The following is a 57,671-nucleotide window of genomic DNA, read 5'->3' as shown; positions in this document are numbered from 1 at the left end:
TCTGCAGGTAATCTGCAAGGAAACGAATGGCCTGCATATAGATAATAAACTTGCCGGCATAACTGAAATATTGTTTCTCTGTATCCGTCAGGACTTCCTGCATTTCTTCCATATAACCATCATAAACGGCTTTAAAGAATTCTTTGCGGATGCTGATTTTGCTCATGTCAGTTTCTTCTTCAGTGGCTGCACACAGATAGGTCCGCATCATGTCACCTACATCACTGATGAAATAGCCAGGCATTACCGTATCCAGGTCAATTACACAAATGCCTTTATAGTCTTTGTCGAACAAGACATTATTGATCTTGGTATCGTGGTGGATCACGCGCAACGGCACTTCCTTATTGGCCACAATACTCAGATAAGTATCTACCAGGTCCTGATTGGCATTGATAAAATCCACATACACCTTTGCTTTCTCCATCCTTTCCGGATTTGCGTTTGCGCAGGCAGTTTTAAACTGCTCATACCTTAAACTCAGGTTATGGAAATCAGGAATGGTGATGTTGAGTGTTTCCGCATCAAAATCTGCAAGCAGGCTCGAGAACTTGCCGAACTGCTTTGCTGCTTCATAGGCTTCGTCCTCTTTTGTCAGGGCATTTAAAGAAAGGGAACCTTCTACAAATGGCGACAAGCGGAAATAGCCCGAAGGAGTATTCAGTAAAGATTCTCCTGACAATGCTTTTACAGGAGATACAAACAGATAGTCAGGATCTTTCGCGCTTAAAAATGCTTTTAATAAGCTCAGGTTCTTGTCTATATCTGAAGGGTTCTTAAATACATCGGTATTTACTTTTTGCAGAATGTAGCTCTGCCCGCCTGCAGTTACTTTCCATGTATGGTTAATCAGGCCATCGCCGAATAGGTTAACAGTAGTCTCATCAGAATTCAGGCCATACAATGGTAAAATATTTTCAAACATGCGTCTTATCAGAATTGGTTATAGAATTCAAACGTAATTATTTAAGTCATTAAACCATTGAGCAAACGTTTGCGCAAAATTATTTTGGGGTTGGAACAATCAATTCGGATTCTACAACTACGTTAAAATAAGCCTGTTCCGTTCCGGTTTCGTTTTTCGGGCGGTTGATCAGGTCTATTAAAATGTCTGCTGCTTTCTTGCCCTGTTTATATGGGAACTGCTCTACAGAGGCAATTGGGGTATAATCCATATAGTTAATAATCGGGAGGTTGGCATAACTTACAAAGTCTATTCCTTCCAGTTCCAGGGAACGGGTATACCTCATGGCAAACAAAGCCACGTAGTCATTAAAGGTAACGATTGCAGTTGGTTTACGCCTGTGGTTTAACATGGTGTTCATCACGTCGATGGTACCGGTTTCAGACAGGTCGCAGCTTACGATCAGAGAAGGATCAAATTTTAAACGATTGGAAATCATGGCCTTTATATAACCTTCTTTCCGCTCATGACTGGCCACTAAGGTGGTAGGTCCATTGATCATTCCGATTGTCCGGTGTCCTTTTTTCAATAAGAAATTAACCGCTTCATAGGTTCCGTTTTCCAGGTTGGAAGCCACATAATGAATATCTTTAATAGGAGGGATCCGGTCAAAAAACACCACCGGAATGTTCAGCTTTTTGAACATTTCAAAATGCTCGTATGTACTGGTGGTTTTAGAAACAGAGACCAATAAGCCATCCACACGCTGGGTTTTCATTTTTTCTACCAGCAGCTTTTCCCGGTCTGCATCATCGTGCGACTGTGCGAGTAAAACGGTGTAGTTTCGCTTGTAGGCAACATCCTCAATTCCGCTGATGGCAGTGGAAAAAAAAGATTCGGATAATTCCGGTAAAATGACACCTATAATATGAGACTTGCCCTGAAGAAACTGTATCGCCTTCTGATTTGGTTCATAATTTAGCTCAGTAGCTAGCTTTTTGACCCTCATCTTTGTTGTTAAACCGATACTGGAGTGGTCATTTAAAGCCCTTGAGACGGTGGAAACCGAAATCTTAAGTATTTTGGCTATTTCTTTTATCGTGGTAGGTTTATCAGACATGATATTCAAATATTAGAATAAACTTTCAATAACCTTGAATAATTTTAAAAAAACAATTGCGTCAGGCGCTAAATCATCCCGCTTTCAGACTAAATGTGCGCAAACGTTTGTTTGAAAATAAAAGCCCGGATTTAAATTTCAAGCGATATTTTTTGACTGAAAATTGTGTTTTAATAACCAAATCAGGACTGTTTTTAGAAATTATGTAAGTATTTGGGCTAAAAACGATCATATAATTGTTACAATTACCGGGAATCTGATTCTTTTTTGCTTAGGGCATTTTAGAATCCCGAAGAAAGGCAAAATATCAAACGTTTGCGTGCTTTTTTTCAATCGTTAGTTTGTCCCATTCCTGATATAGTATATATATTGTAATCGATTAATGCCCTGGTTAAGCCTAACCGAAGGTTTTAATTGGAACCGAACATATATAATGAACTAAATAAATTATGAACAGAAGACAATTTGTGAGAAGTAGTGGCATCACTGCGGCAGCCCTGACTGTTTTACCGGAGCAATCAATTTTTGCAGGTACCAAAGCAGAAAAGATCAAGGTTGCCATGATTGGAGTTGGATTAAGAGGCCAGAATCATCTTGATCTTTTACTGAAAAGAGATGATGTAGAATTGGTAGCCATCTGCGATGTAGAAGAGAGAATGCTGAATTCGGCTAAAGCTATGATCGCTAAAAGCGGCAAACCAATGCCTAAAATCTATACGGGTGATGAAAATGCCTGGAAGAAACTACTGGAAACAAAAGGTTTAAAAGCGATTGTTATTGCTACGCCATGGGAACTGCACAAACCGATGATCATAAAATCTTTAGAAGCTGGTATTAAATACGTAGCAACTGAAGTAATGCTGGGCATCACCCTGCAAGACCATTGGGATGTGGTACAGGCAACAGAAAAATACAACGGACATGTAATGATGCTGGAAAACGTATGTTACAGAAGAGATGTATTGGCTGCCTTAAATATGGTACGTCAGGGCGTGTTTGGAGAAATCATGCATTTACAGGGCGGTTACCAGCATGACCTGAGAGAAGTAAAATTCAATGACGGCGTAAAACCTTATGGTGGGGGTGTAGAATTTAACGAAAAAGGATTCTCAGAAGCGAAATGGAGAACCAATCACTCAGTACACCGTAACGGTGATCTGTACCCGACGCATGGTATCGGTCCGGTGGCACAATGTGTGAACATCAACAGGGGTAACAAGTTTTTAAAACTAAACTCTTTTGCAACCAAATCAAGAGGACTACATAATTATATAGTAGAAAAAGGTGGAGAAAACCATCCAAATGCGAAAGTAAACTTCCGTTTGGGAGATATCGTAACTACGACCATTGATTGTGCAAACGGAGAAACCATTATCTTACAGCACGATACCAATCTGCCAAGACCATATTCATTAGGTTTCCGCGTTCAGGGAACAAAAGGCCTGTGGATGGATGTAAATAAGAGCATCTATGTAGAAGGAGTGAGCAAACCACATGCATGGGACCCTGCAAAAGAATGGCTGGATAAATATGATCACCCGCTTTGGAAAAAATATGGCAACGATGCACAGGGTGCAGGTCATGGTGGAATGGACTTCTTCGTAATTCATGCTTTTATCGAAGCAGCGAAAAGAAATGAGCCGACTCCGTTAGATGTATATGATGCGGCAGCATGGAGCGCAATCACTCCTTTAAGTGAGCAATCCATAGAACTAGGAAATGAAACCATCGATTTCCCTGATTTTACCAGTGGAAGCTGGATGACGAGAAAACCAATCTTCGCGCTAAACGACGATTATTAATATTGAACTTTATGTTCAAAAAAAGATCAGTATATTTTTTCATACTGGTCTTTTTTTATGAATTCTCCAAAATATTTAGCTTTACACCCGGAAATTTTGGAGATTTTATTGTTATTTATTTGAAAAAAAAAGCGTCAAATCTTATTTCTTAACGTTAACTTAACATTGAAAATGCATCTTTGTATATGTTTTTAACCATTCTTGCTTTAACCTTTTTAGGGTTTGCACTCATCGCAGCGTTCAAAATGGAGACTTTTTTACAAGGTTTTTTATTTATTGTCGCTTTATGCCTCGTCGCAGGAGTTTTGTATTTATTTATCCTCTTCCCAGGGTTTTCGGGATTGGCGGTAGCAATCATGTTAGGGGCCTTTATATTAAGGCAAACTAAAAAATAATCAACTTTTATTTTGCTCATAAACAGCTAATTATGAGCAAAAGTGGTGACATCAGGGAAACGCCGAAAATCGTTTCCTATGGTCAGATTAAGGGCAAAAATCACGGAAAAAAATGTGGGTTTTTATGCCCTTTTTTTATGCTTTTTGCCCCTAAAAGTTGAGGTCAAAAAGTCAGTTTTGATTATTAATTTCAAAATTTTGTAATAATATGATAATATTATATTTAATATTTCTTAAATTTATTTCAATTAGGGGTTATTACAAATAATAATATTCATTATGAAAACATTAGGGGAGAAATTTAGAATTTTAAGACAAAAAAAAGGGGTCAACCAAAAAGCGATGGCCGATCTGCTGGACATTTCAATTCCAGCGTACTCAAAATTAGAAACAAGTATTACTGATCCGAACTTTAGCCGCATCAATCAGATCGCTGAAGTACACGGATTGAGCTTAAGAGAGTTTCTCGATGTTGGGGAAGAAGGAGTAAGTGAACACATTCAGATTATCGAACAACTGAAGGAAAAAATCAGTCAGTTGGAAAGTTCTGTAATCCGTTTGCAAAGTAAACTGATCGACTTATATGATAAGGAAGATCAGCGCAACAAAATTGCTTAAACTTTAAAAAACCTGGTCAGTCAGCAACTTTTTCATTGCATAATGGGAAGCCGCCGGCTGACCAGTCTTTCACTTGGAAATTAGGTAGAAAGAGCTGTTCAACTTCAGTTTTTCTTCAGAATAGGAAGGTATATTTGACGGTATATTTTATCGTCTTATGAACGTTGCTTTTTTGTTCAAAAACAGATACAGTGTACTTTTTTCTTTTGTAGCTGTCTTTATAGCCGCGTCGTTCCTGATTCGTCTCGGACTGGTGACAGCTACAATTGAAAAAACAGATTTTTCCTTCCTTGCTATCCTACGGATATTTACTCAGAATTCGTTTTACGAACCAGGCACGTCTGTCCTTCTGATCTCACTTTGTGTATTGAATTTACTTCCTCTGTCACAGCGAATTATAAGGTCGTACCTCAATATTCTAATGAGCCACAGTAACCTTTTTCCTGGTTCATTATTCCCGATAGAAAAGCCCACCTTTATTTCCAGAAAAAGAGCTGGGAAACAACAGTCCAGGTCATTTTCCGGATATCTTTTAAAAGAAGCGGTCGCTAATTACCAAATGACCTGCGGCCATTTTCAAAAACGGCGGCCTGCATCAATAATAATTGTTAAATTGACACACCTACAGCAACCTTTGTTCGATGAAATTACTATTAGTTGAAGATGAGCAGTCACTTCGGGAAAGTATCCTTGCTTATTTTAGTGCAGAAGGAAATATCTGTGAAGTAGCCTGCGACTATCATGCCGCAATGGAAAAGATCAATCTTTACAGTTACGATTGTATCTTACTTGACCTCAGCCTGCCGGGAGGGGAAGGCATGGAGATTTTGCGTGCTTTAAAAAAGATGAATAAGAATGATGGGGTACTGATCATCTCTGCCCGCCATTCTCTGGATGACAAAGTGGATGGCCTTAATCTGGGCGCAGACGACTACCTTGTGAAACCTTTCCACTTGTCTGAACTCCAGGCCAGAGTGACTGCAATTGTCCGCCGGAAGAGCTTTGACGGGAACAACACCATTGTTTTTAACGAGATCAGTATCGATACCCAGGCAATGAAAATCAATGTCAATGCCAACCTGCTCAACCTGACGAAGAAGGAGTTTGACCTCCTGGTTTACTTCATTGCCAATCAGCGTAAAGTGGTCACAAAGAACGCCATCGCAGAACACCTTTGGGGAGATGAAATTGATCTTTCCGATGATTTTGACTTCATTTACACGCACATCAAAAACTTAAGAAAAAAACTCATAGAAGCAGGCTGTAAGGATTACATCAAATCCATGTATGGCGTGGGTTATAAGTTCGAAAGCATATGAAACTTGCCAGTCAGTATAACCGGGTGAACCTCTTTGTTTCCCTAATCGTATTGCTCCTTACCGGGGTCATTTACTATGTGGTGATCCATTTTATATTAACGGAGAAACTAGACAGGGACCTTAGTATTGAAGAAGAGGAGATCAGGGCTTATGTCGGCACTTATCATAAGCTCCCGCTTCCGGGTGATTTTCAGGACCAGAAAGTAGCCTACAGGCCGGTAAAAAAGGAAGATACCAGCGGCCGGAATTTCAGCAATTGTGTCTACCTGAATGAGAAGGAACAGGAAGAAGAACCAGGAAGAAGCCTGCTGACCTATATCATGGTAAACAAGCAGTTATTTGAGGTAACGGTAGTGAAATCCAGACTGGAAGCGGAAGGCCTGGTTAAGCTTATTTTCCTGATTACCTTAGGAATCATTGCTTTTTTACTCCTCATACTTTTCCTCATAAACCGCTTCTTATTAAATAGTTTATGGCGTCCATTTTACGGTATACTTGACCAGATGAAAGCCTTTAACCTGGCCGACAAAAATGAGATCAATGCCGAGTTTAGTAAGATCGATGAGTTTACAGAGCTCAACCAGGCAGTTCTATCCATGTCGCAGCGCGTTAAACAGGATTATAAAGAACTAAAATCCTTTACAGACAATGCATCGCATGAAATGATGACACCACTTGCAGTGATCAATTCAAAACTGGATACCCTGATACAAACCGCAGGGTTCAGCGACCAGCAGGGAGAATTGATTGAAGACATTTACCTGGCTGTAGGACGCTTATCACGGTTAAGTCATTCTTTACTGCTGCTGGCGAAAATTGAAAATAACCTGATTAAAAATGAAGAACTGATCGATCTAAAAGAGTTGCTGAATCAGAAGGCGAGACAATTTCAGGAATTATTGCAGTCTAATGAGATCAGCATCAGTTTAAATCTGGAAGCAAAAGCTGTTTCTATGAGTAAATACCTGGCAGATATCCTCTTAAACAACCTGATGAGCAATGCCATTCGTCATAATTTGAAATCAGGCCATATTGATGTTTTACTAAGCGCAGATCAATTGATATTTAGCAATACCGGCATCGCCACGGCATTAGACGATACCCGCACTTTTGAGCGTTTTAACAAAACTGCCAGTTCTGAAGGCATGGGACTCGGACTGGCCATTTCCCGCCAAATCTGTAATTTATACAGCTTTAAACTCAGCTATCAGTACGAAAATGAAAAACATTCCTTTATCATCAGTTTTTAAGCATTAGTCTTTGTATTTATCTAGGCTAAAGGCTTTATTTGCAGGTTCATTTCAACCACAAATATGAACCAGGAAAAATTTAAACGGAGAGACTTTATTGGATTGGTTTCCAAAACAAGCATCCTTGGGCTCGCCATCTCACCACTTGCCTCCTTAGCAAACCCGGCTACGGAATCAAAAGATGCACTGCCCGCTACAGACCATGTATTTTTAACGCCACCTTACCTCCAGCATCCGGCTCCGGATAGCATGACCTTAATGTGGATCACTGCAAAAGACTGTTACAGCTGGGTAGAATTCCAGGAAAGGGAAGGGGCCCTAAAGAAAGCACATACCGTGACCGACGGTATGGTCAATGCAAATGACCGTTTGCATAAGATCAGCCTGAAAGACCTGAAACCAGGAACTACCTATATATATAAGGTATTCTCCAAAGAGATCCTCAGTTATGAACCTTATAAGATCAGTTATGGAGAAACCATCGAAAGTAGTCCTTATGAGTTTAAAACACCCGCTGCAAATGCAGATGAAGTTTCTTTACTGATCATGAACGACATCCATGACCGGCCGCAAAGCATTCCTCAGCTAATGGCCCTAAATGGAAATGATCCCTACGACTTCGTCTTCTTTAACGGCGATATTTTTGACTATCAAACCGGCGAAGACCAGATCATCAAAAATATGATCATTCCCTGCACCACTTCTTTTGCCAGCAGCAAGCCATTTATGTTTATCCGCGGAAACCACGAAACGAGAGGGAAGTTTGCGCGCCAGCTGCCTGCCTATTTCCACAATATAGATGGCGGACAATACTTCAGTTTTACCAGAGGACCGGTACATTTTATTGCCCTGGATACCGGAGAAGATAAAGAAGACAACCATCCGGTTTATGCAGGACTGATTGATTTTGATACTTATAGAAAGAAACAGGCGGTTTGGCTGGAAACACAATTGAAAAGCAAAGCGTATAAAAAGGCTAAGTTTAAAGTGGTCATCATGCACATTCCCCATTACCACTCCGGTGATGCACATGGCACCTTACATTGCAGGGAGGTATTTGGCCCCTTGTTTAACAAATATAAGATTGACCTGATGATCTGCGGACATACCCATACTTATAAGGTTCATCCGGCCGAAGAAGGGCACCAGTTCCCCATCATCATCGGCGGAGGACCAAAGGATGGAAAGCGGACTTTGATTAAACTGAAAGCCAATCAACACCAGCTCTCGCTCCGTATGCTGGCAGACAATGGGCTGGAAGTTGGCAATTTTGAACTCAACAGATAGCCCAAAACGCAAACGTTATCGTAAATATTTAAGGAAGATCGTAGTTATACGAGGCTAAATTTCATTAACATTGAATGAAGTATTTAACCTATATAAACTTAAATTATGAATGGCAAAGATCTGTTTTCATTAGAAAATAAGGTGATTGTAATCACCGGAGCTACCGGTGTACTGGGAGAGTCATTTGCACTGGCAGTTGCTGCTGCAGGAGCTAAAGTGGCCATTTTAGGCAGAAATGAAGAAAAGGCAAATGAAAGGGTGAAAGCCATCACTATGAATGGGGGTGAAGCCATCGCCGTGATCACTGATGTGTTGAATGAAGAAGCCCTGATTGCTGCAAGAACACAAATTTTAAATGCCTGGGGAACCATTGACGGCCTGGTGAATGCTGCCGGTGGAAACATTCCGGGCGCAACGATTGCTCCTGATCAGAACATATTCGATATCAATATTGCAGATACTCAAAAAGCGGTAGAACTCAATCTTTTCGGAACGGTACTTCCAACTCATGTGTTTGGAAGGGTCATCGCAGAGAAGGGAAAGGGTTCTATCGTGAACATCTCGTCGCTGGCCGCACAAAGACCCTTAACAAGAGTATTGGGCTATACCATGGGCAAAACGGCCATCGAAGGATATACGAAATGGATGGCCGTAGAGCTGGCACAGCGTTATGGCGACCGTGTCAGGGTGAATGCGCTGGCACCCGGTGTCTTTTTAACAGAGCAAAACCGCTCTTTATTAACGAATCCGGATGGTTCTTATACTGATCGTGCACAACGCTTCGTAAACCATACGCCTTTCGGCAGACTGGGGAATCCGGAAGAGCTCAATGGAACACTGATTTACTTGCTGAGCGATGCTTCGGCCTTCGTAAATGGAGAAACAATATTAGTTGATGGTGGATTTAATGCCTATAGCGGCGTATAAAACAATGGATAAAAAGAATCATAAATTAGTTCAGACCTGGCGCTGGTACGGGCCAGCTGATCCGGTAAGCCTGCAGGATGTAAAACAGGCAGGAGCAACAGGGATTGTCACTGCGCTACATCATATCCCACATGGGGAAATCTGGCCATTGGCCGACATTCAGGAACGCAAATCAATCATTGAAGCTGCCGGATTAAATTGGGCGGTAGTGGAAAGTGTCCCTGTGCACGAAGCCATCAAAACCCGGCGTGCAGATGCAGCTCAGTATCTGGAAAACTATAAAACCAGCTTAAAAAACCTCGCTTCCTGCGGAATCAAAACGGTATGTTATAACTTCATGCCTGTGCTGGACTGGACGCGTACGCAGTTGGACCTGCTGATGGAAGATGGCTCCAAAGCGCTTTACTTTAACTGGACAGATCTTGCTGTTTTTGATCTTTTCATTTTAAAAAGAACAGGAGCAGCGGCCGATTACGAGGAAAAGATCCGTATAAAGGCAGAACAACGTTATGCCACCTTAAGTGCTTCAGAATTGGAACTGCTCAGAATCAATGTACTGATGGGCATTCCAAATGAAAAAGAAATCGAACTGGAAGCTTTGCGCAACAGCATTGACGAATATAAAGCCATCGGTACAGAAGGTCTTAAAGAAAACCTGATCTGGTTTCTGAATGGAATCGCCGAAGTTTGTGAAGAAGAGGGCATTAAAATGACGATCCATCCCGACGATCCTCCTTATCCGATCTTGGGACTTCCAAGAATTGCAAGCACTAAAGCAGACCTGCTCCACATCATCAACAGTGTAAATCAGGAATTTAACGGCATTTGCTTTTGTACCGGCTCCCTGGGTGCCGGAATGGACAACAACCTGCCCGAAATCTTTGAAGCGGTAAAAGAGCGGGTTCATTTTCTACACCTTAGAAATGTAACAAAAGATGAAGAAGGAAACTTTTATGAAGCAGACCATCTGGGTGGCGATGTAAACATGTATGAGGTAATGAAAGCGATCGTGAAGGAAAATGCGCTTCGAAAACAACCGATCCCTTTCCGCCCGGATCATGGCCACCAGATGCTGGATGACCTCCATAAACAAACAAATCCAGGCTATTCCGCAATAGGACGCTTACGCGGACTTGCAGAGTTACGTGGACTGGAACTGGGCATTACCGGAAATTATTAATTTTTCTGACTGGAAGACCTCAACAGGATCCGGGTTTCTAATTTAATCGTTTCAAAACCCTCTTCCGGATGCTTCCGTTCAATTAAAGAAATCAACTTATCGGCAGCAAGCTGTCCGATTTCAAAAGCTGGCTGATGTATGGTACTCAAAGAAGGGTTCATGGCATCGGCCAGTTCCGTATTGGTAAATCCGATCAAAGCAACATCCCCGGGGATATGATAACCTAATTTATTCAGCAAGGTTACACACCTGGTGGTGATTTGATCAGTGGTCGTAAAGATCGCATCCGGCGGTTCCGGCAAAGACATATAATATTTGATCGCCTGTTCCAGGTCTGCATTGAGCCTGTTTGTATCCGTATAGTCACAAGACCTCAGATAGGCCGTTTTAAACTCGATTTTCTGATCGGCCAGGGCCGCTTTATAGCCATTCAGACGATCGATAGAAATGCTCAGGTTGGTATTGGTATTTAAATGTGCAATACGTCTGTACCCGTTTTCGATTAAATGCATGGTGGCATCATAAGCACCTTTAAAATTATCTGCCCCGACTTTATGGGTTTCCATCTGATCGGTAAGCCGGTCGAAAAGTACCACGGGCAAACCTGAGGCCTGCAAGGCTTTAAGGTAGCTGAAATCGATGGTCTCGCAGGCTGGAGAAATGAGCAGACCGTCTATCCCTCCGGCATATAATAAATCTATGCATGCAATTTCCTGGGCCTGAGACTCCTTACTTTGCATGATGATGATCTGGTAAGACTTCCCTGTGCTGACCTTATCAATCCCGTCCAGCATTTGTGCAATTACATTGTTGTCCAATGAGCAAACCACCACTCCGATAGACCTGCTTTTTCCCTGCTTTAAACCCTTGGCCATACGGTTTGGAACATAATGATGTTCCTTGGCATAAGCCACCACTCTTTTCTTGGTTTCCTCGCCAATTTCATAACTGTCGTTCAGGGCTTTGGATATCGTGGAAGTAGATAGATGGAGCGCTTTCGCAATATCCTTTAAGGTGATACTGTTGTTCATGCCGTTTCATTTTGCTGCCTAAATTGCAATTATTAGGGGAGATAAGGCTCATTTTTTTTTATATTTTGGTAATTCTTTAATTACATGAAGGGCCCTGTCCTTATAGCAAGGCTCTTTGCCATTGTTTATCAATGCATTATCTGCAACATCCTTTTCATTTTATCACAATGTTTTATATCTTTAATGGAAATGAAATTAACACTGCTTTTATGAAGATGAAAAGAACACTGGTTTTATTCCTGTTGGTCATATTGTTTGGATCTATGAAGAAAGAAACACCTCGGAAAGTCGTAATTGGCTATGTCGGTGGCTTCAGGGGCCTGGTAAATACCGATCTGATCGCGGCAAAAAAGCTGACACATATCAATTATGCTTTTGTAGATGTTCAGCGTAACCGTGCATTTCTGACCAACGAAAAAACAGATACCGTTAATTTTCGTAAGCTCTTACTGCTGAAAGAGAAAAATCCGGATTTGAAAATCCTGATTTCTATAGGTGGCTGGGCATGGAGTGAAAACTTTTCAGATGCCATGCTGACGGATACTTCCAGGGCCGCTTTTGCATTAAGTGCAGTAGATATCATCAGAAAATACCACTTAGATGGGGTAGATATCGACTGGGAATACCCGGCTCAGGCCGGAGAAGCAGGAAATGTGGTCAGGCCGGAAGACAAACAGAATTTTACGCTCATGTTTGAAGCCCTGAGAAAGGAACTGGATGTGCTGGAAAAAGAAAGCGGCACAAAGAAATTACTCACCACCGCTGTGGGCGGCTTTCCTGATTTCCTAAACCATACGGAAATGGATAAAGCAGCTGCTTATCTGGATTACATCAACCTCATGACCTATGATTTCTATTCGGGAAAAATTGCCGGACACCATACCAATTTATATCCTTCAAAGCTTTACCCAACAGAAAACTCGGCAGATAAAGCGATCAGGGCTTATATCGCTGCTGGCGTACCGGCCTCGAAACTGGTGATGGGCATTGCCTTTTATGGAAGAAACTCGAAAGTAGCAGAAGGAAGCGCCACAGGACTGGGCGCAGGTTATGTTACCGGGGAATTCGGAAGTGGCTTCAGTAAAATTAAAGACAGTCTGATCAATAAAAAAGGCTTCAAAGAGTTTAAAGATCAGGATGCAAAAGCATCTTATCTCTTCAATGCAGATAGCCGTACCCTGATTACTTATGACGACGAATGGTCGGTGCGGGAGAAGTGTAAATATGTGGCCAATCAGGGGATGGCCGGGGTTATGTTCTGGGAATATGCTTCAGATCCTAAAGAATATTTGCTAAATGAGATTGTTAAGTCACTGAAATAGTATACAAAAAGCCTACAGATGCATATTCATCCTAAATGTTAAAGGACTAAATTATATCTTTGCGAAATTATATATTTTTAATATTGTCAAATCGCACATGATAAAGAGAAATTTAGGGTACTTTATATTAATACTATTGGCTTGTGTGTTTTCTTCCTGTTTTCAGATTATAGAAGAGATCAACGTTGCTGCCAATGGCTCAGGGACCGTAAATTTAACTGTAAATCTGAGTGCAAGTAAAACAAAAGTTGCTTCAATTATGCTGTTGGATAGCGTAAATGGCTACAAAGTTCCTTCAAAGCAAAAGATTCAGAAAGAAATGGATGAAGTGGTGGCTTACCTTAAAAATTCTCCCGGTATCAGCAATGTGAAAAAGACGGTGGACCTGGAAAATTATATCGCCAGTGTCAGCTTTGCCTTCAGGAACATTTCCAACATCAATAATGTCAACCAAAATGTGCTGAAGAAAATGAAAATTAAGGCCGTCAACAATTCTTCTTACAGCTTTAGCCCGGAAACCAATACTTTTCAGCGAAGCTACGCACACACCAAAGAAGCCTTAACGGAATACAACAAGCTAAAGCCGGAAGTGAAAAACGTATTTAAAGAAGCAAGTTATACCAGCATTTACCGTTTTGAAAAACCGGTGAGCAGCTGTTCAAATCCCTTGGCCAAAGTATCTAAAACAAAGAAAGCAGTAATGCTGAATACCGGCATGATGGGCCTGATCAACGGCAAAACCAATATTTCCAATAAAATTGTTTTATCTAAATAAATCTACATTTTTACCTATCTAAATTATCAATCTACGCATGAATTACTTTTTTAAATCTGCAGTTACCGGTGCTTTTCTACTGGGTACACTGACAGTTAATGCCCAGGACCTTTCCCGTAAAATACCGGCTGATGCCATGGCGGTGATGACCATTAAGGGAAACAACTTTCTTGAACTGATGTCGGCCGAGGAGTTTAACAATACTTTTATCGGAAAGGAAATGTTCAGCAAACTGGCAAAAGAACAAAACAACAATTATAACAGTGTGGAAGATTTCGGATTTAACCTGTCCTCTTCCTTCTATTATTACAACCAAACGAACGACAGCGTTAGTTACAACTGCTTTCTTGCCCCGGTAAAAAACCTGGCTCAGCTGGACAAAGTATTTGAGCAATCAGGTAAGAAGTTTAGCGTTAACGGCAAGCTAAGAACATTTTTCAATGCAGACTCTTCAAAGATCATGCGTTGGAATGATGAAATGTTGCTGATGGTATTGGCAGATGGAAGAAGCGCCTATTTTGACCGCCCTGAGATTCGCGAACGCTTCGGAATGTCGGTTATTGAAGTACCTCAGGAAGCTGTTGCGGTAGATTCAGCGGCAACTGTGGATGCTACTGATGTTGCAGCTGCCGGCGATCAGGTGATGGATGCCAGCGAGGTAATGGTAGATGAGCCTAAAGCACGCTCAAGATCTAAAAAGAAAAGCAGCCATGCTGCGAAATCCAGAAAAACCAAATTAAAAGGGAAAAAATCAGCTAAGAAATCTTATAAAAAGAAACCCGTTAAGGTACAGCCTGCAGAAGAGGCCTATATGGATGCCGCCTCAGCTGCTGCAGAGGCCGCTGCTGCTGCTGTTGATAGCGCAGCAATTGTGGTAGACACGGCTTATTCCTATTACGAAGATAAGAACTCACCGTATTATAAAGATAAGACGATTAAAACCGCAGTAGTAGCACGTTGGACCGTTAAAATGATAGATGATGCTTTTACCGGTAACGGCCAGAATTCCATCCTGAAAAACGCAGACTTTACTAAAAATATAGATCAGAAAGCGGAAGCCACCATTTGGGTTGCAGGTGTAGAGAAATTAGGAAATGCATTTATCCCTTCTACTACATATCTGAAGGATTTCAATGTCCTGAGCGGCTATGGAACGGCAAATGCGAAATTGTATCTGGAGGAAAAATCTATCCGCATCAGCTCTGCAATGACTTTTAGTGAAGAAATGGGTAGCGTATTGAGGAAAGTACACCAGAGAAAATTGAACAAGGCTTTCCTGAAATACGTAAATGAAGATAAATTAATCGGCTACATGGCTTATTCAATGGATACCAAAGCGTATCTGCAGGAATACCCTAAACTGGTTTCTAAAATCTACGGATCACTTTATTCGGATGAAATCGGAATGGCGACAGATCTTTTCTCTTTAGTATTAGACGAAGAAGCCATCAGTAAAGTGATCAAAGGTGATGGAATCTTTATTTTCAACGGACTGTCTCAAAAAGAAGTTTCTTATAAATCTTATGATTATAATGAAGAAAACTTCGAGACTACTGAAGTCATGAAAACAAAAAAAGAGACTTTGCCAGACTTCCTTGCAATGATCTCTACCGAAGACACCCGGTTGATCAACAAATTGATCGCCTATGGTGTAAAAAAAGAAGTGGTAAAGAGTAAAAACAGCTATTATGAAGTGACGATCCCTAAAAGCCCGCTCGCTTTATATTTCGCCATTAAAGAAGGTATTATTTTCCTGGGTACCAATGCCACGGAAATGGAGCAGATCGTGAGCAATACGTATCAGGCTAAAGTTTCCGGCAGACATAAAAGCGCATTGTTAGGAAACAACTATGCGGCTTATTTCAGTCCGAAAAGACTGGCGGGAAAAATACCTGCAGAAGAATTGGGAAGCCCGGCTAAAATCGAGAAAGCCAATAAAACCCTGAATTCTCTGGGAGATATCTACATCAGGTCTTATCCGATGAATGGCAATACCTTTGCCGGAGAAATCAGCATGGACACACCGGCAGATCAAAAAAACTCATTGAAATATTTGTTCTCAGTGATTGAAAATCTGAAGTAGTCAAAAGACGCACCGATGAAAAGAATATTAAAAATATCAGCAGCAATAGTCATATTGCTGCTGATTTCCGTTTACGGGTATTTGCAATTCCGGGAATACCGTTCGTATCAAAACAAAATTCATAAAGATGCAGACCTGGTTTTCAAGATTAATCTTGATGGAATTTTTAAAACCATGTCAGCGGATTTTATCAGCAATCCCGGCTATTATTTAAGCGCGGACAAAAAAGAGGGAAGCAGTGCGAGGGGGATTTCTTTACCGGCAAATATCTTTGTCTATACACTTCATTCGAAATCTGCAGGGACTTATTTCTGTACTTTATCCGTAGCCGACAGTGCGGCGCTTGAACCATACCTGAAACGTGTTTTTAAGCTAAAAACCTTTCAAAGAAACGCAAACGGTACCAGTACAGGAAGCTCAGCAGATCAAAGGCTGACTGTTGTTTACAACGCAAAAAATCTTGCCATGGCCTATAGCTTAAAAAAAGAAGCCGTAACCGCAATCCTGAATGATTTGCTGGAACAAAAGAACATGATGGATCCTGCAGCCCCGGAAATGATTGCTTTGAAAAAAGCAACTGGACATCTGAGCTGGAACTTTAACGGGTACCAGGGAAGTCTCAACTTCAAGGATGGACAGGCCCTGGTCGACTGCACTTTCCCGGTTTCAGACTTGGGAATTCCGGAGCAAACCGGCTATAGAAACAGCTTCGCTAAAGATGCCGCCTTAAAAATCTGGCTGAACGCAGGGCTGACTTCTATTTTAGCACATCAGGAATTTAATTTCAGGAATTTCAATTTGCAGTCAGACAGCTTACTGAAGTCTTACGGTGCTTATGTTTCCCTGGAACTGGATAAGAACATCACGCAGCAGGAGCCAGTGATCACTTACGAATACAATGACGACTTTGAGAAGGTCGCACAGACAACACTCAAAGCAACAGCGGTACCTCATTTGAAACTCAGCTTTAGCGGCAATCCTGATCCTGTGTTAAGGTACCTGAAAATGAAAGACATCATTAACGATACCAATCAATTGAACAGGGAATTGTTTCCATTGTATCAGGTTTTTAGTTCCAGACAAAACGATGGCTGGCAGCTGAGCACTAAAGAAGGGGACAGCTTCCGGACGGAATTGATAAAAAGCCCGTATTTCTTCTATGCAGAAGCAGACATCAGCCGGATTAAAGCGCAAAAGCAATTTCCTTTGCTGAATTCCTATTTAGAGCCCTTTACAAATTTGAAGTTGACCGCAACAAAGCTGGATGCCAAAAAGGGGAGGCTCCAGGGACAGATAGATTTCAAGAGAAAAAATGTCAATTCCTTTTCTCAATTGATTAAGTAAAAAAAACACAAATAATAAAAAGCCCTTCAGATACCACTGAGGGGCTTTTTATGGGATTTGACAAAGTGATGATATTAATATTCCAAATGCGCTGTACATTTGCTTAACAGTGTTAAATTATTTACACTATTCAATTTTCTAAACCAATGGGAAGTAAAGAACGCATACAGCGGTTGAAAGAGGAAACAAGACTCAATATACTAGATGCAGCTCTGGAAATCGTGAAAGAAGATGGCTGGCAGTCGCTCAGTATGAGAAAGATTGCGGATAAGATAGAATATACAGCACCAATCATCTACGAATACTTTGCCAATAAAGAAGGAATCCTGCTGGAGTTAACCAGAAAAGGATACATCATCTTATTGCAGGAATTGAAAGCAGAAAAAAGCAAACATACACTTCCTGAAGATCAACTGGAAGGGATGTGGCTGGCCTACTGGAATTTTGCCTTTAAATACAAAGAGCTGTATCAGCTGATGTATGGCGTAGATATGAACTGCTGCGAAGTGATGAAAGCCTTCCCGGAAGCGGAGGGAACCACAAACATCATTTGCGATGCCATTAAGGCGCTGATGACGGCCGATCCCATTAATGATGACCTGGTCTGCAGGAAATACTTCACCTTCTGGTCTGTTGTACATGGTTTGATTTCCATCAACTTTGTAAGAAAAGGCACCGACAATGAAACAAATCAACACATCCTGAGAGATGCACTCAAAGGAATTATAAAATACATCAACGATTAAATCATCGCAAACGGGTTTTAATCAGAATCCGTTTTTTTATTAACAGTTACTTAACACTGTTAAATTACTTATCCACGTTACACCCTCTTTAAATCAAACATATCATGAAATATTACCCCAACTTCCCGCAATCACTTAACACTGTTAAACAATCTACTAGCGTTATGAAAACAATAATTTTACTTTCCACCGCCATATTTCTTTTTGGCTGTTCCAGCGAACCGATGCAGGTTGCCAGTACAGCACCAGCACCAGCATTGCCTGTGATCTCCATCACTAAAAGCGCAGAAACCACTTATCAGGAGTACCCGGCATCCGTACAAGGTGCGATAGATCTGGAAATTCGTCCGCAGGTGGGCGGTGTTTTAGAGCAGGTGCTTGTAAATGAAGGTGCCTTGGTTAAAGCAGGACAACCTTTATTCAAAATCAACTCGCTTCCTTTTACAGAGCAGCTGAACAATGCCAAAGCAAATCAACGCGCCGCAGAAGCCGCCGTATTGAATGCGCAGCTTGAAGTGGACAAACTCGTTCCCCTGGTACAAAACAAAGTGGTTTCTGACATTCAGCTAAAGACTGCAAAAACTGCGCATCAGATCGCTGTAGCCAATGTTGCCCAGGCAAAAGCGAGTGTAGGTACGGCACAGATCAATTTGGGTTATACCCTCATCAAAGCTCCGGTAAGCGGATATATTGGCCGTTTGCCTAAGAAACAAGGCAGCCTGGTTTCCCCTTCGGATGTTTTGCCTTTAACCAACCTTTCTGATGTACATGAGGTGCATGTTTATTTTTCTTTAGGCGAAGCTGATTTCATCAGTTTCAAAGAGAAATACCCTGCTGCAACTGCTGCAGGAAAATTAAAAAACCTTCCTCCTGTAGAGCTGGTATTGTCCGACAATGGCACTTATGCCGAAAAAGGTAAAATCGATATGATCGACGGACAGTTTGACAAAACTACAGGTTCCATCACACTAAGAGCGAGCTTTCCGAATGCTTCCGGTTTATTGAGATCTGGTAATACAGGTAAAGTAAGGTTAAGCCTGCAACATCAGGATGCCATGATGGTTCCTCAGTCGGCCACCGTAGAAGTACAGGACAAAGTGTTCGTATATGCAGTAGGTAAAGACAATAAAGTAGCCAAACAGCCGATCAAAGTCATCGGGATCAGTGGTACGAACTACCTGATCAAAGATGGTTTGAAATCCGGTGACAGGATCGTCTCCAAAGGAATGGAAATCCTGAAAGACGGTGATGCCATTACCCCAGAAGTATCAAAAGAAGAAAAAACATTAAAAATTGCCGCTAATTAAGACCAGTCATGTTTAAGATATTCATACAAAGACCGGTCCTTGCAACCGTGATCTCTATTTTGTTAGTGATCTTTGGAGTGCTCGGACTCTCAAAATTACCACTCCAACAATTCCCTGATATTGCCCCGCCGGCCGTACAGGTAATGGCACTATATCCGGGTGCAAATGCGGAAACTGTATTGCGTTCAGTAGCACCTTCCCTGGAAGAATCCATCAATGGGGTAGAGGGAATGAGTTACATGAGCTCTACTGCAAGTAATGATGGATCACTCGTGATCACCGTTTACTTTAAGCTGGGAACCAATCCCGATCAGGCTGCCGTAAACGTACAAAACAGGGTGGCACAGGCAACCAGTCAGCTTCCGGCTGAGGTGGTACAAGCCGGTGTCACCACTGCCAAACAACAGAACAGTCTGATCATGGTACTGGATATGTACACCGATAAAGAATCGGATTATGATCAGACTTTCCTGGCAAACTATGCACAGATCAACCTGATTCCGGAGATCAAAAGGATCCCGGGTGTAGGTTCTGCCAGCATCTTTGGCGGAAACAAGGATTACTCCATGAGGGTTTGGTTAAATCCGGCGCAAATGGCCAGTTACAACCTGATGCCCAATGAAGTAATGGCCGCCATCCAAAACAAAAATGTAGAAGCGGCTCCGGGAAAATTCGGAGAGAGCAGCAAGAACGCTTTTGAATATGTGATCAAATATAAAGGTAAGCTGAACCAGCCTAAGGACTATGAAAATATGGTGATCCGTTCCAATGCAGACGGTTCGATATTGAGACTTAAAGATGTAGCGAGAGTAGAGTTTGGTGCTTACACTTATGGAAGTTTAACCCGAATCAACGGAAAACCGGGAATTGATGTGGGGATTTTACAGCTTGCAGGTTCCAATGCGAATGAAATCCAGATCAAGATTCAGGATTTCATGAAAAAAGCAGAGAGAGATTTTCCTAAAGGAGTAAAGTACGATGTACTGTACAGTACCAAAGTATCCCTCGATCAGTCTATTGATCAGGTGAAACATACCTTGATTGAAGCCTTTATCCTGGTATTTATTGTCGTATTTATCTTCCTTCAGGATTTCCGTTCAACGCTGATTCCGGCAATTGCCGTACCCGTTGCGATCATAGGAACATTCTTCTTCATGCAGCTCTTCGGTTTCTCGATTAACCTCCTGACCTTATTTGCCCTGGTACTCGCCATTGGTATCGTGGTGGATGATGCGATCGTGGTGGTGGAGGCGGTGCATGCCAAAATGGAACACCATAATTTGTCTCCAAAAGCGGCAACAGCTTCTGCGATGCAGGAAATTACCGGAGCCATCATCTCCATTACCCTGGTAATGTCGGCGGTATTCTTACCGGTAGGGTTCATGGAAGGTTCTACAGGTGTATTCTACAGACAGTTTGCTTTTACCCTGGCCATCGCCATTGTGATCTCCGCTGTAAATGCATTGACTTTAAGTCCTGCACTTTGCGCATTGTTCCTTAAAAATCCACATGCCAACAAACATGAAGCAGTAAAAACTACCTTTAAAGAACGTTTCTTCATCGGATTTAACAGTGGTTTTAACAGCTTAACCAACAAATACATTGGCAGTTTAAGGTTCCTCATCCGTTTTAAATGGGTAGGTATCGCAGGTTTGATCATCATTACCCTTTCTACCATCTGGATGGTTAAGAAAACACCTACAGGATTTATTCCTTCTGAAGATCAGGGCTTTATCGCTATTGCACTATCTATGCCTGCCGGTGCTTCCCTGGAACGTACCACTGAAGCATTAAAAGAAGCAGAAAAAATACTGATGCCTTTAGAATCGAACCGCCTGTTAAACGTGCTTTCCGGTTTTAACATCATGACCCAAAGTACCAGTCCTTCGGCGGGGGTTGCTTTCGTCCTGCTGAAACCAACGGAAGAACGTGGTAAATTAAAAGGCATCAACGACATCATGAACGACATCAGGGGGAAATTATCTACCGTAAAAGGAGCCAATTTCTTTGTCTTCACCTTCCCTACAGTTCCCGGTTTCAGTAACGTGGATGGTTTGGACCTGGTGTTACAGGATAAAAGCGGAGGTAAACTGGATAAATTCAGTGGTATTGCCTATAATTTCATTGGTGAGCTGATGAAACGTAAGGAAATCGCTGTGGCCTTTACCACCTTTAAAGCGGATTATCCTCAATTGGAACTTAAAATCGACGACGAGAAAGCAGAACAACTGGGCATCAACACCAAAGACATCCTGCAAACCATGCAGGCATATTTCGGAAGTGCACAAGCTTCAGATTTCAACCGCTTTGGTAAGTATTACAGGGTGATGGTACAGGCAGATATCGCCGACCGTTCAGATGCTTCGGCCATGGATGCGGTATATGTTAAAAACAAACAAGGTGAAATGGTTCCGATCAGCACGGTAGCTACGCTATCAAGGGTATATGGCGCAGAAACTGCTTCCAGGTATAACCTGTTCAACTCGATTGGGGTAAATGCCATTGCCAAACCTGGATACAGCTCTGGTGATGCGATTAAAGCAGTAGAAGAAGTAGCTCAGAAACACCTTCCTTCAGGTTATTCCTTCGAATTCTCGGGTTTAACGAAAGAGGAAATTTCTTCCGGCGGACAATCCACGATCATCTTTATGCTGTGTCTGGTATTTGTTTACTTCCTGTTATCTGCACAATATGAAAGTTATATCCTGCCTTTAGCAGTAGTGCTTTCCATTCCTGCAGGTGTGTTCGGGGTATTCGTAGCCATCGGACTTACCGGAATCGAAAATAACATTTATGTACAGGTGGCATTGGTGATGCTGATCGGCTTGCTCGCTAAAAACGCCATCTTGATTGTAGAATATGCGGTACAGCGTAGAAAAGCAGGAAAAACCTTAATCGCTGCTGCTTTAGAAGCTGCGAAACTGCGTTTACGTCCGATCATCATGACTTCCCTGGCATTTATTGTGGGATTAATCCCGATGATGACTGCCACAGGACCATCAGCCCTGGGTAACCACTCGATCAGTATTGGTGCGGCAGGAGGGATGATCTCCGGCGTAATACTGGGCTTGTTCATCATTCCGGTGTTATTTGTGATCTTCCAGTACCTTCAGGAGAAAGTAAGCGGAAAACCACCGGTAGCAGAAGAAATCGGTCATGGGGTAACTGTAAATCCTGAAGCCAACATCATCTACTCTTAATTGATTTAATAAATGATTTCTGAATGAGTTTAAATTCATTCAGAAATCATCCACAATAACAACAGCAATAGAACTAATGAGAACATATATAAACAGACTTGCACCGATAGTGATCCTGATCCTACTTGCCGGTTGTAAAGTTTCAAAAGATGTGGTAATCCCAAAGGCCAGTATTCCGGAACAATTCAGGAATGCAGCCTCTGCAGATTCAACCAGTATCGCCAACCTTACGGTTAAACAGTTTTTTACAGACCAGACCCTTCAGAATTTGCTGGATACTGCGCTGCTTAGAAATTACGATTTGCAGATTGCCCTGAAAAATATGGAATCTGCTGATTTATTGTTCAGACAGTCTAAACTGGGAAACCTGCCACAGCTGAACCTGAACATTACCGCCAATACCAACCGTCCTTCAGACAACAGCCTGAACGGCCTGAGTGCAGGCCAGTTTTTAAAGACCAAACACATCGAGGATTACAATGCCAACCTTGGCCTGAGCTGGGAAGCCGACATCTGGGGAAAGATCAGAAGTCAGAAACAAGCGGCACTGGCCACTTACCTGCAAACTGCGGAAGCTAAAAAAGCAATCCAAACCCGTTTGGTTGCAAACGTGGCACAAGGTTATTACCGCTTATTGATGATGGATGAACAAATGACGGTTGCCAAAAGAAACCTGGCTTTAAGCGATAGCACCTTAAAAATCATCCATATGCAGTTTGATGCCGGACAGGTAACCTCGCTGGCCATTCAGCAGGCAGAGGCCCAGCAACTGGTGGCGGCACAGCTGATCCCGGAACTGGAGCAGAACATCAGTATCCAGGAGAATGCATTGAGTATTTTAGCGGGCCAGCTTCCTAAAGCAATTGCCAGAACAGCCAACCTGAACAAAATATCCTTTCCGGAGCAACTTTCAGCAGGATTTCCATCGGCGATGGTGAGCAGAAGACCGGATGTAAAAAGCGCAGAGCTTTCTTTAAACATCTCCAATGCCCAGGTGGGAATTGCCAAAGCTGGTTTATACCCTTCTTTGAGCATTACCGCCAGCGGAGGACTCAATGCCTTTAAAGCGAGCAACTGGTTCAACATTCCGGCTTCCTTATTCGGAACAGTAGCAGGAGGGATCACACAGCCGATCTTTCAACGCAAACAGTTGAGAACACAATATGAAAGGGCAAAGATCGATCGTGAAAAAACAGTGATTGAATTCAGACAATCCGTACTGAACGCTGTAGGAGAAGTTTCTGATGAACTTGTGAAAATTGAAAAACTGAAACAACAGTATACCATTGCGCAAAACAGGGTAGGCACTTTACAGCAAGCCGTAAAAAATGCCAATCTGTTGTTTAAAAACGGAATGGCGAATTATCTGGAAGTCATTACGGCACAAAGCAATTCTCTTCAGAGCGAATTGGAACTGGCCAGCATAAAAACAGCACAGCTAAACGCCTCGGTAGAACTTTACCGTTCTTTGGGAGGCGGATTCTAATCCCTGCAGCGATCGTATTGTAAAATTTACATCGCGAAATGATAAAACTAAAGTTTTAATTATTTAACATTGGCCTTTATATGATCCTTTATAAAGGCCGTGTTATTTAATAGACCCGAAGGTTATACCGAGCTGGAATTGATGGAAGAAGTTGCAGGGGGCAACGAATCCGCATTCAACCTGTTGTACGAAAAATACGCAGGTAAGGTGTATGCTATGGGCATGAAGTACCTCAAATCCCCTTTTCTGGCACAGGATGCCGTACAGGAAATCTTTGTTAAAGTCTGGAACAACAGAGGGGAACTGCCTTATGTGAAAAGCTTCCCGGCCTGGCTAAACACCATTTCCAGAAATCAACTCATCAATGAGCTTCAGAAACAGGTTCCCATGGAGACACTGGAAGAATTCCAGCCTGAGGAGAAACATAAGATCGCAGCCGTTTCCGGCAATGAGATCGATTTCCGGGAATTGGAACAGCTCATCAAAAAAGGGGTAGAAAGTCTTTCCCCCCGGCAACAGCAGATTTATAAACTGAGCAGGGAAGAAGGCTTAAGCCATAAACAAATTGCCGAGCAACTGTCCATTTCCTATGACGTGGTAAGGGAGCACATGAGCAAGGCCCTGAAGAACCTCCGCATTTTTCTGGAAAATAATTACCGCTATATGCTGTTGTTATGGCTGTTTTCCAGGAATCAATAAAAAAAAATTAAATACCACCCCCACAACTTTTCTTTTTAACTGTCTATATAATTGTAATGACACCAGAAACATTCAAATCACTTTTAGCAGGTTACCGTTCAGGAACCTTAACTGTGCCGGAGAAGCAGCAGCTGTTATCGCTTTTGCATGATCCCGGCTACCGTGAGGAACTGGAAAGTCTTTTTACTGAAGATTTATCTTCGGAGGATTTTTCGGCGACCGCAACAAAAGAAGAGCTGGATATGGTTTATGAACGCGTTAAACTGCAGACCACCTTAAGGGAGCCGAAGATCACTTCTTTCCTCCCGGCCTTAAGATGGACGGCAGCAGCAGCGGTATTCTTCACCGTAGCTTTTGGTGCTTATTACCTCAATTCAAAATACACCAAAACGGTCCTTCCTTTGGAATTTGCCGGACAAAAAGGGGAATACATTAAGCCCGGTGGCAATAAGGCCGTGCTGACCCTTTCTGATGGTTCCCATATCGCACTGGATGATGTGGCTAATGGAGAGATTGCTAAAGAATCCGGCGTTCAGATCACAAAAACTGCAGATGGAAGGTTGTTATATACGGCACGTCCGGGATTAAGCCATGTAAAAGTGGGTTACAATACCATCGCAACGCCCAAAGGCGGACAATACAGAATTGCCCTTCCCGATGGCACTATGGTTTGGCTAAATGCGGCTTCCTCCCTGAAATACCCCTCCGCATTTACGGGTAAGGAAAGAAACGTAGAACTTACCGGTGAAGCTTATTTTGAAGTGGCGAAAAACAAACACATGCCTTTCATGGTGAAAACCAGGAAACAGGAGGTAGAAGTATTGGGGACCCATTTCAACATCAATGCTTATGAAGATGAAAATGGGGTAAAAACCACCCTGATTGAAGGAAGTGTAAAAGTGAAACTCCCGTCAAATCAAACAACAGTGCTTAAACCCGGAGACCAGTCTGATGTCTTAACTGATATTAAGGTAAGCCAGGTAGATGCCAGCTCAGTGATCGACTGGAAACAAGGCCTGTTTTGGTTTAATGATGAAAGCATTTTTAGCATCATGCGCCAGTTTTCGAGATGGTATAATATAGAGGTAGAATATAGGGGAGATGTGAGCAATATCCGTTTCGGCGGACAAGTATCGAGGATGAAGAATTTATCACAGGTACTCCGGATTATGGAACTTACAAAATCAATCCAGTTTAAGGTAGAAGGAAACAAAATTATTGTCATGCCCTATACAGAGACAACCAGTAAACAATAACCATTAGTTAAGAAAAATAACCACCGTATATCACGTAATATATAAGTTTGCTAACACATAAAAAACAACAACATGAAAAACCTATTCTTATTTGCTGTCGCTTTACTTTTCAGCATGACCGCCAGCAGCCAGATCCTAAAACCGGTAAAATGGAGTTACGCGGCAAAAAAGACGTCAAAAACAGAAGCTACCTTATACCTTAAAGCAAGTGTAGAAGAAGGATGGCACCTGTATTCGCAGAATATACCAGATGGCGGACCTGTAAAAACCTCCTTCAAATTTACTCCTGCAAAGACTTACAAACTGAATGGCAAAACCACAGAACCAAAACCAATCGTGAAGTTTGAAAAAGCTTTTGACATGAACGTTGGTTATTTTGAGAACTCTGTGATCTTCCAGCAAAAAATCAAATTAACCGGCGCAAATGCTACGGTTAAAGGTACTTTGGAATTCATGGTTTGTGACGATTCTCAATGCCTTCCTCCAGAAACAGTTGAATTTTCCATCCCTGTAAAGTAAGCAGAAAATGACTTTAAAATACAATCAGACGAGCATAAAAATGCTCGTCATGGGACTCCTCATGTTTTTTGGGTCGGTTACAGCGGCCTTCGCTCAGGAAGCAGATACCGCGTTTAGTGATATAGAATTCACTGAAATTAAACCAGATAGCACACATAAAGATAGTATCACCGCTACTGTGCTTAGTCCGGCAAAGGATAGTGCTGCTGTTACAGACCCGGCTAAGCCTCTGGTAAAGAAGGAAGAAAAGCAAGGTCTGATCGCCATCTTTATCGCAGGTTTCATTGGAGGTCTGGCGGCATTACTGATGCCTTGTATTTTTCCGATGCTTCCTTTAACAGTCAGCTTTTTTACTAAAGGAAGTCAGACAAAAGGAAAAGCAGTGAGCAGGGCGATGTTTTATGGTTTATCTATTATTGTAATCTATGTGGTACTGGGATTACTGGTGACTGTCCTTTTCGGGCCGGATGCACTCAATAGCCTGTCCACAAACGGGGTATTCAACTTTCTGTTCTTTATTTTACTGCTGATCTTTGCCATGTCCTTTCTGGGTGCATTTGAAATTACCCTTCCTTCCTCATGGGTCAATAAAATGGATGCCAACTCCGATAAAGGAGGCCTTGCAGGCTTGTTCTTTATGGCGGGCACACTTGCGCTGGTTTCCTTCTCCTGTACAGGACCAATTATCGGGACCTTACTGGTGCAGGCTGCTACAAGTGGCGCGTTGTTAGGTCCGGCAATAGGCATGTTTGGGTTCTCATTTGCCCTGGCCATTCCTTTTGCTTTGTTTGCCATGTTTCCATCCTGGTTAAGTGCTTTGCCTAAATCAGGCGGCTGGTTAAACAGTGTAAAGGTGGTGCTTGGCTTTTTGGAGCTGGCACTGGCGATGAAATTTTTAAGCAATGTAGACCTTGCTTACCACTGGAACTGGTTTGACAGGGAAGTGTTCCTGGTACTTTGGATCGTGATCTTCGGATTGATGGGCCTCTACCTGCTTGGAAAACTTAAATTTTCCCATGACAGCCCGGTGAACTTCATTTCCGTTCCGAGGTTGCTGATAGCTGTAGTGGTGCTGTCATTTACGGTATACATGATTCCCGGATTATGGGGAGCACCTTTAAAATCGGTATCTGCATTTCTTCCGCCTCAGGCGACTCAGGATTTCGATTTGTATACGCCAACCTTAACCGGTGCATCAAATGGCCCTGCGGTAAAACATGAGGAAGGTCCTCATAAATATTCGGAGATCTTTCATGCTCCTTTAAATCTGAACGTATTCTTTGATTACGAAGAGGGAATGGCTTATGCAAAAAAAGTGAAGAAGCCTGTCATGATTGATTTCACCGGCCATGCCTGTGTAAATTGCAGACAAATGGAAGCGAATGTCTGGCCGGATAAAGCGGTATTCAGCAAGCTGAACAATGAATATGTCATCATTCAGCTCTATGTAGATGATAAAACGGAACTTGCAGAAAACGAAAAATTTAAATCTAAATTCAGCGGTAAAGCTGTAAATACTATTGGAAACAAATGGAGCGACTTTCAGGCCGCCCGGTTTAACTCCAACTCACAGCCATTTTACGTCTTACTTGGTCATGACGGGCAATTGCTGGCACCACCTACAGGTGCAAATTACAATGCCGGGGAATATCTTGAATTCCTCAATAGTGGCTTAAAGACTTTCAATAAATAATTGAAAATTTAGGTTAATAGTTAATAGTAAAAACGATGGTCGGTGGATGCCGCCCATCGTTTTAAAATGTCATCTAAAATTAAACACCACAAATAGCCCGTTCCGGGATTAAGGAACAAATAGATCTAAAAAACCAATTTATAACTAATGAAAAGATTAAGTTTGATCACGCTGGTACTCCTGGGTGCCGGTTTTCAGGGTTTTGCTCAACAGAAAAACCCAAAGAAAAATGCGGCTTCGGTAAGTCCCGTTGCAAATCCGAATGCGGTTAACCGCCCACCTGCAGCAAACGGGCCTAAGCCTTATGCTGAAGTGATCACCGCCAAAGCAAAAACAGATAAAGGACTGTTTAAAGTACACAACATCGAAGACCGTTACTTCTTCGAAATCCCCGATTCTTTGCTGGAGCGGGAGATTCTTATCGTCAATAGAATCAGTAAGGCTGCTGCCGGCAACCGTTCACAAATGATGGGTTACGGCGGAGACCAGATTGGCGATAACGTCATCTCTTTTCAAAAAGGACCGGCCAACAAGTTATTCTTAAAAAGCATTTCTTATGGAGAACGCTCACAGGATACGACAGCACAAGGTTTGTATAAATCTGTGATGAACTCAAATGTTCAGCCATTGGTCGCTTCATTTGACATCAAAGCATTTGCTAAAGACTCTGTTTCGGGTGCCAAAGGAGTGGTTATCGATGTGACAGATTACATGAATGGCGACAATGAGATTTTCTTTTTTGATCCTTCTGTGAAAAAAGCGTTAAACCTGACCGGGATGATGAACGACAGAAGTTACATCAAAGAGATCAAAGCTTATCCGCTGAACATTGAGATCCGGACCCTGAAAACCTACGCAAAGTCTGCTCCGCCAATGCCGGGTGGAATGGGGGGAGCGCCAAGTGCAAGCCCGGCTACTTACGAGCTGAACAGCTCGATGGTCTTATTGCCTGCTTCACAAATGAAGGCAAGGTATTTTGATCCGCGTGTGGGTTATTTTGCCACTGGTTTCGTAGATTTTGATTCCAACCCTCAGGGGGTAAAAAACCTTTCCCTGATCACAAGATGGAGATTAGAGCCTAAAGCGGAAGACATCGAGAAATACAAAAGAGGAGAGCTGGTAGAGCCTAAAAAACAAATCGTTTATTATATTGATCCTGCAACGCCTAAAAAATGGGTGCCATACCTGATCCAGGGAGTAAACGACTGGCAGGCAGCCTTCGAAAAAGCAGGATTTAAAAATGCAATTGTAGCCAAAGAAGCACCTTCAGATCCGGCATGGAGCCTGGAAGATGCCAGACATAACGTCATTGTATACAAACCTTCAGACATTCCAAACGCAAGCGGACCTCACGTTCATGATCCACGTACCGGAGAAATCCTGGAAACGCATGTAAACTGGTACCACAATGTGATGTTAATCCTTAGAAACTGGTACCTGATCCAGGCCGCAGCAGTTGACCCTGCAGCACGGAAAATGACTTTCGACGATAAACTGATGGGAGAACTGATCCGTTTTGTGTCTTCTCATGAAATCGGACATACCCTGGGATTGCGTCATAATTTCGGATCTTCAGCAACTGTACCGGTAGAAAAATTAAGAGACAAACAATGGGTGGAAAAAAATGGACACACGCCATCAATCATGGATTATGCCCGTTTCAACTATGTTGCTCAGCCGGAAGATAACATCAGCTCCAAAGGAATTTTCCCAAGAATCGGTGATTACGATTTATGGGCAATCGAATGGGGTTATAAATGGACGCCTGAGTTTAAGGGCCCGCAAGAGGAACTGGCGAGCTCCAACAAAAACATCATCAGCAGGATCTCCGGAAACAAACGCCTGATCTTCGGAACAGAAAGTGATCCAAATGATCCCCGCAACCAGAACGAAGACCTTGGCGACAATGCCATGCTGGCTTCTGCTTATGGAATTAAGAACTTAAAACGCATTTTGCCGAATTTATTGACCTGGAGCAAAGAGCCAAATGAAGGTTACCAGAATGCAAAAACGTTATATGGCGAACTGGTAGGTCAATATGGCCGCTACATGGGCCATGTAGCAAAAAATATCGGAGGAATCTATTCTACACCTAAAACAGTAGAAGAAAACGGTGCCTCTTTTGTCGCTGTTCCTTATGCAACACAAAAGGAAGCAATGACCTTTTTAAATGCACAATTGTTTACCAGCCCAACCTGGTTAATTAACAAAGAATTGATCGAACGCACAGGGATTAATCCTGTAGATGTTTTTCAGGGAATTCAGAAAAGTACTTTATCGAGATTCCTGAATGCCAATACCATTGGCAAACTCATCAATGCAGAGGTAATGAGTGGTGCCAAAGCCTATACTGCGGAGCATCTGTTTGCCGACCTTAAAAGCGGAATCTGGTCTGAATTGTACAGTCATAAGAACATCGACGTGTACAGAAGAAACCTTCAGAAAGCTTACATAGACAACCTGAGTAAGCTGATGGTAGCGCCTTCATCGGCCGCTCCCGGTGGTTTCCCTGGAATGAGGTCTTCTGATCCTACAAGTTCAGATGTATCCAGCATTAGCCGTGCGCACATGGCTGGCTTAGCCAAAGATGTCCGCCTTGCCATTCCTGCAGCAACAGGTTTGAGTAAATATCATTTACAGGATTTATTGGTGCGCATCAATAACGCATTGAATCCGAAATCGTAAATTATTTACCACATTAAAAAGCCCCCTCCGGATTTGTGTTAAACAAAGCAGAGGGGGCTTTCTTTTTTCTAAACCCGGTCCTGTTCGGGTTTCCTGTGGGTACTGATGGCAATCCTGTTCCAGGCATTGATGGTTACCACTGCCATGATAATTTCAGAGAGCTGCAAGTCAGTAAACAATTCAGCAGCACGGCCATAGGTTTCTTCCGATACCCCTGAAGGAATCAAAGTAACCTCCTCTGTTAAAGCAAGAATGGCCTTTTCTTCTTCAGTAAAAAATGAGGTATCCCTCCAGGCACTCAGGGTATAAATCCGCTGTTCAGTCTCTCCGTGTTTCCTGGCATCTTTAGTATGCATGTCCAGGCAAAAGGCACAGCCATTGATTTGTGAAGCCCTGATCTTGATCAGCTCTTTATGAGATTTACTAAGGGAACTTTCGTTTAAAAAGCCTTCCAATGCGAACATCGCCTGATAAGCTTTTGGATTGGTCTTTTGAATATCAATTCTATCTTTCATAACTATATTGTTGTTTTTTCTCTGAAGCAATGATCGCTTCATGCTATACGATGTTTAAATTTCAGTTCAAATTTCGGCATCAAAAGCCTTAAAAAAACTTAACCTGGTTTAAGAAATTCTCTTTCCCTTCCTGGCGCGGATTTTACTCAGAAATTCAGGGGTAAAGCCAAGGTAAGAGGCCAGCATATACTGGGGCACCCTTTGAACGAATTCTGGAAATGCATCGTTGAACTGGTGATATTGCGCTTCTCTGGATAGGGTATGGAGGAATTTTGTCCTGGTCTGAACGGCAGAATAGGCACGCTGCAGGATCAGGCGAAAATACCTTTCCAGCTTGGGTACCTTGTCAAAAAGTTCCTTCTCGCTGTTTTTTTCAAAAGCAATGACCTCTGATACTTCTACTGCCTGAATCTGAAATCCGGAAGGAATGCGGTTTTCCAGACTGGTATAATCACTGATCCACCAGTTTTCAATTGCAAACTGCGTGGTTTGTTCTGCTCCCTTATCGTCAAAAAAATACATCCTCAGACAACCTTTTACCACGAAATAATTGGCAGAACAGATCTTTCCCTCTGTTAAAATCAGCGCTTTCTTTTTCAGCTGGAGGTATTTCAGTTTTTCGGCGATGAGGACTTCTTCAGTTTCATTCAGAGGGACATACCGATTGATATGTTGTAAGATTGGCTGGAACATAAACAGGCTTTGGGAAAGCAAGATAAACAATTGTTCCTGTTTTTAAGATGAAAAAGAGGCAGGACAATTTAGCCTGCCTCTGAATATGATGTATTTAATGAACTCTAAATACTCAAAGCATTGTGGGTCAGCTCATGATCAACAGTGTCTGCAGCTGCATATTGCGCGGCAATATGTTCATTCAGGTACCTGGAAGTATAGTAATGATCGGTTACATTGATAAATAAAACCGTTCCTCCTTCAATGGTATTGATCACCGTATTTGCCAGTTCTGGCGCCACTGCCGGGCAGCCCTGACTCCTTCCGAGCCTGCCCAATGCATTGATCGTCCCCTGGCTCACGTAATCTGCCCCATGAACAACAATGGAACGTTTGCGGGCATTGGAGTTGAATCCTTCGTCCATTCCATCAAGCCTCAATGATTTACCATGCTGTCCGTGGTAAATTTCCGCGGTCAGGTAAAATCCGATACTGCTTTGAAAGGAATCATTAAGGTTAGAAAAGCGGGTGGCTTTATCATTTCCACTACGCTGGCCATGGGCAACCCAGGTATTCAGCAGGAGTTTCTTTTTGTCCAGATCGATGATCCACAGACGCTTACTCGTGCTGTTCTGGTCGAAATCTGCAATGGTTAAAATGGACTTGCCGGCAGACACCTGTCCGGACTTTTTAAGGTTGTAAAAACCGGTAAGGGCTTTTTCAAAAACTAATGGGGTTAACCCGCTTTCGGCAAGGTGTGCAGACTGGTAAATGTTACTGACATGCCTGTTGTACAGGCTATCTTCAGTTGGAATTACAACCGGGTTAATCTGGGGAGTTACCGGCTCCCGGTTTATCATGGTGAAGGCAACCGCCATCGTAATTAATCCTGCTCCACCAAAAAGGTATCTCATCATAGAATTTGGGTTTAGTGCTATGAATAATTGAATTGTTAGTTATGTATTTTTATGCTATAGGCCTGATGTTTAAACGCTAATATATTGATTAATTGATGTTTAGATTGAAATTTAGTAGGCTATTACTTTTTTATGACTTAACTATCTTAATAGTGTATTATCGTCATGGCAAATTGCCGGAACCGATGTCCCTGTTAATAATTATGATGTTTTTTTTCTGCTTTCATCAGTAGCTTTCATCCGCTTTACCTTTGCGGGCTGCTATAAGGACTCAAATAAGGGCAAAAGGTTTAAAACAGCTGAAAAATTCACGTAATAGATCAGCTCGTTTGCGTAATAGATTTTGTTCCTCCTGGTATTCTATAGGAATTTGTAAGTATGAAAACAACCATCAGCCCTGTCGTTCTTTTAAGAATCCCGGCATTCTCCATTACAGATCAGTTAGTTGAAGTATGGGAAGAGCTAAAAATAGCTATCAGCTTTTCTTCCAGTGCCTTCTACGATAAAATTAAAACAGTTAAAGCCCATGAACTGACGGATTTAGATCCGAAAATACAGTTTACGATATGGAAGTATTTCAACCGCTCCAAATACCGGGGAACACCATATGGCAGCTTTGCCGGTTTTGCAGTCGCGGAATTAACAGCCGGAACAACGGAAGTTGTCTTTTCCCGTAAGCAGCATTTGCACCGTTTTAAAGACTGGTCTTACCGCAATGACCTTCAGATATCAAACGAGGACTTAACCTCCTCAGATCGCCTCTATTTCTCAAATTCAAGTACTTATTCAACCTCCAGGAACATCCGCTTCATTTCCCTGCAGGAACAGGTGTTTGAACTGGCTGAAATCGAAAAAAGCACGTTCATCACAGAATTGCTGGATTTCTGCAGTAAGAAAGCAAGGTATGCCGCCATATGTGATTTCGCTGCTGACCGTGCCGTCTCCGAAGAAGTACTGACAGGAATTCTCAGGGCGATGCTTGATTTACAACTGCTTTTCACAGACCTCAACCCCAATATCATCGGACCGGATTACTTTGGACGGAGCGGGCAAGCCCTCAACGACACAGAAGAGCAATACCTCATCGCGGAGCGTAAGGTGTGTTCGGGTGGGGTCGGTAAAGCCGCTTTAGCGCACTTACCTGCATGTATAGACCATTTAACATCGATCAGCTCAGCACAAGAAAACCAGGGACTTAAGTCCTTTTCCAGCGAATTCCAAAGACGCTTTGAATCTCAGGAATTGCCTTTAATGATGGTCCTTGATCCGGAGCTGGGAATTGGTTACGGAGACCTTGCCGGCGCTGCTGCCGCAACAGATTTAGCGCATGAACTGAGGGATGCCATTGGCAATGCTGCACCGGCAGCAGCTCATCCGGGAGCCTTTGCCTGGACTTTGCTCAAAGAGATGCTCAGGGGAGATGGAAAACAAGTCATTAAACTGGAAAATATAGAAAACAACCAACAGTCAGACAGCAAGATAAAGCCGGCGAACAGCTTTAGCGCTTTAGCAAGATTTGCGGATGATCTGGTGGTACTGGAACAAGTGGGCGGCTGCACTGCTAATGCGCTGGCCGGCAGGTTTACCATGGCCAGCGAGGCGGTAGAATCACATTGTAAACAGATTGCGGCCGCAGAATCAGCAGCCAATCCGGAGGTGATTTTCTTCGATCTGGCATACATGGCTGAAGGAAAAGTCGACAATATAAACCGAAGAAAGGGGATTTATGACCACGAACTTCCCATTCTAAATTACTCCTGCAGCGGGCAGCCCATCTCTTTAAATGACCTCCTGGTTACGGTAAAAAACGGAGAAATCATCCTGCTCTCCGCACAATATGGGAAAAGACTGGTCCCAAGGCTCGCTTCTGCTTATAACTACAGCCGGTCTGACCTGTCCGTTTATCGCTTTCTATGTGATTTGCAACATCAGCGAGTCCGGACTCAGATCTTGTTTGACATCCAGTCGCTCTTACCCGGCCTGGATTTTTACCCCAGGGTCCAATACAAAAACCTGGTTTTATCCCCGGCAAAATGGAGGATCAAAGCCTCTGATCTGGGGCAGGAGCCAGTCCTTTCCCTGCTGGATAAAATGGGGGTAGGCCGGTACTTCTCTGCAGGAAACGGAGACCAGACTCTATGCTTCGATAAAGAGAATGAAACCGATCTTTTTCACTTTAAATCCTACCTGAAACAATACAACGATTTCGTTATAAGTGAATGTATTATTGCTAGTAATCAAGTATTTAGAGATGAATCTGGAAAGAATTACTTCAGTCAGATTCTCCTCACGCTAAATCACGGCGAATTATTGTATTCCGGACATACGCCGCTAAAAAAAGCAGCACATAAGGACGTCGAACGGGTCATCGTTCCGGGGAAAGACTGGCTCTATTTTGAGATTTACTGTCATGAGGAACGGACAGACTTCCTCCTTACTTCGCTGATCGGAAAATTCATAGAAAGGTATTCCGGGAATTTTAAAACCTGGTTCTTTATCCGGTACAATGATCCGGCTCCGCACCTCAGGTTAAGGCTGCAGCTGAACCGGGAAGAAGAAGGATATTTTTACATCAGCAGGTTAATGGAAATACTGGCAGAGGACTTGTCGGATGGGATCATTACAGACGTTCAGCTGAAGACCTATCACCGGGAAACAGAACGTTACGGCGCGGCGCAGATGGCGCTGACAGAGCATCATTTTACGGCCGACAGCAATTATGCTTTAAGTCTTCTGGATAGCAATCCGGATCTGTTTACTAAATATGCAAATTGTACGGCATTGATGAAAGCAGTACTGGGGACACTTGAGCTGAACCAGGGAGAACAGGCGGTATTTATCCGAAATGTTCAGCAATCATTTGAGGAAGAACACGGCATGACCAGCAGGGAGTTCAAAAAGGTAAACAGGGAGTGGGGCCTTTTCCTGGAAGAATATCCCTTTGGAAGCCTGGATCATGTACTTCATGCCATCCCCAACGAGCTGATCCGTTCCTTTAACCATACTTTAGCGGAAAGCACGCCCGAAAACCGGAGGTCCCTGTTTTGCAGTCTTTTTCACATGCACATCAACAGGTTGTTCGCCACGGAGCCAAGGGCCCATGAAACGATCATTTACAGCTTCCTCCATAAAATATTGCAGCTCGAAAAGCAAAATCTACACCTGGTTAAGCTCGATCGATAAAGTGGCCTCAAAATAATGGTCCTCAGTAACGGCAGTATGAAGTGCGGCTTTGTTCCCATAAGCAGACTTCAGCCGCTTCTTTACGTTGCTGAGGCCTATATGGTGACTGCTATGTGCAGGCTGCAGGCTAATCAGATTTCTCGTACTGACCTGCAGCAATCCACCGGAACAACTGATGTCAATGCTTGCAGGATGGGCGGCCTGCCTGAGTTCCCCATGTTTGAACATATTTTCCACGAGGGTCATAATGAGTAGGGGAATGATCTGAATGTATTCCACATCTTCAGTGTAATTCAGGGAAATATGTAAACCATGACCTGCCTTAATCTGATGAAGCTTGATCAGGTTTTCTACCTGTTCCAATTCTCCGGACAAGGCGGATTGCGCATGATCCTTCACCTCTTCAATAGAATACCTCATCATTTCTGACAATGCCATAATCGCTTCTGCGGCCTCAGGAGCAGTTTTTCTTGTATTCGTATAAATGAAATTTAAGGTATTAAACAGGAAATGAGGATTGATTTGCGCTTTCAGGTGGGCATGCTGCGACTTAATCAGATCAGAATAAATCCTTTGGTTTTCAATGATCACCAGCAAGCGCTCTTTCTCCTGTTCTTCTGCCCGTTTTCTTTCCTTGAAGTAATTGAGGATATAATCGTAGCCCGTGGCAAACAAAATGAAATAAATGGCACGGTAAGCCACATTGGTATGTGCCCTAAAGGTAAACTGGATCGGTTCAATAAGCTCCAGCGTACCATAACGGTTGAAGAAATCAGCGGTATGAAGAACAAGCGGAATATACAGGATCACTTCCAGCGAAATGAACAAAGGCAGCCTCCAAAGTGCCTGAATACTTTTCATTTTTGCCGCAGGCATCACCACAAGGGCATGAAAGTAAAACAAACTGATGTTAAACGTATAAAAAAGTGCATAGTTTCCAAACGTCGCAAAGACCCCGCGGATCACGCCCATAATCACCACTTCATAGAATATAAAGAGGAACCAGCCTATAAAATGGATCCGGTAACGGTATAAAAAGTCTTTGAAATTATCAGGTGTTATTTTCATTTCGTGTAAAAGAAGCCAGTGTTAACGTAATACTTTTCCCGGGGCCTGCGATCCTGCTTAATTTTCCTCAAAAAAAAGAACATGAAAAAGGAACTAACAGCAATCAATCTAAAGAAAAGCACATTATTTGTGTTCAAATCAAAAAAAGGTAAATCAGCTTACTATACTGATACTTTTAAAACGTATACAGATCCGACCAATACCAGTGCAACATCGCATACCAGTGGTATAGTTGGATATGGAGCACACTAGAAAGTGTTTAAGGCAATGAAATCTAATCGGGTACATTCCGCTTGGATTTCATTGTTTTTTCTCCCAGAAAGACTAAAAACTGCTTTTTATAAGTCGTCCCCAATGGCACCTCCATTTTATTGCTCAGAATAATCGTATATCCTTCCACTTTAGTGATGTAATTCATAGATACGATAAAAGACCTTTGTACCCTGACAAAGTTCGGATTGTCCTGCAGCTTCGTTTCCAGCTCCTTCATCGTCAGATAAGCGACATGCGTCTCATTCACTGTATGTATCTTCACATAATTGTTTAAGCCCTCAATCATGATGATGTCTCTGATATTGATTTTTGTATATTTCTGCACCTGATCAGTCTTGATAAAAAAGAAATCATCTGCTGCAACCACATTTTTTACAGCCAGCTCCGAATTCAGGAGCCTTTTGATCATCAAAGCGAATTTGCTCATGGAAATCGGCTTCAGCAAATATTCATTTGCCTGTACACCAAACGCTTCATAAGCATACTTCGAATGCCCTGTAGTAACCACCAGGTACTTTGTCTTGTCTCTAATGGCAATTGAAAGATCTATTCCTGACATCCCCGGCATATCCATATCCATGAAAACAATATCAATCTGGTCATTGGCCGAAATTTCCATCAAAGCCTGCAAAGGATTTGTAAAGTATTTTACAAGCTGCAGGTTGGGCATCGTATTGATGTAATCTACCAGGAGTTCTACAGCGTGTTTCTCATCGTCAATAATTACGCAGTTTAATTTCTTGTCCATTGATCTCCTCCTATAATTGGAATAATATTAATAAATCTAACCTAAAAATATTCACAACGCAAAACAGGTCCTTGGCGTAATACTTTTTATTATTTCATGAATTTTATTAAGAATGTGTAAAGTTAAATCAAATTCAGGGATAAAACTATAATTTTCTATGCAGAAGTCAAGGATTTATTGCGTTTACACCTAGTTATGGATGATTTTAACGGATTTTGAAGGTTAATTTTTCATTCACCATGCAGTTCATATTATTCACCACGCAAAACCCTTCATTCACGTAAAAGAATTGGCGGTATCATTGATCTTGCCTACTTTTATGACATCCCCCCTATAAAACGAAAATTCCTGATGCATGGAGGTGCATCGGGGATTTTTCTTCAATTTACTGCCCTTAAAGTAATTGAACAAAAACATCTCGCGTTCTCATATAGTTTGTTAATTCAAAAGGGGAGTATTCCCCTTTCTTCAATGAACAACAATTCTTTTCAATAATTCATTTCATTCTTTTTTCAAAAAGACTGATCATCCTAATCCCGGAACTAATCCGGGATTTTTTTTTAAAGGGACGTAGGGGTATGTGCTGATTTTGTTGTCTTACCTGTAAATCATTAAAAATTAATTGATCAATTATTTAAAAGAACAACAAAATGAAAACAATCAAGTATCTACTTATCATTACCGTAAGCATTTTCAGTATGAACTCCGTTAAGGCGCAAGTGCCGGGATTGAACTTTGGAATTAAAGCAGGCGCAAACTTCGCCAACCTGCATTCTGATTTTAAAGGCCTCTCTAATGAAAAAGGGAAAATGGGATTTAATGTCGGTGCATTTGCAAGGATCGGAAAAACCCTTTATTTTCAACCTGAGATTAATTACACGACATTTAAAAGTGAGTACAGCTATAGCGGATCTACCTATAAGCCTAACTTCAAACAAATGAACATTCCATTGATGGTTGGTTATAAAATCATCAATACTGAAGCCTTTAACCTGCATGTATCTGCCGGTCCGGACTTTAGCTATACCCTGAATAAACCAAATTCCCCAACCTCATTTGATTACAAAAAATTCAATATTGGTGGTGTAATTAACGCAGGAGTGGACCTCGGAAACTTAACCATAGATGCCCGTTACACGAGAGGATTCACCAAAATCAACAAAGGATTACAGGAAAAAACAGGTATTTATAACTTATCTGTAGGTTTCAAAATTTTCTAATTTCTCTTTTTAACAAAATAATGGGGCCGGTGATTATTCATTGGCCCCTTTTTTTATATTTGGCTATAATTATTTCAACATGCAAAGTGAATTGTTTCAAATAGAAAGCGAAATGCCCTGGGAAGATCTTGGTAATGGCATTAAAAGACAGGTTTTTGGATATGACGACCGGGTGATGCTGGTAAAAGCAAAATTCGAAGCCGGAGCCGTTGGCGTATTGCACGAGCACCACCATACCCAGGTCACTTACGTAGACAGCGGCGTATTTGAAATGACCATTGGCTCAGAAAAGAAAATGATCCGAAAAGGAGATGGCTTTTATGTGCCGCCACACGCCATCCATGGCTGCGTTTGTTTAGAAGCGGGAATCCTGATCGATGCTTTTACACCACATCGTGAAGATTTTCTGAACGCATAAAAACGACTACTCCGTCTTCATAAATTTATACAGATAGGCACAGGCCAGTAATAAAGCGGTTAAGATCAGCCAAAGGACGTTGTAACCATGATGTTCCGCGATGTAAAAACCTGCCGTTGGTCCCACTACCTGTGCGACAGACCAAACCAGCATATAACCTGCAGCATACTGTCCTCTGTTAAACTCGTTTGCCCTGCTCATCACAAAAGTGTTCACAAAGGGGAGGGCAAACATTTCTCCCACCGTAAAAAATACGATACATAAAGTTCCCAGCAGGATCGGAGAGCCAAATGGAATCATCAGCACCAGGAACGAAGCCGCAATAAACAACACCCCAACAGTGATGAAAAACACCGGCGACCTTTTTCCTTCAATCCGGTGCACCATCACCATTTCAAATAAAGCGATGATTACCCCGTTCAGGCCCAGGATCAGGCCGATCATAAACTCATTGATCTTCCAGGACTCTTTAAAGAAAACCGGAACTACCCGGAACATCAGGAAAAAACAGATGATAAAGATCATACTCAACAGGATAAACCTGATAAACAAACCATCTTCCCAGGGCTTACGCACCACAATCCCTTTCACCTTTTCTTTGATGGTTTTTCTATAAGCCTTTATCTTCGGCAGGAAAAAAAAGATACTCAATCCTGCAAAAATGCTGACCATTCCATCCACATAAAAAAGCAGGCTGTAATTATAAGAAGCGATCAATCCGCCCATACTTACCCCAAATGCCCATCCGATATTGGTGGCCAGACGGTTCAGAGAATAAGACCTCGTTTCCAGCCCCGGTTTAGCATAAGCGGCAATCGCCGCAAAATTGGCAGGACGAAAAGCCTCTGCAAAGAAACTAATCACGACGGCAAGGACGCAAAGGGTATGGAAATGGGTGATACTCGCAAAGAACAGGAAAAATGTACCGCCAATAATTGCCGAAAAAATCTGAACAGGCCGGAAGCCGATCACGTCGGTCAGCTTACCACCAGCTGCCGAACCTAGGATAGAGCCCAGGCCAAAAAGCGTGATGATAAATCCGGCATCAGATGCAGAACGGTGAAGCGATTGGGTCACATATAAGCCCATAAAAGGCACAGCCATATATCCACTCCGGTTAATGAGCATCACGATACTCAGAATCCAGGTTTCACGGCTCAACCCGGAGAAAGACCTTTTATAGTTCCCGGCAATAGTTTGAAGTAAAGACATATGCTTATTTTACCCCTCCAAAAGCTGCGAAACAAAGATTTTTGTGTAACACTTCTACGTGTTTAAAGCCAACCTCTTCCATCAGCTTCAGCTGGTAACCGATAGAACGGGGGGTATCTTCATAGGCAATGTAATCGAAAACCTTTTCCCGGTATTCCGCTCCGCCGAGGCCCTCCAGATAACTGCCGTATTTCTGCTGGAATAAAGCGTTCAAATGAGGGGCATCATGCGCAATCAGGTCGGAGATCCAAAAGGAGCCTCCGGGTTTCAGTGCATCATAAACCTTCTGAAACAGCTGTTTCCATTCTTCATCTCCACGCAGGTGATGCAGGGTTGCCGCTGCAAGGACAATGTCGTACTTCTGCGCCTCCAGCTCCAGCAGCCTCATGTCCAGCTGAATGGTGGTCACCGTTCCCTGTGTTTCCGCACTTACCCTTTCCTTTGCTCTTTCCAGCATGGGCAAACTCAGGTCATTTAAGCTGCAGTTCAGGTTTGGAATTTTACTCAGCATCTTCAGGGTATAGTTGCCCGCGCCACATCCGATATCCAGCAGCTCTTTCGCTTCAGGATTCACATATTTCGCGGCATCAGTACACAGTTCCATAGTTAAGGGCGCATCAAGCGTGGTCAGCTGGCCGGTATCCAAATTGGAAAAACGTTCCACATCCTGATCAAATCTGCTTTCTATTTCCTGATTGGTAGCTTTCGCTGAGTAGTCTTTTGCGCTCACACTTGTAAAATTTGTGCCAAGATAAAAAAATAGAATTGCCATTCCCGCAAAACCTACTAACTTTAAAAAGTTCAAATCAAGAAAACATGGCAATTAACTTACGTAAAGGCGAAAAAATCAATATTGGTTTATCAAAGATCAGTGTGGGACTGGGATGGGACCCTAATGATGGAACAGGGCATGACTTTGACCTTGATGCTTCGGCATTCATGGTCGATGCGAACAGGATGATCCCGGCAGAAGAATTCTTCGTTTTCTATGGAAATGATAAATCTCCGGATGGAGCGCTCTTTCATACAGGAGATGACCCCACAGGAGGAAACAGTGCGACCGGCGATGATGAGATCCTGAAAGTAGACCTTTCCCTGGTAGACGACCGCATTCAGGAACTGTTGTTTGTAGTGACCATTCATGAAGCGCAAATCAGAAGACAAAACTTTGGACAGGTGAGGAGCTCCTATATCAGGATCGTAGACGATACCACGGGGGAAGAGGTGGCCAAATACGAGCTGGATGAAGATTTCTCTATTGAAACTGCGATTGAATTCGGCCGCCTTTATAAAAGAAACGGCAGCTGGAAATTCGAGGCTTCAGGCAGGGGATATAAAGAAGACCTTGCTTTTTTCCTGGCCAAATATTATACAGGAGACATCATTAAATAAATCAGGCTTATACCGGAAGTATGATGTGGAATGTCGTTCCCTTTTCAGGTTCGCTTTCCACCTGAATACTTCCGCCTAAATCTTCAATCTGGGTTTTTACCATAAATAAGCCCATTCCTTTACCCTCAACTTCCAGGTCAAAGCGCTTGTAAAGGCCAAACAGCTGTGCGCCGTATTTACCCAGGTCTATGCCCTTTCCATTGTCCTTAAAGATCAGGTTCAAATGTTTTCCGGTCAGATAAGCTTTGATATGAAGGCTGGGAGGGAAACCCGGCCTATGGTATTTTAAGCTGTTTAAGATCAGGTTATAGAAAATATTATACAGGTAACCGCGTACGGTATAGGCCTGATGAACCTCAAGATCACAGTCAAAAACCATTTGCTCCTGTACCACGAGGTGGTTAATGCTTTGTTTGATTTCATCAACGAGCACCTGAATGTCAACAGGTTCTTTAATCCTTCCGGGAGCATCTTTTTTCACCTGTAAAACATAGTTGAGGTCCTTGATCACTGTATCAAGGTTCTTGATGGAAGTCTGCAGTCCATGCATCAGTTCGGCTGAACTCCGCTGGTCTAAGCCGGCAGTGTTCATCAATTCACTAAGCCCGATAATATTGGCAACAGGTGCCCGCAGGTTATGAGAAACCACATAGGTAAACTGCTCCAGGTCTTTATTTCTCCGGATCAGCTCTGAAGTGATCAGGTTTTGCTGATCTGCCAGGATTTTCACCTGGGTAATGTCTTTGATCGACAAAATGAAGCCCCAGTTTTTATGCTCATTGTCGTTGACACCAACCCATTTGATCGCATACCATTTTCGCTGCCCGTCCCTTTCCTTCACCTTAATCTCATAAGAGATGTTCTTCCCGTTGGTCACCTCTTCGATGATTTTTTCCAGCTTAGAGCGTTTCTGTTCCACGAAGTAATCGAAAATATGGCTCCCTTCAAAAGGGGTGGCATGCCCTCTGAATTCGGCAATTTCATGCGCCAGGTGACTGTAAGACACAATTCTCAGCTGATGGTCTACCAGAATGTAAGCCGCGTCGGTATGGTTCAGTAAAGTCCGCAGGTTGGCTTCTGATTTCTTTAGGGTTTCTTCCGCAATTTTCAGGGAAGTCACATCCTGTAAGATGCCATAGAGGCGGATAGGCTTACCTTCCTTGTCGAGCTCAATACGGTTCTCGCCGGTCAGGATTTTAACTTTCCCCTTAGAATTGATGATCCTGAAACTGGTTTTCATATTTTTTCCGGTACGTTTCAGTTTACTCACTTCATACTCCAGCCTGAGCCGGTCATCAGGATGAACAAGGTTTTCAAAATATTGATTGGCCGGAACCATAGACTCGTCGCCCCAATAGATTTCTTTCAAACCATCAGACCAGGTCAGCTCTTCCCTGATCAGATCGTAATTCCAGTTGCCAATCTGTGCCATTTTCTGGGCCTCTGAAAGACCAGCCTCCGCCAGACGGATCTTTTCTTCAGAGAATTTCCGTTGCGTAATGTCACTCACCACACCCTCTACACTAATGAGCGCCCCGTCCACAAGGTTCGGCAAAGCCCTGACCTCCAGCCACCTCATACTTTGATCTTTATGGGTAATCCGGTACTGGCTTTTCACCTGCTCGCCTTTTTGCAGCAGCACATCGTCCTGCTCCACAATATACCGGTCCTCAGGATAAATCACCTCATACCATAAATCAGGGTTCTCATGAAACTCCCTGATCGTATACCCATATATTTTAGGACAGCCGGCAGACAACTGAATGTATTTGTTGTGGACAATATCTTTCAGGTAAAACCCTTCGTTAACAGCACCAAACAGCTTGTCAATCTCCTGATTTACCCGCTCGGTCTCCTTGCGCGACAATACCTGCTCGGTCACATCTATTCCAAAAATCAACAACCCTTCTATGGCTCCTTTATTACTCCGCAAAGCCTGAACGGTGAAATTAATGTACAAGCTGGTCAAAAGCGGGTTCCCGCCGATTCCTTCATCAAGATGAACAAACACCTCCTTGTCGACAAAAGTTTCACCGCTTTTATACACCTGATCGGCAACATGTACAATAAACTGGTGTTCAAGATCTGTAAATACCTCAGACAAGCGCTTGCCAAGGGCAGCTTCTTTTCCACAGAGCTGCTGATAAAAGGAATTGGTAAACTGAAAGGTATGCTCAGGTCCAATCACAATGGCCACAGCAGATGGTATCTTCTGCAGCAATTGCAGCTGATGTGTTTCCTGCGCTTTTAACCTCGCTTTCTCCAATGCCTGCAGCATCGCAAAAGGAAGACGGGCCAGGCGGTCTCTTAAGAAGTAGTCCGTAGCTCCGGCCTCCAGCAATTTCAGTCCTTCATCTTCGAATTCAACACTGCTGATCCCCATAAAAATAATTTGCTGATCCAGGGCCTTTACCAGACGAAAAGCCTGATGTCCTATAGATTCAGCTCCCGAAAATGAGGCCAGTATCAAGTCGGGGGAGAACTCATTTAATGCCTCCAGGTACGCTTCCAGCACATGGACAACCAAGAGGTTAACCTCAGTACCTGAGCACCTTAATGCAGCAACGACTTCCCCTTTATCTCTTTCAGGGTCCTCAAGAAGAAGGATTCTCAGTATGTTTTTCATAGGGATGATGACTGATGAGTCCGATTAAGATAGACATAATTCTAGGATATGAATATAAAACAAATCGTATTTAATTAAAGTAGAAAAACAACTGTACCCTCTGAATTAATTATTTTATGTGTAAAAAACCAATTAACTTTAACCTATTCATAAGAACATACACCATAGCGTTTAGCTGATTACCTTTTTGAAAAATTAGATGAGAAGATTACCTGTTTATTTTTTGCTGGATACATCCGGGTCGATGTATGGAGAGCCTATTCAAGCGTTAAATAACGCATTAAACGGAATGCTGAGTACCTTAAGAACTGATGCACAGGCGCTGGATTCCCTATGGATCAGCATCATTACCTTCGACAGAGAAGTGAAAGAGCTTGTCCCCCTAACGGAACTGGTTCATTTTCAGCTGCCCGAAATCCTCTGCCCACAGAGCGGCCCTACACATATGGGCCAGGGACTGGAATTGTTACATGAAAAAGCAACCGCGGAAATTCAGAAGGCTACAAATGAACAGAGTGCAGACTGGCGCCCCTTATTTTTTCTGTTTACCGATGGCAAACCTTCTGACCTGAAGCTGTACAGAGAGATGATCCCTAAAGTCAAAGCCTTAAATTTTGCCTCCATCGTGGCCTGCGCGGCAGGACACCTGGCAGATGACTCCATTTTAAAGGAACTGACGGATACAGTGGTGCACCTGGACACCGCAGACAGCAGTACACTGAAACAATTCTTTAAATGGGTTTCCGATACCATAGACCAGGGCAATAAGTCTATGGGAACTACTGAAAGCATTACCCTGCCGCCGCCGCCATCCGAAATCCACTTAATTATCTGATCCTATTCCATCACATGAGAAGACTTCCTATATACTTTCTTATAGATATTTCCGAATCCATGATTGGCGAGCCTATTCAAAATGTTGAAGAAGGAATGGCCAATATTATTAAAGCTTTAAAATCTGATCCATATGCCATAGAAACGGTTTGGGTTTCGGTATTGGTTTTTGCCGGACAGGCGAAGACCATCGTTCCTTTACAGGAAATTGCCGATTTCTACCCGCCCAGGTTTCCCATTGGCGGAGGAACTTCCCTTAGTAAAGGGCTGGGCCACCTGATGTACGAACTCAGGTCAAACGTGATTAAAACCACCCATGAACAAAAGGGCGACTGGAAGCCCATCATCTTCCTGCTTACCGATGGGGTACCTACAGACGATACCCGCTCTGCAATTCAGGAGTGGAAACAGAACTGGCAGAAATCAACCAATCTCGTGGCCATCTCTTTCGGACAGGAAACAGACCTTTCCTTGTTAACCGAACTGACAGAGCATGTGCTCATGTTTAACAACAGCAGCACGGAACAGTATACCGCATTTTTTAAATGGGTAACAGACTCCATCAAAACGAGCAGTATCAGTGTAGACAACAGCACTTCAGGCTTTGAACTGGCCAAGCTGGACGAGCAGGTCATCAGTAAAATTGACCTGAGCAAGAAAACCATCGCTCAGGAATACATTGATCCGAACTATGTTGTCCTTGCGGCGAAATGCCAGAATACCAAAAGGCCTTATCTGATGAAATACCGGAAGGTCTTAAACGATTCACCATTTTCTGATCTGGGACTGCAGACCGTTGCCTATAAACTCAACGGCGCATTTCAGGTCGACAATTCTTATTATGAACTTTCCGACCAGTCTGTCAATGCTTTTAAGATCAATAGCGAAGAACTGATCGGAGCACCGACATGCCCTTCCTGCGGCAATCAGTATGGCCTTGCCATTTGTTCCTGCGGTAAAATTCACTGCATCGGGGAAGAAGAGTACAGTACCTGTCCATGGTGCAATACAAAGGCACAATATGGAACAGGAGGTGGCGGTTTCGACATTAGCAGAACGCAGGGATAGGCAGGCTGATGGAAAAATGGGAAATATTTCAAAGGAAGAAAAACCTGGAAGAGAAACGTATTGTACTGCCAAATGCCACAGTAGGTAAAGCTTACCAGGTGGTTCTTGACCTGGAGGGAGAAGACTGGAATGAGGTAGTGATATCAGACATAACCGGCCTGGAACAGATTGGGTTAACTTACACCAAAGAAAGTAAAACCTTAAGCGGAATTCCGTCGGCCGCTGCTGATGTTAAACTTGTTTTCCAGCTCCTCGTGGCCGGAGAAGCAATGGAAAAGAAAATTCCTTTCGCCGTAAACCCGGATCCGCGTTCCTTATGGAAAACACTGGACAGTGATCAAAATGATCCCTGGTGGAAAGCCGATGAAGTGCATACACAACAGCCTTTTGGAAACAAACAGCTGGTAGCGGCCTCAAAAAGAGGAAGGGCACATGCCAATATCGGCAAGTTCAGGGAAGATCACTATGCTTTGGGAAATACCGGAGCACAGGGCTGGAACATCATAGCGGTATCAGATGGTGCAGGAAGTGCAGCATTATCCAGACTGGGCTCTAAAATTGTCGCCGAAACGACCGTCAGCCATTTAAAAGAATTACCTGCATCTGCTTATGAAGCGCTGGAAGCGCAGTTAAAGATGACCGGCCACAGCGTGGAAAAACCAGCTGAACCGGAACTCCGCAAAATTGCAAACGCATTTTTGGCTCCAGCCATTCATGAGCTCCATCTCCGGCTGGAAACCTTGGCCAATAGCCTTGATGCGGAGCTGTCCGATTTACATGCCACGCTGGCCTTATGTCTGATCAAACAATTTGAAGAGGGTTGGGCCATCTTAACATTTAGTGTAGGTGATTGTCCTATTGCGTTATTAAACAGTGATAAAAATGAGGTCGCCCTATTAAACTGGCTGGATACAGGAGAATATGGAGGGGCCACACGTTTCGTCACCATGCCCGAAATATTTGAGCAGCCGGATTATTCAAGCCGCTTCTCTGCCCGCATCGTCCCTGACTTTTCTTACCTCATGATGATGAGTGATGGAATTTATGATGCGAAATTCGAAACTACCTTTAATCTGGCACAGCCGGCACTATGGAACCGCCTGATTGCGGACCTGGAAGGAGACAATCCGGAAGGACATCAGCTGAAAATGCAAAATGGAAACCCGGATGTTGCCGCAGCACTTTCCCAATGGATGGACTTTTGGAGTACCGGAAATCATGATGACCGGACTCTGGTAATCATTTATTAAATTTAACAATGGCAGTTGTAACCGTAGAATCCCCATATACCCGAAAAAGATACCAGTATTATGATAACGGGGACCCGAAAAGAGGTGGTCTCAAAGACGTTTATTTTAGTGTGGACAAACAATATGTAGTGGCCATTTTCAGGGAAGCCCTGGATGATAATCAAAAAGAGCGGCTAAAAAGAATTACCGGTCACTATTTGCAACAGATCAGTACCAAGGAAGCCGGAGATTATTACCTCAATGAGGTTTACCGCTGGCCTACAGATGTGATCGAATGGAAAGGCCTCACAGGAATCATCGTTCCGATATATGCGCAAAAGTTCTTCTTTTCCAAAGGCTATGAAAAGAACGACCTCATTCTGGGCGCTGAAAAAAACGGAAAATGGTTTGCTGGTGCTAAGTTCAGGAACCCTAATTTCCCGTTGAGGATTGCCAGTTCGGAACTGGGCAACTGGATGAGCTACCTGCAAATCTGTGTAAACCTTTGTCGCGGGGTAAAAAAGATGCATGCGATGGGCCTTGCACATTCCGACCTCTCTTACAACAATGTGCTGGTAGATCCGGTCAGCAAATCAGCCTGTATGATCGATCTGGACGGCCTCGTGGTTCCCGGACTGTTCCCCGCAGAGGTGATCGGCACCGCCGAATTTATCGCTCCGGAAGTCATGGCTACAAAACACCTGAACAAATCCGATCCCAACAGAAAATTACCCAGAAGGGAAACGGACCTGCATTCTCTTCCTGTACTGATTTATATGTACCTGCTGCACCGGCATCCGCTGCTTGGTGGAAAAGTTCATGACCTTGATCCCGAAACAGACAACCTGCTGGCAATGGGAGCACATGCCTTATTTATAGAACATCCAACAGACCTGAGCAACAGGCCTAAAGTAAATCAGCTGTCAAAATGGGAGCAACCCTGGGGAGATGTCAACAAATTGCCATATACCCTCACCGGTCCCTATCTTTCTGAATTGTTTGACCAGGCTTTTGTAAAGGGGCTGCATCATCCCGCATTCCGCCCGGCAGCAGACATCTGGGAACAGGCATTGATGAAAACAAGTGACCTGTTACAACCCTGCAGCAACCCTGCATGTGAGCAAAAGTGGTATGTTTTCGACAATACCACCCAGCCAAAATGCCCTTTCTGCGGACAAGTCCATTCCGGCAGCTTACCGGTGCTCGACCTGTATTTTAAATCTGCTGAAGGAGCTTACCGCCCGGAACAGCACCGCTTAATGGTGTATACCAATCAATACCTCTTTCCATGGCATGTGAACCGGAACATCCTCAGAAATGAAAAGCTGACAGCTGCAGATAAAGTACCTGCCGGTTATTTCGTGAAACACAACGATAAATGGGTGCTTGTCAACCAAACGCTGACTTCCCTAAGGGACATCACCGAACAGGCCGACATTCCTATCGGGGGATTTGTGGAACTCAGCGCAGGTAAAAAGATTTTATTTTCCGGCGAAGAGGGCGGGAGGCTGGCACTGGTTACGATTGTTGGAGAGCAGAACCAAACCACCGCATAAAAGAACCTTAGAATTTAAGCCGCAACCCTATACCGAGCTTGAAAATATCTGCAAGGGTAAGTGACGAGGTATTCTGCATATAATTGACCAGATAATAGTCGTTGGTATTGAACTCGGTATATAAACTGACCGCTTTTATACCCAATCCTTTTATCAGCTTTTCCCCCTTGAACTCGATCTCGCTGGCGATAGACAAATGCGGTCTCAGGGCTTCAGACCAGCGGTAATAATCAGAAGAATACCGGTTTCGGTTAAAACGATAGGAAAGCTCCGGGTGAAAAGTATAACTCAGAAAGAAACCCGGGTTGAAAGGGTATAATTTCCCCCAGTCTTTGAGCTTAATCTCATAGACTTTATACGCAAATTTGGCGGTCACAATATTCAGTTCTCCACCTTTCGAAGCAGGAACATATCCGTAGTTGAAATCTAAGATTCCTCTTTTGTTTTTGAATAAATCATAGCCTGCACCGACGCTAAAATAACCAATACTCCCGGCAAGCTGTACAATGGCATTGTCGGGAATCAGAAATTTCAGATGTTGTGCATTGGCTTTTCTTGTGCCCGCCATCAGCAATACGCTGAGGCATATGGCCTTAAAATTGAATCCGTTCAAAACTTAATTTATGATTAATGATTTCTATTAGTAAAAATTCCTCGTTCCCCATAGCGCTGGTGATGAAGTAAGGGATCCCGGAATTATCGGGATAAAAAAGATTATACTTATGGCTATGTGCATGCAGAGAGGCCAGAAAGCCCGGAACTGCGGCGAAAGTGGCGGTATAATCGTCAATCTGACCGGGATCAAAATCTGCTGAATTCGGAGGTACATGGGAAATGGCAATGTAATTACTGACCCCTTCCTGTGCCTGCATTTCTGCTTTTAACCATGGAATATTAGGCGCTTCTCCGTTAAATTTATGTTCCCTGCTGTTGGTATCGTGACAAACAAATTTTACTCCTCCATAGACAAAGGAATAATTAAGCGGACCAAACATATGGGTAAAAGCTTCTCTTCCACGGGAAGTGAGGTCGTGGTTTCCGATTACGGCTACGTAGGGTGCCTTTAGCTTTGACAAGCTCCGGCTGATCCATTCCATTTCCTGCAATACACCATATTCGGTGATGTCACCGGCAACCACAACGAAATCTATACCAGGCATTTCATTTACCTTTTTAGTGAACCTGATCGTCTCGTCACGGGAGCGCTGCGTATCTCCGCTCAATATAAAGCGGACTGTATCGTCCTTGCGGCCATCACCCAGGCGCTTGAGGTTGCCCGCATTGATGTCTTTATAGGAATTCCTGTCGAACACCTGATTGGGGCTATATTCAAAGTTGTTACAACTCCACAATCCCATCACTGTAATTAACGCCGGTACTAAAAACACTCTCATTTAAAATCTGCTATTTCCACCAAACTTAGCGCTATTCGCATTCGGGAAAAAGGCAAAAACCGGGATATGGCATTCCTGTAACCGTTAAATGGCATTGATTTAACAATTCTGTTAAACACAAAAATCAATCTTAAACCGGCAAAAAGGCTGGAACTCCTTATCCCTCTGTTACCTTACGCTTTAAAACAAGGCTGGTTTCGACTGCTTTAAATTCTGGAGAAGTTGAGGCCATAGCACTGGCTTCAGAAAAGGCTTCCGGACTGATGTGCTTCCAGCTCACCTGTGCTTCTCCCAGTTCGAAAAGGATTTCAATGGGGTGATCGATCAGGTGATCTTCAAAAAATATCCGTTTGCTTTCTGCCCAGGCATTCGGATCGCCAAGTTTTGCAGGCCAGGTATACAACTTATGCGCTTCAAGAGACCTTTGGCTGTCCACATATACTGACCTTTTAGAAATGAGGTTGCTGATGTCAAATAGCTGTACCTTAGCTGATAAGGCACCGTCTTCCTCAGTAATACTTAAACCACTGGCAGTAAAATAAGGGACGAGCAGGTTTTCTCCCTGCTGTTGTTCCGGAGTTCCGAAGAATACATATTTTCCTTTTGTCAATTGATGGATCGTTGTGGTCATATCTGGTACTTAGCGGTCTCAAAGCTACATTATATTTTAGCTTTTAACACCTTACTGAGGATTTCAATCGCGGCATTCATCTCATTGATGTTCATTGCCGCAAAACCCATCCGGATGGAATTGCTGTCCCTCAGGTTGCCATGAGATTGAAAACCGCGGCTAATGTACAGACCTTTGGCCACAGCAGCATCAGCCACCTTTGCCAGGGGATAGTCTTTGTTAAAGCTTGCCCAGATTGCCATTCCACCAGAGGGGCGATCAAAATCAATAATGCCTTTCAACTCCTGCAGGGAGGTACAAATGTTGTTCAGCCTGTCAAAATATACCTTGTTCGCCTTTTTCAGGTAGCGGCCGATATCGCCGTTTTGAATCAGCACCGCAAGCGCATCTTCCAGGATATGGTCACCCCTCAGGTCAATCATCAGTCGCAATTGAATCGCCTGCCGGATAAAATCGGCTGGGGCAATCATAAAACCGATCCTTACAGAAGATGCAATAGATTTGGAAAAGGAACCGATGTAGATAACCCTTCCTTCATGCTGACTACTGGCCAGAGGAAGATATGGTGCCGAGCTGTAATGAAATTCGTAATCATAATCGTCTTCGATAATGGCAAAATCAAATTTCCTGGAAAGTTCCAGTAACCGCATCCGCCGCTCGGGGCTGAGTGTCACTGTAGTGGGATGGTGGTGGTGCGGGATCACATATAGCGCATTCACTTTATGCTTTTTACAGGCCTGTTCCACAGCATCCATGTCCATACCATGGGCATCAACAGGAACTTTAACCAAATGCGCGCCGAGCTTTTCGAACACTTTATTGGCGAGAAAATAGCTTGGGTCGCCTACAATTACTTTGTCGCCGGCCTGCAGCAACAAACTTGCGGCAATGTAAATGCTCATCTGTGCCCCATGGGTAACCATCGTATGCTGCATTTGAATATTTAACCCGCGGCTTTCCAAAAGATAACCGACCAAAGCTTCCCTGAGCAATGGCGATCCCCCAGCCAGCGATCCGGGAAGCCATTTCCTTGCCGCCGCCTGCTTCGCCCGGCTTCGGTACTCCCTGTTTAATAAATCCAGGGGTGCAAGCCGGGCATCCGGATATCCTTCATCAATGATGAATTCGGGGAACCTCAAAACGGGTGCAGAAGCAATAGGCATGTGGGGCTCCATCGGATAAAAAGGAGCCGCAAGGAATTCCCCGTAGGAGCTTAACCTGGGCTCATTCCAGCGCTGTGGCTTTAAATCCGGAAGGTTCTGGGCAATCCTGGCACCTTTCTTTGGAATCACCTCTATCCAGCTCTGTGCATAAAGTTCATCATAAGCTGAAATAACAGTCTTCCTGTGAATGTTCAGAAGCCTGGCCAGTGCCCGTGTTCCGGGGAGCATGGTTCCCGGCTTAATCTGTCCTTCACGGATGATGTTTACAATATTGTTCGCGATCTGAAGAAAGATCGGTTGCGAAGATTCCTTATCAATGGAAAGGAGGGTGGTAAATGGAAGCATCTGGACTACTCTGTTTTTTAAATCTGGACAGTAAAGGTAGTCCATCTGCGCGGTACTTTTGAATAAATAAACAACCAATATGATGGACATAACTTATAAAACTGAAGGTTGCCCTGATACTGCCGCAATTGTTGCACTGTATGTAAGTTCGGGCTTAAACAGACCTACTTCTGATGTAGAAAGAATACATAAGATGTATGCGAATTCGAATCTGATTGTAAGCGCATGGGATGGCGATAAACTGGTGGGGATTGCCCGTTCACTTACAGATTTTTGTTATTCCTGTTACCTTTCAGACCTCGCTGTTCATCTGGACTACCAGAAAAGCGGGATCGGAAAACAACTGGTGGCACTAACGAAAGAAAGTATAGGAGGGGAGTCTATGCTGCTGCTGCTCGCTGCCCCAACAGCGATGACCTATTATCCAGGGATCGGGATGGATCATCTTGACAATGCATTTATGATCAAAAGAGAAGCGTAAAAAGGAGGGTATAAAAAAGGGCCGGATTGCTCCGACCCCTTTTTTAAACATACATGTTGTTGGATTAATAGGGATCTATTGAATCACTTTACCGTCTGTACCAATTTTAATGGAAGCAGTTTCTGCTTCTTTTTTCACATCAATCTGGTAATATTGAGTTTTGTCTGCATTTGTTACCAGAAAAGCTGCGGTTGGAGTCCAGGCTTTAACGGGTTCTGATTGCAAAGTTGTTTTCACTGCTTCAGGTAGATCTTTTAATTCTACAGGAGTTTTTGTAGTACTGTCTTGTTTAACTGTAATTGCTACCGGAGCTTTTACTTCAGATGCGTTTGCTGCTGATATTCCTGCGAAAGCTAAAAATGCTGCTGATAAAATGATCTTTTTCATATTTTCTGTATTTCAGTTATTATTCTTGTTAATTACGTTTAGGGTATGTTTAATAATGGTGCCAGAAGAACAATAGTTTGGCACACTACTGATAAACAACACTTTAACAAAATACCGTTTAATTTAACTGTAGAGATCCTCCACACTTTGTAGCTTAAGGAAGCAGAATTATTCTTTATGGAGCAGATTCTGCATTGGTCAGCAGGCTAAACTTATTGATTTTCTGTTTTTGCAGCACGTCGATGATCTTTTTAACGGATGGATATTCTTCTGCCGCATCTCCTTTGATGCTCACCCTCATGGCAGCAGAATGCAATTCGGCAACCGCTTGTCTGGAATGCAGGACCCAATCTGCAAGCTGGTTATTTGCCGAATCAGAAGGGATTCCTGTTTCCAATCCTGATGCCGTTCGTTTTGTGCCATCCATCATGATATAAGCTTTAAGGCTTTGAACGGGAACACCGAATGAACCGATTACGCTGAACCTTTTTTTCTCCTCTGCACTGAATGCTATTTTATATTGCTGGCCAATCTTTTCCAGCATCGCGATCTTAATGTCCTGGCCGCTCGCTTCAAAGAAAACCTTTCCTTTCCCGATCGTCAGGATCGTAATGTCTTTATCGGGTACCTTAATCGTGTAGGTAGAGGTTGGGATCTTTACATCCAGGGGATCCGGCTGTTTCGCTGTGGCAGTTAAAATAAAAAAGGTGAGGAGCAGAAAAGAAACATCGGTCATGGCCGTCATGTCGATAGTCAATGCCTTTCTTTGCACTTTTACTCTGGGCATAATTATAAATTTAGAAGTGGATAGTCGGATTGGATTAACCTTGCTGCAGGCCTGACTTGTAGATCTGATTGATCCACTTTTGTCGCTGTTCCGGCTTTGAAGTTTTGATGATGCCGAGATAGGTCAGCTTTACCGGCTTTACCCCGCAGAACTCCAGTGTACTTTTTCTCAGTTGATTCACACTTGGCCTGCCGTACATCAACCGGTAATACCATCCCGGCTGATCCAGTGTGGTGATGATGCGCGCAGTTTTACCGCTCAGCAGTTTATCCCACCGAACGGAATTTTCACGGTATTGATAGGCAATTCCCGGAAGAAAGAGGCGGTCTATAAACCCTTTCATGATGGCCGGCATGCCGCCCCACCAAACGGGATGAATCCAAACGAGGTGATCTGCGGCTTTTATTTTCTCCAGACTGTCCAGCAAATCCGGCTCAAGGTCCATTCTTTTGGTATAGCCGAATTGCAGGTTTGGGTTAAACTGAAGTTCCCCGATGTGGATCATGGAAACGCTGGCACCTGATTTCAGCGCGCCATCCTCATAAGCTGCTGCCAGTGCCCGATTGAAACTTTCCTTATTGGGATGTCCGTTTATGATAAGAATTTTGGTCATTTTGTCCTGATGTTAATTTGTTCAGGGCAAAGGTATCCCGATGAGGATTCCGGCTACAGGACATTTGTCTATAAAACCACTTCTCTTCTCAGGCGGCTGAGGTGCCTTGGCGTAATGCCCAGATAGGAGGCGAGGTATTGTAAGGGAATTTGCTGAACATAAACCGGCTGGTTCTCCAGAAGGTCTATATATCTTTTCTTCGCCTTCTCTTTCTGGAAAAGGAATAACCGCTTTTCCAGTTCGAGATATTGCTGTTCAGCAATGATCCTGAGGAACCTGGTCCAGTTCAGGCTGGACTTTGACAACTGATCCAGGTCGGTCTTCTGAATAACAATCAATTCTGCCGCAGACACCGCCTGAATGTTTTCCAGCGTCGGCATTCCGGTAATAAATGAAGAATATGCTGTTGTTAAGGTATTTGGGAAGGTGATGCAATAGGTAATTTCCTCTCCGGATTCCGGACTAAAAAAAGACCTGAGAATCCCCGTTTTCAGGAAGGCAACTTCCTTACATAACTGACCTTCCTGAATTAAGAATTCACCTTTTTTAATTGACCTTGATGCGGTCTTTTCTTCAAATGCAGCAATCTCTGCGGGCGTAAAAATGTCAAATGAACTTAGAAAACTACTGATCATTGCTCCACCTCATCTCTGCCAACCGAGACTTTTATTCCAGGGCTGTTTCCCGTTACAGACCTGATTCTTCCGGTTTTTATACCATCATTTAAGCCGTCATAGTATTGAATCTGCGTCGCAGCGATTGACTTTACCAAACCTGTTTTAACACCGTCGTTGAGGCCATCATAATATTGAATCTGTGTACCGCCCACAGATTTTAACTTCCCTGTTTTCACTCCGTCATTAAGCCCGTCGTAATAGTCCACGGACATAGCGCCGATAGACTTGACTTTTCCTGTTTTAACGCCATCATTGAGGCCATCGTAGTAATCAATCCTTATGCTTCCGATTGATTTGAGCATTCCTGTTTTAAAGCCATCGTTGAGGCCATCATAATAATCATATCTGATGCCATCGATAGACTTAATTTTTCCTCGTTTCGGGCCGTCGTTCAGTCCGTCATAGTAGTCGACATTGCCTTTCAGCCCGCCGCCATTCTCTAAAGAAATTTTTCCATTTCCATTGAGGTAAAGCCTCACATCGTCTATGTCCATCCTTGCATAAACGACTGCTTTTCCCGGAATAAAGAAATGAAGGTTAGAAATATTTTGTGCCCTGGCCATCAGCTGCATTCCTAACAATGCGGCGATGATTAGTGTTTTTTTGTATTTCATGATGGCAAATGTTGTGTGTCACATCAAAGGTATTATTCTCTTTTAATAAAAGAATTTAATTTCATTATTTGTCCAGCCATTCTTTAAAGGCGATAGATTTGTCCCTGCTCAGCACAACTTCCTCTTCCGCAGCAGGCAGTAATTCCAATTTGAGCTTTCCGTTAAAAAACACATGAATCTTGGCTACCGCCAGGGTGCAGACCAGGAATTGTCTGGTCACCCTGAAAAACAACGCAGGGTTTAATTCCCTTTCCACTTCTTCCAGTGTCTGACTGATATAATGTTTTTCACCCTTATGGCTCACAAGAAAGGTCGTTTTAAAAGCAGAGCCAAAATAAGCAATCTCTTCCACCGGCATAGAGATCAGCTGATCTCTGAACGTCAGCAGGAAGCGGGACCTGTAAATCACCTGCTGAGATTGAATCTGACCAAACAATTGTACCATGGACTGATAATCCGGCTTACGCTGTTGCTTGCTGAATTTTTCAAGCGCCTGTTCCAATGCCGTCTTATCGATAGGCTTTAACAGATAATCCACACTGTTTACCTTAAAAGCCTGCAAAGCGTACTCATCGTAAGCCGTCGTAAAGATCACAGGTGCTTCCAGTTCCACATTCTTGTAAATTTCAAAACTGAGCCCATCACTTAGCCTGATGTCCATAAAAATCAGGGAAGGAGCAGGGTTACTTTTAAACCAGGC

At 43.2% G+C, this 57,671-nt stretch carries 52 protein-coding genes (2 of these 52 only partly in view); 30 read left to right on the top strand and 22 right to left on the bottom strand.

All coding sequences use genetic code 11. The features are described from left to right. Positions 1 to 925: the 5' portion of a phosphotransferase enzyme family protein gene (locus DBR43_RS28320; protein WP_124586694.1), read on the bottom strand. It extends 155 nt beyond the left edge of the window; only the first 925 of its 1,080 coding nucleotides appear in the window; it begins with the start codon at positions 923 to 925; its stop codon lies beyond the left edge, outside the window. A 79-nt stretch (positions 926 to 1,004) separates the two neighbouring features. Beyond that, complete coding sequence (locus tag DBR43_RS28315) at positions 1,005 to 2,024, bottom strand: LacI family DNA-binding transcriptional regulator (RefSeq protein WP_199757148.1); 1,020 nt, start codon at positions 2,022 to 2,024, stop codon at positions 1,005 to 1,007. A 449-nt stretch (positions 2,025 to 2,473) separates the two neighbouring features. Between DBR43_RS28315 and DBR43_RS28310 the strand changes: the two genes are divergently transcribed. Then, complete coding sequence (locus tag DBR43_RS28310; RefSeq protein ID WP_124586693.1) at positions 2,474 to 3,826, top strand: Gfo/Idh/MocA family protein; 1,353 nt, start codon at positions 2,474 to 2,476, stop codon at positions 3,824 to 3,826. A gap of 154 nt (positions 3,827 to 3,980) precedes the next feature. Here DBR43_RS28310 and DBR43_RS28305 read toward each other — a convergent pair whose 3' ends face one another. Then, on the bottom strand, positions 3,981 to 4,241 hold the full coding sequence (locus DBR43_RS28305; protein ID WP_124586692.1) for a hypothetical protein: 261 nt from the start codon (positions 4,239 to 4,241) through the stop codon (positions 3,981 to 3,983). 259 nt (positions 4,242 to 4,500) lie between these two features. Here DBR43_RS28305 and DBR43_RS28300 point away from each other — a divergent pair, with 259 nt between their 5' ends. The 6 genes from DBR43_RS28300 to uxuA all read left to right on the top strand — a co-directional run bounded on the left by DBR43_RS28300 (position 4,501) and on the right by uxuA (position 10,802). Next, the gene (locus tag DBR43_RS28300; RefSeq protein WP_069381434.1) at positions 4,501 to 4,839 is read left to right on the top strand and encodes a helix-turn-helix domain-containing protein; all 339 of its coding nucleotides are present in this window, start codon (positions 4,501 to 4,503) and stop codon (positions 4,837 to 4,839) included. Positions 4,840 to 5,480: 641 nt separating this feature from the next. Next, a complete protein-coding gene (locus DBR43_RS28295; protein WP_124586691.1) occupies positions 5,481 to 6,158 on the top strand; it encodes a response regulator transcription factor in 678 nt (225 codons plus the stop codon). Continuing rightward, positions 6,155 to 7,408: a sensor histidine kinase gene (locus DBR43_RS28290; RefSeq protein WP_124586690.1), complete on the top strand. Its 1,254-nt coding sequence runs from the start codon at positions 6,155 to 6,157 to the stop codon at positions 7,406 to 7,408. The genes DBR43_RS28295 and DBR43_RS28290 overlap by 4 nt, the downstream gene beginning before the upstream one ends. Positions 7,409 to 7,471: 63 nt before the next feature. Further along, positions 7,472 to 8,695 (top strand): purple acid phosphatase family protein, encoded by a 1,224-nt coding sequence (locus tag DBR43_RS28285; protein WP_124586689.1) that lies wholly within the window; start codon positions 7,472 to 7,474, stop codon positions 8,693 to 8,695. A gap of 105 nt (positions 8,696 to 8,800) precedes the next feature. After that, on the top strand, positions 8,801 to 9,622 hold the full coding sequence (locus DBR43_RS28280; RefSeq protein WP_124586688.1) for an SDR family oxidoreductase: 822 nt from the start codon (positions 8,801 to 8,803) through the stop codon (positions 9,620 to 9,622). Between the two features lie 4 nt (positions 9,623 to 9,626). Next, the gene (gene uxuA, locus DBR43_RS28275; RefSeq protein WP_124586687.1) at positions 9,627 to 10,802 is read left to right on the top strand and encodes a mannonate dehydratase; all 1,176 of its coding nucleotides are present in this window, start codon (positions 9,627 to 9,629) and stop codon (positions 10,800 to 10,802) included. On the opposite strand, the gene DBR43_RS28270 is transcribed toward uxuA, so the two are convergent. Further along, a complete protein-coding gene (locus DBR43_RS28270; protein ID WP_124586686.1) occupies positions 10,799 to 11,833 on the bottom strand; it encodes a LacI family DNA-binding transcriptional regulator in 1,035 nt (344 codons plus the stop codon). The genes uxuA and DBR43_RS28270 overlap by 4 nt on opposite strands. A 209-nt stretch (positions 11,834 to 12,042) precedes the next feature. Here DBR43_RS28270 and DBR43_RS28265 point away from each other — a divergent pair, with 209 nt between their 5' ends. The 13 genes from DBR43_RS28265 (at position 12,043) to DBR43_RS28205 (ending at position 30,948) form a co-directional block, all read left to right on the top strand. Continuing rightward, positions 12,043 to 13,155: a glycoside hydrolase family 18 protein gene (locus tag DBR43_RS28265; protein WP_233603249.1), complete on the top strand. Its 1,113-nt coding sequence runs from the start codon at positions 12,043 to 12,045 to the stop codon at positions 13,153 to 13,155. Positions 13,156 to 13,252: 97 nt separating this feature from the next. Beyond that, the gene (locus tag DBR43_RS28260; protein WP_124586685.1) at positions 13,253 to 13,930 is read left to right on the top strand and encodes a hypothetical protein; all 678 of its coding nucleotides are present in this window, start codon (positions 13,253 to 13,255) and stop codon (positions 13,928 to 13,930) included. A gap of 37 nt (positions 13,931 to 13,967) precedes the next feature. Then, the gene (locus DBR43_RS28255; protein ID WP_124586684.1) at positions 13,968 to 16,013 is read left to right on the top strand and encodes a hypothetical protein; all 2,046 of its coding nucleotides are present in this window, start codon (positions 13,968 to 13,970) and stop codon (positions 16,011 to 16,013) included. 15 nt (positions 16,014 to 16,028) lie between these two features. Continuing rightward, positions 16,029 to 17,357 carry a hypothetical protein gene (locus tag DBR43_RS28250; RefSeq protein ID WP_124586683.1) on the top strand — a complete coding sequence of 443 codons (1,329 nt, stop codon included), beginning with the start codon at positions 16,029 to 16,031 and terminating at the stop codon, positions 17,355 to 17,357. 146 nt (positions 17,358 to 17,503) lie between these two features. Further along, positions 17,504 to 18,103 carry a TetR/AcrR family transcriptional regulator gene (locus DBR43_RS28245; RefSeq protein WP_124586682.1) on the top strand — a complete coding sequence of 200 codons (600 nt, stop codon included), beginning with the start codon at positions 17,504 to 17,506 and terminating at the stop codon, positions 18,101 to 18,103. 164 nt (positions 18,104 to 18,267) lie between these two features. Beyond that, positions 18,268 to 19,410 carry an efflux RND transporter periplasmic adaptor subunit gene (locus tag DBR43_RS28240; protein ID WP_124586681.1) on the top strand — a complete coding sequence of 381 codons (1,143 nt, stop codon included), beginning with the start codon at positions 18,268 to 18,270 and terminating at the stop codon, positions 19,408 to 19,410. Between the two features lie 8 nt (positions 19,411 to 19,418). Beyond that, a complete protein-coding gene (locus DBR43_RS28235) occupies positions 19,419 to 22,610 on the top strand; it encodes an efflux RND transporter permease subunit (RefSeq protein ID WP_124586680.1) in 3,192 nt (1,063 codons plus the stop codon). Positions 22,611 to 22,686: 76 nt separating this feature from the next. Then, complete coding sequence (locus DBR43_RS28230; protein ID WP_124586679.1) at positions 22,687 to 24,096, top strand: TolC family protein; 1,410 nt, start codon at positions 22,687 to 22,689, stop codon at positions 24,094 to 24,096. A gap of 99 nt (positions 24,097 to 24,195) precedes the next feature. Further along, positions 24,196 to 24,795 (top strand): RNA polymerase sigma factor, encoded by a 600-nt coding sequence (locus tag DBR43_RS28225; RefSeq protein ID WP_124586678.1) that lies wholly within the window; start codon positions 24,196 to 24,198, stop codon positions 24,793 to 24,795. A gap of 56 nt (positions 24,796 to 24,851) precedes the next feature. Then, the gene (locus DBR43_RS28220; protein ID WP_124586677.1) at positions 24,852 to 26,051 is read left to right on the top strand and encodes a FecR family protein; all 1,200 of its coding nucleotides are present in this window, start codon (positions 24,852 to 24,854) and stop codon (positions 26,049 to 26,051) included. Positions 26,052 to 26,123: 72 nt separating this feature from the next. Continuing rightward, on the top strand, positions 26,124 to 26,570 hold the full coding sequence (locus DBR43_RS28215; RefSeq protein WP_074611169.1) for a protein-disulfide reductase DsbD N-terminal domain-containing protein: 447 nt from the start codon (positions 26,124 to 26,126) through the stop codon (positions 26,568 to 26,570). 7 nt (positions 26,571 to 26,577) lie between these two features. Further along, positions 26,578 to 28,263 (top strand): protein-disulfide reductase DsbD family protein, encoded by a 1,686-nt coding sequence (locus DBR43_RS28210; protein ID WP_124586676.1) that lies wholly within the window; start codon positions 26,578 to 26,580, stop codon positions 28,261 to 28,263. 147 nt (positions 28,264 to 28,410) lie between these two features. Continuing rightward, positions 28,411 to 30,948 carry a zinc-dependent metalloprotease gene (locus DBR43_RS28205; protein ID WP_124586675.1) on the top strand — a complete coding sequence of 846 codons (2,538 nt, stop codon included), beginning with the start codon at positions 28,411 to 28,413 and terminating at the stop codon, positions 30,946 to 30,948. Between the two features lie 68 nt (positions 30,949 to 31,016). Here the strand turns inward: DBR43_RS28205 and DBR43_RS28200 are convergent, their stop codons facing one another. The 3 genes from DBR43_RS28200 to DBR43_RS28190 form a co-directional block, all read right to left on the bottom strand. Beyond that, positions 31,017 to 31,463 (bottom strand): carboxymuconolactone decarboxylase family protein, encoded by a 447-nt coding sequence (locus DBR43_RS28200; protein ID WP_124586674.1) that lies wholly within the window; start codon positions 31,461 to 31,463, stop codon positions 31,017 to 31,019. A 108-nt stretch (positions 31,464 to 31,571) separates the two neighbouring features. After that, positions 31,572 to 32,156 (bottom strand): Crp/Fnr family transcriptional regulator, encoded by a 585-nt coding sequence (locus tag DBR43_RS28195; RefSeq protein ID WP_124586673.1) that lies wholly within the window; start codon positions 32,154 to 32,156, stop codon positions 31,572 to 31,574. A gap of 104 nt (positions 32,157 to 32,260) precedes the next feature. Beyond that, the gene (locus DBR43_RS28190) at positions 32,261 to 33,052 is read right to left on the bottom strand and encodes a murein L,D-transpeptidase catalytic domain family protein (protein WP_124586672.1); all 792 of its coding nucleotides are present in this window, start codon (positions 33,050 to 33,052) and stop codon (positions 32,261 to 32,263) included. Between the two features lie 378 nt (positions 33,053 to 33,430). On the opposite strand from DBR43_RS28190, the gene DBR43_RS28185 reads away from it, so the two are divergent. Further along, positions 33,431 to 36,235: a lantibiotic dehydratase gene (locus tag DBR43_RS28185; RefSeq protein WP_124586671.1), complete on the top strand. Its 2,805-nt coding sequence runs from the start codon at positions 33,431 to 33,433 to the stop codon at positions 36,233 to 36,235. On the opposite strand, the gene DBR43_RS28180 is transcribed toward DBR43_RS28185, so the two are convergent. Further along, on the bottom strand, positions 36,209 to 37,303 hold the full coding sequence (locus DBR43_RS28180) for a sensor histidine kinase (protein WP_124586670.1): 1,095 nt from the start codon (positions 37,301 to 37,303) through the stop codon (positions 36,209 to 36,211). The genes DBR43_RS28185 and DBR43_RS28180 overlap by 27 nt on opposite strands. Positions 37,304 to 37,384: 81 nt before the next feature. Between DBR43_RS28180 and DBR43_RS33080 the strand changes: the two genes are divergently transcribed. Further along, positions 37,385 to 37,555: a hypothetical protein gene (locus tag DBR43_RS33080; protein ID WP_158622618.1), complete on the top strand. Its 171-nt coding sequence runs from the start codon at positions 37,385 to 37,387 to the stop codon at positions 37,553 to 37,555. A 22-nt stretch (positions 37,556 to 37,577) separates the two neighbouring features. Here the strand turns inward: DBR43_RS33080 and DBR43_RS28175 are convergent, their stop codons facing one another. Beyond that, positions 37,578 to 38,324, bottom strand: a complete 747-nt coding sequence (locus DBR43_RS28175) for a LytR/AlgR family response regulator transcription factor (protein ID WP_124586669.1) — start codon at positions 38,322 to 38,324, stop codon at positions 37,578 to 37,580. A gap of 650 nt (positions 38,325 to 38,974) precedes the next feature. On the opposite strand from DBR43_RS28175, the gene DBR43_RS28170 reads away from it, so the two are divergent. Continuing rightward, a complete protein-coding gene (locus DBR43_RS28170) occupies positions 38,975 to 39,544 on the top strand; it encodes a porin family protein (RefSeq protein ID WP_124586668.1) in 570 nt (189 codons plus the stop codon). 79 nt (positions 39,545 to 39,623) lie between these two features. Next, positions 39,624 to 39,962: a cupin domain-containing protein gene (locus tag DBR43_RS28165; protein WP_124586667.1), complete on the top strand. Its 339-nt coding sequence runs from the start codon at positions 39,624 to 39,626 to the stop codon at positions 39,960 to 39,962. Between the two features lie 6 nt (positions 39,963 to 39,968). Here the strand turns inward: DBR43_RS28165 and DBR43_RS28160 are convergent, their stop codons facing one another. Both DBR43_RS28160 and DBR43_RS28155 read right to left on the bottom strand, forming a co-directional pair. Beyond that, entirely contained in the window at positions 39,969 to 41,174 is a 1,206-nt protein-coding gene (locus DBR43_RS28160; RefSeq protein WP_124586666.1) for an MFS transporter, read from the bottom strand. 4 nt (positions 41,175 to 41,178) lie between these two features. Continuing rightward, the gene (locus DBR43_RS28155; protein ID WP_233603248.1) at positions 41,179 to 41,904 is read right to left on the bottom strand and encodes a class I SAM-dependent methyltransferase; all 726 of its coding nucleotides are present in this window, start codon (positions 41,902 to 41,904) and stop codon (positions 41,179 to 41,181) included. Positions 41,905 to 41,990: 86 nt separating this feature from the next. On the opposite strand from DBR43_RS28155, the gene DBR43_RS28150 reads away from it, so the two are divergent. Further along, the gene (locus tag DBR43_RS28150; RefSeq protein ID WP_124586664.1) at positions 41,991 to 42,566 is read left to right on the top strand and encodes a TerD family protein; all 576 of its coding nucleotides are present in this window, start codon (positions 41,991 to 41,993) and stop codon (positions 42,564 to 42,566) included. A gap of 7 nt (positions 42,567 to 42,573) precedes the next feature. Here DBR43_RS28150 and DBR43_RS28145 read toward each other — a convergent pair whose 3' ends face one another. Further along, positions 42,574 to 45,192 (bottom strand): PAS domain-containing protein, encoded by a 2,619-nt coding sequence (locus DBR43_RS28145; RefSeq protein ID WP_124586663.1) that lies wholly within the window; start codon positions 45,190 to 45,192, stop codon positions 42,574 to 42,576. A gap of 199 nt (positions 45,193 to 45,391) precedes the next feature. Between DBR43_RS28145 and DBR43_RS28140 the strand changes: the two genes are divergently transcribed. The 4 genes from DBR43_RS28140 to DBR43_RS28125 are packed head-to-tail and all read left to right on the top strand — an operon-like array spanning position 45,392 to position 49,879. After that, entirely contained in the window at positions 45,392 to 46,027 is a 636-nt protein-coding gene (locus tag DBR43_RS28140; protein WP_124586662.1) for a vWA domain-containing protein, read from the top strand. A gap of 14 nt (positions 46,028 to 46,041) precedes the next feature. Further along, on the top strand, positions 46,042 to 47,094 hold the full coding sequence (locus DBR43_RS28135) for a TerY-C metal binding domain-containing protein (protein ID WP_124586661.1): 1,053 nt from the start codon (positions 46,042 to 46,044) through the stop codon (positions 47,092 to 47,094). 8 nt (positions 47,095 to 47,102) lie between these two features. Next, positions 47,103 to 48,344 carry a PP2C family serine/threonine-protein phosphatase gene (locus DBR43_RS28130; protein WP_124586660.1) on the top strand — a complete coding sequence of 414 codons (1,242 nt, stop codon included), beginning with the start codon at positions 47,103 to 47,105 and terminating at the stop codon, positions 48,342 to 48,344. Between the two features lie 8 nt (positions 48,345 to 48,352). Further along, entirely contained in the window at positions 48,353 to 49,879 is a 1,527-nt protein-coding gene (locus tag DBR43_RS28125) for a helix-hairpin-helix domain-containing protein (protein ID WP_124586659.1), read from the top strand. 7 nt (positions 49,880 to 49,886) lie between these two features. Here DBR43_RS28125 and DBR43_RS28120 read toward each other — a convergent pair whose 3' ends face one another. From DBR43_RS28120 to DBR43_RS28105, 4 genes are all read right to left on the bottom strand, one after another. Beyond that, positions 49,887 to 50,492 (bottom strand): hypothetical protein, encoded by a 606-nt coding sequence (locus DBR43_RS28120; protein ID WP_233603247.1) that lies wholly within the window; start codon positions 50,490 to 50,492, stop codon positions 49,887 to 49,889. After that, entirely contained in the window at positions 50,473 to 51,273 is an 801-nt protein-coding gene (locus DBR43_RS28115) for a metallophosphoesterase family protein (protein WP_124586658.1), read from the bottom strand. Before DBR43_RS28115 ends, DBR43_RS28120 begins: the two co-directional genes overlap by 20 nt. 157 nt (positions 51,274 to 51,430) lie before the next feature. Continuing rightward, entirely contained in the window at positions 51,431 to 51,904 is a 474-nt protein-coding gene (locus DBR43_RS28110; protein WP_124586657.1) for a hypothetical protein, read from the bottom strand. Between the two features lie 29 nt (positions 51,905 to 51,933). Then, positions 51,934 to 53,412 carry a PLP-dependent aminotransferase family protein gene (locus DBR43_RS28105; RefSeq protein ID WP_158622617.1) on the bottom strand — a complete coding sequence of 493 codons (1,479 nt, stop codon included), beginning with the start codon at positions 53,410 to 53,412 and terminating at the stop codon, positions 51,934 to 51,936. 79 nt (positions 53,413 to 53,491) lie between these two features. Here DBR43_RS28105 and DBR43_RS28100 point away from each other — a divergent pair, with 79 nt between their 5' ends. Continuing rightward, on the top strand, positions 53,492 to 53,893 hold the full coding sequence (locus DBR43_RS28100) for a GNAT family N-acetyltransferase (RefSeq protein WP_233603246.1): 402 nt from the start codon (positions 53,492 to 53,494) through the stop codon (positions 53,891 to 53,893). 75 nt (positions 53,894 to 53,968) lie between these two features. On the opposite strand, the gene DBR43_RS28095 is transcribed toward DBR43_RS28100, so the two are convergent. The 6 genes from DBR43_RS28095 to DBR43_RS28070 all read right to left on the bottom strand — a co-directional run. After that, positions 53,969 to 54,280, bottom strand: coding sequence for a hypothetical protein (locus DBR43_RS28095; protein WP_124586655.1), 312 nt, complete (start codon positions 54,278 to 54,280; stop codon positions 53,969 to 53,971). Positions 54,281 to 54,455: 175 nt separating this feature from the next. After that, positions 54,456 to 55,067: an ExbD/TolR family protein gene (locus DBR43_RS28090; protein ID WP_124586654.1), complete on the bottom strand. Its 612-nt coding sequence runs from the start codon at positions 55,065 to 55,067 to the stop codon at positions 54,456 to 54,458. Between the two features lie 34 nt (positions 55,068 to 55,101). After that, positions 55,102 to 55,680, bottom strand: coding sequence for an NAD(P)H-dependent oxidoreductase (locus DBR43_RS28085; RefSeq protein ID WP_124586653.1), 579 nt, complete (start codon positions 55,678 to 55,680; stop codon positions 55,102 to 55,104). A gap of 68 nt (positions 55,681 to 55,748) precedes the next feature. Beyond that, positions 55,749 to 56,315 carry a Crp/Fnr family transcriptional regulator gene (locus tag DBR43_RS28080; protein WP_124586652.1) on the bottom strand — a complete coding sequence of 189 codons (567 nt, stop codon included), beginning with the start codon at positions 56,313 to 56,315 and terminating at the stop codon, positions 55,749 to 55,751. Then, the gene (locus DBR43_RS28075; RefSeq protein ID WP_124586651.1) at positions 56,312 to 56,971 is read right to left on the bottom strand and encodes a hypothetical protein; all 660 of its coding nucleotides are present in this window, start codon (positions 56,969 to 56,971) and stop codon (positions 56,312 to 56,314) included. Before DBR43_RS28075 ends, DBR43_RS28080 begins: the two co-directional genes overlap by 4 nt. 64 nt (positions 56,972 to 57,035) lie before the next feature. Further along, positions 57,036 to 57,671: the 3' portion of a LytR/AlgR family response regulator transcription factor gene (locus DBR43_RS28070; protein ID WP_124586650.1), read on the bottom strand. 126 nt of this gene lie beyond the right edge of the window; 636 of the gene's 762 nt are visible here — the last part of the coding sequence; its start codon lies off the right edge, out of view; the stop codon is at positions 57,036 to 57,038.

The sequence above is a fragment of the Pedobacter sp. KBW06 genome, assembly GCF_003852525.1.
In the GTDB taxonomy this organism is placed as follows: Bacteria; Bacteroidota; Bacteroidia; order Sphingobacteriales; family Sphingobacteriaceae; genus Pedobacter.
Note: the sequence above shows the minus strand (reverse complement) of the source record. Positions and strands in the feature narration are given on the sequence as shown.

What these genes read in the sequence shown, in the direction of transcription:
- DBR43_RS28290 (WP_124586690.1), top strand. Translation starts at nt 6,155, where the DNA reads ATGAAACTTGCCAGTCAGTATAACCGGGTGAACCTCTTTGTTTCCCTA.
- DBR43_RS28260 (WP_124586685.1), top strand. Translation starts at nt 13,253, where the DNA reads ATGATAAAGAGAAATTTAGGGTACTTTATATTAATACTATTGGCTTGT.
- DBR43_RS28285 (WP_124586689.1), top strand. Translation starts at nt 7,472, where the DNA reads ATGAACCAGGAAAAATTTAAACGGAGAGACTTTATTGGATTGGTTTCC.
- DBR43_RS28095 (WP_124586655.1), bottom strand. Translation starts at nt 54,280, where the DNA reads ATGAAAAAGATCATTTTATCAGCAGCATTTTTAGCTTTCGCAGGAATA.
- DBR43_RS28305 (WP_124586692.1), bottom strand. Translation starts at nt 4,241, where the DNA reads ATGAGCAAAATAAAAGTTGATTATTTTTTAGTTTGCCTTAATATAAAG.
- DBR43_RS28115 (WP_124586658.1), bottom strand. Translation starts at nt 51,273, where the DNA reads ATGAGAGTGTTTTTAGTACCGGCGTTAATTACAGTGATGGGATTGTGG.
- DBR43_RS28130 (WP_124586660.1), top strand. Translation starts at nt 47,103, where the DNA reads ATGGAAAAATGGGAAATATTTCAAAGGAAGAAAAACCTGGAAGAGAAA.
- DBR43_RS28075 (WP_124586651.1), bottom strand. Translation starts at nt 56,971, where the DNA reads ATGAAATACAAAAAAACACTAATCATCGCCGCATTGTTAGGAATGCAG.
- DBR43_RS28085 (WP_124586653.1), bottom strand. Translation starts at nt 55,680, where the DNA reads ATGACCAAAATTCTTATCATAAACGGACATCCCAATAAGGAAAGTTTC.
- DBR43_RS28150 (WP_124586664.1), top strand. Translation starts at nt 41,991, where the DNA reads ATGGCAATTAACTTACGTAAAGGCGAAAAAATCAATATTGGTTTATCA.
- DBR43_RS28255 (WP_124586684.1), top strand. Translation starts at nt 13,968, where the DNA reads ATGAATTACTTTTTTAAATCTGCAGTTACCGGTGCTTTTCTACTGGGT.
- DBR43_RS28245 (WP_124586682.1), top strand. Translation starts at nt 17,504, where the DNA reads ATGGGAAGTAAAGAACGCATACAGCGGTTGAAAGAGGAAACAAGACTC.
- DBR43_RS28205 (WP_124586675.1), top strand. Translation starts at nt 28,411, where the DNA reads ATGAAAAGATTAAGTTTGATCACGCTGGTACTCCTGGGTGCCGGTTTT.
- DBR43_RS33080 (WP_158622618.1), top strand. Translation starts at nt 37,385, where the DNA reads ATGAAAAAGGAACTAACAGCAATCAATCTAAAGAAAAGCACATTATTT.
- DBR43_RS28295 (WP_124586691.1), top strand. Translation starts at nt 5,481, where the DNA reads ATGAAATTACTATTAGTTGAAGATGAGCAGTCACTTCGGGAAAGTATC.
- DBR43_RS28180 (WP_124586670.1), bottom strand. Translation starts at nt 37,303, where the DNA reads ATGAAAATAACACCTGATAATTTCAAAGACTTTTTATACCGTTACCGG.
- DBR43_RS28195 (WP_124586673.1), bottom strand. Translation starts at nt 32,156, where the DNA reads ATGTTCCAGCCAATCTTACAACATATCAATCGGTATGTCCCTCTGAAT.
- DBR43_RS28215 (WP_074611169.1), top strand. Translation starts at nt 26,124, where the DNA reads ATGAAAAACCTATTCTTATTTGCTGTCGCTTTACTTTTCAGCATGACC.
- DBR43_RS28140 (WP_124586662.1), top strand. Translation starts at nt 45,392, where the DNA reads ATGAGAAGATTACCTGTTTATTTTTTGCTGGATACATCCGGGTCGATG.
- DBR43_RS28170 (WP_124586668.1), top strand. Translation starts at nt 38,975, where the DNA reads ATGAAAACAATCAAGTATCTACTTATCATTACCGTAAGCATTTTCAGT.
- DBR43_RS28300 (WP_069381434.1), top strand. Translation starts at nt 4,501, where the DNA reads ATGAAAACATTAGGGGAGAAATTTAGAATTTTAAGACAAAAAAAAGGG.
- DBR43_RS28240 (WP_124586681.1), top strand. Translation starts at nt 18,268, where the DNA reads ATGAAAACAATAATTTTACTTTCCACCGCCATATTTCTTTTTGGCTGT.
- DBR43_RS28220 (WP_124586677.1), top strand. Translation starts at nt 24,852, where the DNA reads ATGACACCAGAAACATTCAAATCACTTTTAGCAGGTTACCGTTCAGGA.
- DBR43_RS28110 (WP_124586657.1), bottom strand. Translation starts at nt 51,904, where the DNA reads ATGACCACAACGATCCATCAATTGACAAAAGGAAAATATGTATTCTTC.
- DBR43_RS28080 (WP_124586652.1), bottom strand. Translation starts at nt 56,315, where the DNA reads ATGATCAGTAGTTTTCTAAGTTCATTTGACATTTTTACGCCCGCAGAG.
- DBR43_RS28100 (WP_233603246.1), top strand. Translation starts at nt 53,492, where the DNA reads ATGATGGACATAACTTATAAAACTGAAGGTTGCCCTGATACTGCCGCA.
- DBR43_RS28105 (WP_158622617.1), bottom strand. Translation starts at nt 53,412, where the DNA reads ATGCTTCCATTTACCACCCTCCTTTCCATTGATAAGGAATCTTCGCAA.
- DBR43_RS28135 (WP_124586661.1), top strand. Translation starts at nt 46,042, where the DNA reads ATGAGAAGACTTCCTATATACTTTCTTATAGATATTTCCGAATCCATG.
- DBR43_RS28210 (WP_124586676.1), top strand. Translation starts at nt 26,578, where the DNA reads ATGACTTTAAAATACAATCAGACGAGCATAAAAATGCTCGTCATGGGA.
- DBR43_RS28270 (WP_124586686.1), bottom strand. Translation starts at nt 11,833, where the DNA reads ATGAACAACAGTATCACCTTAAAGGATATTGCGAAAGCGCTCCATCTA.
- DBR43_RS28190 (WP_124586672.1), bottom strand. Translation starts at nt 33,052, where the DNA reads ATGATGAGATACCTTTTTGGTGGAGCAGGATTAATTACGATGGCGGTT.
- DBR43_RS28310 (WP_124586693.1), top strand. Translation starts at nt 2,474, where the DNA reads ATGAACAGAAGACAATTTGTGAGAAGTAGTGGCATCACTGCGGCAGCC.
- DBR43_RS28265 (WP_233603249.1), top strand. Translation starts at nt 12,043, where the DNA reads ATGAAGATGAAAAGAACACTGGTTTTATTCCTGTTGGTCATATTGTTT.
- DBR43_RS28280 (WP_124586688.1), top strand. Translation starts at nt 8,801, where the DNA reads ATGAATGGCAAAGATCTGTTTTCATTAGAAAATAAGGTGATTGTAATC.
- DBR43_RS28230 (WP_124586679.1), top strand. Translation starts at nt 22,687, where the DNA reads ATGAGAACATATATAAACAGACTTGCACCGATAGTGATCCTGATCCTA.
- DBR43_RS28160 (WP_124586666.1), bottom strand. Translation starts at nt 41,174, where the DNA reads ATGTCTTTACTTCAAACTATTGCCGGGAACTATAAAAGGTCTTTCTCC.
- DBR43_RS28165 (WP_124586667.1), top strand. Translation starts at nt 39,624, where the DNA reads ATGCAAAGTGAATTGTTTCAAATAGAAAGCGAAATGCCCTGGGAAGAT.
- DBR43_RS28185 (WP_124586671.1), top strand. Translation starts at nt 33,431, where the DNA reads ATGAAAACAACCATCAGCCCTGTCGTTCTTTTAAGAATCCCGGCATTC.
- DBR43_RS28125 (WP_124586659.1), top strand. Translation starts at nt 48,353, where the DNA reads ATGGCAGTTGTAACCGTAGAATCCCCATATACCCGAAAAAGATACCAG.
- DBR43_RS28090 (WP_124586654.1), bottom strand. Translation starts at nt 55,067, where the DNA reads ATGCCCAGAGTAAAAGTGCAAAGAAAGGCATTGACTATCGACATGACG.
- DBR43_RS28235 (WP_124586680.1), top strand. Translation starts at nt 19,419, where the DNA reads ATGTTTAAGATATTCATACAAAGACCGGTCCTTGCAACCGTGATCTCT.
- uxuA (WP_124586687.1), top strand. Translation starts at nt 9,627, where the DNA reads ATGGATAAAAAGAATCATAAATTAGTTCAGACCTGGCGCTGGTACGGG.
- DBR43_RS28250 (WP_124586683.1), top strand. Translation starts at nt 16,029, where the DNA reads ATGAAAAGAATATTAAAAATATCAGCAGCAATAGTCATATTGCTGCTG.
- DBR43_RS28200 (WP_124586674.1), bottom strand. Translation starts at nt 31,463, where the DNA reads ATGAAAGATAGAATTGATATTCAAAAGACCAATCCAAAAGCTTATCAG.
- DBR43_RS28175 (WP_124586669.1), bottom strand. Translation starts at nt 38,324, where the DNA reads ATGGACAAGAAATTAAACTGCGTAATTATTGACGATGAGAAACACGCT.
- DBR43_RS28315 (WP_199757148.1), bottom strand. Translation starts at nt 2,024, where the DNA reads ATGTCTGATAAACCTACCACGATAAAAGAAATAGCCAAAATACTTAAG.
- DBR43_RS28145 (WP_124586663.1), bottom strand. Translation starts at nt 45,192, where the DNA reads ATGAAAAACATACTGAGAATCCTTCTTCTTGAGGACCCTGAAAGAGAT.